Here is a 57671-nt window from a genome sequence, read left to right on the forward strand (position 1 = left end):
TGTCACAAACTATATACTGAGAAAAACCTTCAATCCCTAATAATAACTTCAAAGCTGAAATGGGATCCTTATGGCTAATGTAATGACTAACTTTTTTCGTTCTTTCGGTATTGCTTTAATAGCCATTATTGTTTTTGGCTATTGCCTAAATGTATTGCTTACAAAACAAATCAACAACATCAACCCTCAGCAATCAAACATAGCTCTACGTACGTTTAAAATCGCCAATACACAGCTTGAAATGCCGCCTTGGTACAATCCGATATTGAGCGGACACCATCTAATACACAGTAATAACAACGACTATTTATTAATAAAAATTACAGAGACCGAGTTTATTACTGCCAAAGCGTCATCTGTTTTAAACGCAACACTACTATCCCCTGCCAATTTAATATTATTAATATTGCTGGGCTTATGGTTAACTTGGTATTTAGGGAAGGCTCGCCAAATAAAGCGCGAACATAATGTTATTAACCAATTACACCTGCAAACACATAAATTGGTAAGTGCTTTTAATATTCAGCTTCCTCCACTTGATAATCCCACATCAGTAGCAAAATTGAGCCAAGCAATTAATGCCCTCAATAACCATGTCACTACATACGCACGAGAAACTCAAACAAGTATTTGCCAAGATAAGCTCACGCTACTGATTGATCGCCATGCTTACATCGAGCACTTAGATCGTCAGCTAAATGGCGCTGAAATAAAAAACATTAACTGTGCATTATTGTTCATTGATTTGGATGGCTTTAAACAAGTTAATGATTCATTTGGACATAGCTTTGGTGATGAAGTACTCATTCAAGTCGCCGAGCGACTTGCTAATGTTCTTCGCCACCATAAACTGAATGATTTAAATCCGACCAGTTTATTAGAACAAAATTTAGCTCGCTTAGGTGGTGATGAGTTCTCAATTTTTATTAATGAAATCGATTCTGACACTAAAACCTTAGATGTTGCTCAACACGTTTTAAATGAAATAGAACGTGACTTTGTACTCGGTAATAAAATTATAAAAATTAGTGCCAGTGTCGGTATTGCCGTTTACCCAGAAAGCGCATCAACACCCCATGCGTTATTACAAATGGCCGATGTGGCTATGTATCGGGCAAAAACAGATGGTCGTGGTATTTTTAAGGTCTATTCGCCTGAAATGGGCAACAAGATGCGTCGTTACCATTATTTATTAGAAGAGTTACGTTTAGCAATAGCGTGTCAGAATTTTCACTTATCTTTTCAGCCCATTGTTCACGTAGAAGACTGTGCAATAGATTACTTTGAAGCTCTAGTCCGTTGGGATCACCCTGTAGAAGGTGCAATATCCCCTGTTGAGTTTATTCCGATAGCAGAAGAATCAAATCTTATTTTAGAGCTTGGTGATTGGATAATGCTCGAGTCGTGTAGACAAATGTCAGCATGGCATAATGCTGGTATGCGTAAAGTAAAAATATCTGTCAATGTGTCAGGTATCCAACTTAAACATCGTCCAATTCACGAATGGGTAATGAAAAAACTAGCTAAAACAGGACTTCCACCAAGCTCCTTGATGCTAGAAATAACGGAATCAACGTTGATAACAGCCAGTGAGACTATAATTAATGAACTTGAAAAATTGCGAAAAGAAGGTGTAACCATCGCCATTGATGATTTTGGTACTGGTTTTAGCTCTTTAAGTACTCTAGCTGATTTGCCAATTGATGTAATAAAAATAGATCGATTATTCATCGCACAAGCTAACGAAAACCCTAAATATAATGAAATTCTAAACTCAATTAGTGAACTAGGCACAAAATTAGGGCTTAAAATTGTTGCAGAAGGTGTTGAAGAAATAGAACAATTTGAACTAGTAAAACGTATGGGAATTAGCAGCGTACAGGGTTACCTTGTAAGTCGTCCACAGTCATCGCTAAATGTTGGTAATAAAGTTTTACAAGGTAATGTTAATCATATCGCAGCGACGGGGACCGGCGTGTGGAATCTGGAAAGTTAAATATTGACTCTAAATTTATTAGACGTAGAAATTTACGCTAAAATAGATAATAATAGTTAGCAATTTAGTACTTAGACATCCTCATACATGCTTAAAAAAAGCCTATATTCACTTATCTCTATCGTATTTTTAGTTACAACTATTTCAATAAGCATTTCAATTTATACCCTATATAGTAAAAAGGCAGTGAGTGTCGATCCTAAACTAAAAGAAATTTCCGGTATTGAGTTTGATAAAGGTAATCACCTGTGGGCTATAAACGATGGTGGTGACGAAGCTAAACTTTATCGCCTAAGAGAAGATGGGTCTATCGCCAAGGAAGTACTTGTCACAAACGCAAAAAATATTGATTGGGAGGATATGACTCAAAATGACTTCGGGCACTTCTTTTTAGGTGATTTTGGCAATAATAAACAAGAGCGAAAATGGCTAACAATTTATAAAATTGAAAACCCGATTGATATAAAAACAAACACCACAGAGGCTGAAATCATAAAGTTTACGTATCCTGAACTTGATGGGAGCCCTATTGCTGCAAGTAAACGCAATTTTGATTTAGAAGCATTTGTTGCTTTTGGTCGTCATTTATATCTATTTACTAAAAATCGCACTGTTCCCTTTGATGGCATAACTAATGTATACAGAGTAGGTGATCATGCAGCTAATTTTGACGCAAAACTTGTCGGATCTTTTAAAACCTGCACAACAATGGAAAAGCTATGTTGGATAACTTCCGCAGCACTAAGCCCTGATCGAAAAAAACTTGTATTACTTGATTCAACCAGTATTTGGTTATTCGAAAACTTCTCCGAAGATAAGTTTTTTTCCGGTGACGTATCGCGTATTGATTTAGGTATTGTTACTCAAAAAGAAGCTATTACGTTCTACGATGAAAATACCATAGTCTTCACAGACGAGGAATTTAAAGGGATCGGCGGGAATGCTTATATCATCAAGCTTGATGAAGTAAAAAAGAATAAAATAATTAGGTCTGCCTCAAGTAATAGATCAGAATAAATCGATGTCTGAACTCTTATCAGGTGAATCAATCAAGTTATCAGCAATTAGCTCCTCATAAAAACAAAGTTTATCGCGTCCATTTTCTTTTGCGTAATACAGTGCCTTATCTGCATTTTCTAATACCGTTATCGGAAAGTCATAAGGGCTGATACGCGACATACCGATACTCAGGGTCATCTTTGCTACAAATGGGAAATGAGTTGCTCTTATCATTTCAAGAAATTGACTCATCTTTTCATTAATTGATTCAAAATTAGTTGGTTCAAATACAATAACAAATTCCTCGCCACCAAAACGAAATATCAAATCGGTCGAACGAAAAAAATGACGCATTCTCTGAGCAAGTACCAGTAACACCTCGTCTCCACAGACGTGTCCGAACTTGTCATTAATACTTTTAAAGTGATCAATATCAATCATTGCAAGCCAAGATGTTGAGCTTTGCTTTAACTTCCTATGGCAATCAACCTTCGTTAACTTGTGTTGCTTTAGTACCTGTTTTTCAATGAGCTGCTTAATTTTTTTATCAAAAGTTTGACGGTTTAGCAACCCCGTTAGCTTATCTCGCTCATTTTCATGTAAAATAAATAAGTAGTTTTCAAAGATTCGGCAAAAAGCGTTCAGTAATACTTGATCCGCACTTTTCAATTCGTTACATACTATTGAGATTGCGCCTATGGGTTTGTCTTGAAATGAAATTGGCAACCAGCGCTTTTCAACTCCATCATTCGACTTCACTGTGATAATACATGCAGAGCGTAAGCACGATACAAGTTCAGGTTCGGGATCATCTATTATCTGTCTTGGCCCCCAGATAAATTCTTTATCGTTAAGAGTCTGCAAAGACAAACTACGTTCAATTGTCAATTCTTCTTGGACATCCAAATCTTTATAAACAGCAATTTCTGAGCAATCAACAAACTCATTAATTGTTGAAATAAGGCTATATTCTAGTGAATCAATGTCTCTATTTTTAGTTATTTTAATAACAGAATTTAATAAACTTTCCTGCATATGACCTCTGTATTCGAGTAACTAGCAAATTGATAATAATTTACAGAATAAAATAAGTACTGAATTAATATACCCAAACCACCTCAATATGTGAGCGTCGTTGGAATTTAAAACGATTTAGGCAAGGCATTGATTGCAAGTAATAGTGGTTCTATTGTTAAAATCAATCCCTTATAAAAGTAACGCAGTATAAATCGTTTTAAAACCAACCCATTGGGCGTTTCACCGGCACTTACTCTCATCGTTGTTGCTTCTTAAAAGGGACTGCCATTCTTGCAAAGTAACGCCTTGATATTAGGCCCCTGTGAAACGCTGAACTCTGCATATTGAGGTGGCTTGGGTATAGTATAGTGTGTTAATACAATTTAAGCTTAAAATATTAGTAAAGTTATTTTAAGTTTAATCCCATCCTATTTTCTCAACGGAGGTAACCCTACATATTACCGCTTAAATTTGGTCTCTAAGATAACCGATGAGGTTGTACGCTCAACGCCATCTAAATTACCAATATCATCGAGTAAATGACTTAGCTTTTCTAAATTTTGCGCTTGAACAACTGCAATTAAATCAAATTCACCGCTAATTGCATAAAGTTGTGAAATAGCGTCAATTTGCTTTAGTTCAAGATTGGTTTTTGTTGTTAGCTTTTGCTTCACTTTAATCGAAACGTGTGCCGATACCATGGCATTTAAATACGCCTCTCCATAATCAACACTGTACCCTTTAATAATGCCGCTTTCTTCGAGTTTTAGCATCCTACTTTGTACTGTAGAGCGTGACAAATTTAACGCTCTTGCTAAATCTGAAATACTCGCACGTGCGTTTGTACGTAGTATAGATAGTAATCTTTCATCTTGTTGACTAATCATTTTGGCAACACTCTTCGTTATTTTGCTTTTTATTATCGTCAATTTTAACAAAATAGCACTGCAAATTGAATCTCTGAACCATGATAATAGTAAAACAACAACTAAAGAGCTGTTTTTAAGCAGCTATATATTTTATAAATATTCGTTTTTATAACTTTTTTATAATTTACCCTCTCATATTCGTTATTTTAGGTGCGTCAAATGCAAGTAAATAGAGACTTATTCAATCATGTTATGGTTCCAAACTACAACCCGTCGGATGTTATTCCTGTTCGCGGACAAGGATCACGAGTGTGGGATCAAAACGATAAAGAGTTTATTGATTTCGCCGGTGGCATAGCGGTTAATTGTTTAGGGCATTGTCACCCTGCACTTGTAAATGCTTTAAAAGAGCAAGGCGAGAAAATTTGGCATTTATCAAATGTTATGACTAATGAGCCTGCATTGCGTTTAGCAAAGAAAATTACCGATGCAACATTCGCAGACAAAGTTTATTTTGCGAACTCAGGAGCAGAAGCAAACGAAGCGGCACTCAAACTTGCTCGTCGTTTTGCGTTGGATATACATGGTGCTGACAAAACGCAAATTATCGCATTTAACAAAGGCTTTCACGGTCGTACATTTTTCACTGTAACTGTAGGTGGGCAAGCCGCCTATTCTGATGGATTTGGCCCTAAACCTGCTGCAATCGATCATTGTGACTACAATGATTTGAACGCATTTGAAGCACTTATTAGCGACAAGACATGTGCGGTTATGATGGAGCCCTTGCAAGGTGAAGGTGGTATTATTTCGCCTACAAGCGATTTTATTAAAGGTGTGCGCACTTTGTGCGACAAACACAATGCATTACTTATCTTTGATGAAGTGCAAACGGGTGTTGGCCGTACAGGGTCTCTTTATGCATACGAAGAATTAGGTGTAACCCCTGATATTTTAACAACAGCAAAAGCCCTTGGTGGGGGATTTCCAATTGGCGCAATGATCACAACAACCGACATTGCAGCACATCTAAAAATTGGTACACATGGCTCAACATATGGTGGCAACCCATTAGCTTGCGCCGTTGCAGAAGCTGCATTTGATACCGTTAATACCCCTGCTGTACTTGCTGGCGTTAAAGAACGTGAACAACTTTTTCGAGCCGGCTTTGCTCAAATCAACGAAAAATACGACGTATTTAGTGAAGTCCGTGGTAAAGGTCTATTATTAGGTGCTGTACTTAACAGTAAGTTTGAAGGACGTGCACGGGACTTTCTCGTCGCAAGTACTGAACACGGACTTATGAGTTTGGTCGCTGGTACAAACGTTATTCGGTTTACACCTTCGCTCGTGATCCCACTAGAGGATATAAAAGAAGGTTTAGCACGCTTTGAAAAAGCAGTGGCAGATGTTGTAAACGCTTAACCTAATTTAGCACCCTACATGGGTGCTAATGGAGCACTTTGAATGCAAGTATTACGTCCTATCACCGCCAACGATTTTGATGCGTTAAAGCAAATTGCAATCGAATCTGGCCATGGTTTTACATCATTGCCCGTTGATGATGCTTTATTGCTAGAAAAAATTGAACGCGCAGAAAGAAGTTTCGCGAAAAACATTACTCAGCCCCACGACGAAACTTACTTATTCGTATTAGAGGACAGTGAAACAGGGCAAGTCGTTGGCACCACAGCGATTGAGGCTGCGGTGGGTTTGAACGTGCCATTATACCATTACCATCTAGGTAAAACAGTTCACCACTCTGCAACCCTAAAAGTATATAACACAGTTGATATTTTAAGCATGTGTAATGATTACACAGGCTGCTCTGAGATTTGTACATTATTTTTACGCGAAGACAGCCGTAAAGGCTTGGCTGGACGTTTTTTATCACGTTCACGATTTTTGTTTATGGCACAGCACAGTGAACGATTTGCTGACACGATCATTGCCGAAATGCGCGGTGTAAGCGACGAAGACGGCCACTCACCTTTTTGGCAATGGCTTGAAGAACACTTTTTTAGTATTGAATTTCCTCAAGCTGATCACCTTGTTGGTTTAGGCGATAAATCGTTTATAAGTGAACTCATGCCTAAATACCCTATTTATGCCAATTTACTCAGTAAGAAAGCGCAGGCAGTGATAGGAAAAGTTCATGAGCATACAAAACCTGCACTGAAACTCCTTGAAAAAGAAGGCTTTGAACATCGTGGCTACGTTGATTTATTTGATGCTGGGCCAACCGTTGAAGCAAAGTTAGGAAATATACGCAGTGTGCGTGAATCCTTAGTGTGCCCGATATCAATTGGTGAGCTGGATCATATTAATGAACAAAGCTCCGACACACTCGCTATTTGCAACCAAGGCGTGAATGACTTCAGAGCAACGTTTACCAAACACGCTCACTATAACCATGCCAAGCACACTTTAATTATTAGCCGTGAAGTTGCAACCGCACTTAAATTAAAACAAGGGGATGCAGCGCGTTTCTTCCGCCTGTAACCTCGTAGGAGTTTATAATGAGCATTGAGACTCAAAGTACACAGTTAATCAATAACCAATGGCATGCTGGCCTAGGTCATGACTTTAATTCAATTAACCCTAGTAATGGTCAGATAATCTGGCAAGGCAAAACGGCAAGTAAAGAGCAAGTTGATGCTGCAGTAAAGTCAGCGCGTCTGGCACAATTAGCATGGGCTGAATCATCAATTGAAAATAGAATTACAATTCTTGAAAACTTCGTTGCTCAACTAAAAAAACACAGCGAAGAGTTTGCTACCATAATTGCAAGCGAGACAGGGAAACCACTTTGGGAATCGCGCACTGAAGTTGGCGCAATGGCAGGTAAAGTTGCTATTTCTATCAATGCACATAACGAACGTACGGGTACCACAGAAAACTCAATGCCAGGTGCTAAAGCATTTATTCGTCATAAACCACATGGCGTAGTCGCTATTTTTGGCCCATATAATTTTCCTGGCCATTTACCAAACGGCCATATTGTTCCAGCCATTTTAGCTGGCAATACGGTGGTATTTAAACCCTCAGAGCTGACGCCTTTAGTCGCGCAATACACGCTCAGTTTATGGTTAAAAGCAGGTTTGCCAGCAGGTGTCATTAACCTTGTCCAAGGTGAAGTGCAAACAGGTATAGCACTTGCGAGCCATCAAGATACTGACGGTTTATTTTTTACTGGTAGTTCAAACACAGGCCATTTATTGCATAAACAATTTGCAGGTCACCCTGGCAAGATTTTAGCATTAGAAATGGGTGGCAATAACCCCCTTATTATTAAAGGTGTAGCTGATGTAAGTGCCGCAGTCCATGACATCATTCAATCAGGGTTTATTACTTCTGGCCAGCGCTGTACCTGCGCGCGTCGTGTGTTTATTGAAAACACACCAAATGGCGATGCCATTTTAGAAAAACTGATCACCGCCACTAAACAAATTAATGTAGCGGATAGTTTTAGTGAAGATCAACCCTTTATGGGCGCTATGATCAGCGAAAAAGCAGCGTTAGGTATGGTGGCCGCTCAGCAGCAGCTATTATCGATGGGTGCCAAGTCACTCGTTACGCTTGCTCATTTAAAGTCAGGAACAGGATTTGTAAGCCCAGGTATTATTGATGTAACCAACGTGGCTGATATTCCTGATGAAGAACACTTTGGACCGTTAATTAAAGTTTACCGTTATAACGATTTTGACAGTGCTATTAGTGAAGCGAACAATACGTCATTTGGTTTATCTGCTGGTCTATTAAGTGATTCACGTGATGACTATGATCATTTTTTAAAGCGTATTCGCGCTGGAATTGTTAACTGGAACCGCCCAATTACAGGTGCATCCAGTGCGGCACCTTTTGGTGGTATTGGTGCCAGCGGTAACCACAGAGCAAGCGCCTATTATGCAGCAGATTACTGCTCATATCCTGTTGCATCAGTTGAAGCATCACAGGTTAATCTACCTACAACCCTTGCGCCGGGCTTAATCATCGAATAATCAGCCTGTGGCGTAACGGCCACAGTAACCAAATTAAGGAATTAAAAATGCACACAAATGTAAATACTCTTTTTGACAACTTATGGCAAAACTACCTTGCAGTCACTCCTTCAGCTGTAAAAGTACATGAATTACTTGGATCAACGCAAAAAGATGATGTGATCAATGATCATATTGCGCTTCGTACCTTTAATCATGAAAAAATTGGGCTTGAAAAACTAGCAGCTCATTTTCTAGCGGTAGGTTACAAAGAATGCGGTGAATACCACTTCGAAGCTAAAAAACTATACGCCAAACATTATGAACACACTGATCCAAAGCAGCCAAAAGTATTTATCTCTGAGCTGCTAGTAGAAAAGTGCTCCACTGAATTGCAAAATATCGTCAACGAGATGGTTGCAAACATCGACGAAAGCGCAGTTACCGGCGATAATTTTTTATATTCGGGTACTCATTGGCAAGTTGACGCTGATACCTACAAGGCATTATTAGCTGAGAGTGAATACGCAGCATGGATGTCAGCATGGGGTTACCGTGCAAACCACTTTACCGTAAACATCAATGAGCTTGCCAAGTTTGATAACATTGAAGATGTAAACCAAGCACTTAAAGACGCAGGTTTTGCACTTAATACTTCAGGCGGGGAAATAAAAGGTTCACCTGCTGTACTATTAGAGCAATCATCAACGCTTGCTGATGACTTTGAGGTTGAATTTAGTGACACAAAAATGAGCGTTCCGAGTTGTTTTTATGAGTTTGCTATTCGTTATGCTAAGCCTGATGGTGAGCTTTATACCGGCTTTGTTGCCGCCTCAGCAGATAAAATATTTGAAAGTACTAACGCGCGTTAATAAAATAATACGGCTTGCTAAATTATTTACATAAAAGCTGAACTAAGGCCCTACAATTTTTGTAAGGCCTTTTTGTAATACATACTAATTAGTTAAGTTGTTCAATTATTTAACCGATTGATGTAATAAATTCATCACAAAAATAGCGGTTTATAATCATTCTCTAATTGTTCAAATGACAGGTTACCTATAAAACGGCCAAAACTAAGCCACGTTGCCAAACCTCTTAAATCTTTAAAGTGCGGTGGCACAAACTTAGGTGATTCTATTACGCCTAAATCATGCAACTGGGAAATCAGTCTAAAGTCATCTATCGAAATTTTACCGACTAACAATAATGGTAATTGATCAATACGACCAAGCTGTATTGCTACACGTATTAAATTATAAACCAGTACAAACCCTTTTATATATGCGATGTCTTTTGTAAAGGGTAATCCTGTCGCTGTACTGCCTCTAAATACGCGTTGTGCCAGGGTATAGCTTTCATCTTTGCTTAAACCTTGCGCAACGTAATCTCGATAAATATCAACAAACTCAGCGCCATCAATCACCTTAGTCACCGCTTGAATGCGGTTTACTAGCTTCGCTAAACGACGCGGTGTTGATTTAAGCGTGATGATCTCAGTTAAAACAGCAAGCCCTTCTTGGGTCACGGTAGAGCTGGGTGTCCCTTTGCTTAAGCATGTTAAATAAGGCTGAGCTAAGCCATTTTGTGTGGTGCCAACATGGATCCACCCTTCATGAACTTCTAAAATATCTAGCTCACGTTGTGAAAACTTCACGTCTTGATTCAGCTTAATATTGTTAGCGCCCGCAGCGGCGTCACTGACGATCCCATCGCTAATCATCACCTCAACATCGATACCTGGCATGCTTAATTTCACTTGTTCAGCAAGAATTTTAACCGCTTCATCGGCATCAATATTCTTAGGGTCATCAGGTAAAATGTCCGCAGAAAGTAAGTTTTTAAGAGGCAACTCGAGCATATTTGCAAGCTCTGATAATGATGGCTCCCCCGCATGAAATAAATCTTTTGGATGCCCAAACAACTCGACAGATAAGTCATGGAACTCAGGTGTGCCTCTGTATTCAAGCATACTCAGTACTGTTTTATATTCAGTACACATTTTGCTCATGTATTGCGCTATCGGGTTTAATTGCCCGAGCTGGCTGATAATATTACGATTTAAATCAGAAAATGCTTGACGTAAATCACTCGGAACAAAGCCTAAATCACGTTGTTGGTAATAGGCTCTATCTACGAGCGGGTTCTTTTGACACTTTTGTCTGAAAAACTCTTCTTTTACGCTTTTATCCCAATTAATGGCATCTAAAATACGTATCGGTGTTTGCAGCGCGATTAATCGATCTGATAACTCCCGAGTTTTAAGTAATAACGCCTTATCTATCATGCTCTAAGCTCAGTGGGGGATGAGCCTTGAGCATAGGATAGTTTTTCGTATATTCAAAGCAAATTATTACTGCTTTAGCATATTAATTGGGCTTGAAAAGTCAGTAACTCGCTGTATTACTTTAGCGTCTTTATAGAGTAATAAAGTAGGAACTTGACTCACTTCATTGGAAATAAATAAGTCATTCCCATGATCTATATAAAGTGGATGAAGCACTTTAAATTTTTCTACGTACTCAGCCACAGCGGCTTCATCCGTCCATAGTTGACTCACTCTCGCCTCTGTATCTATTCCCTGCGCCGTTAAGGCATTTATTTGCTCTTGTGCTGCAATACAGTTTTTTGCCATCTTTGGGCGAGTATCCGCTAAATACCAGTCGCACCAAGTCGCTGTATATAAAACGGCTTTTAAGCCTTTGTCTGGAATGGTGAGAGTAAGCGCTACTTTTTGAGTCTCTTTATCCAATAAGCGTGGCTTTTCAACAACACCATCATGAGATAGTAATCGTAGTGTGTTATCAAGTGCTTTGTCAGCATCATGCCCTTGAAAAATCACTCTCCCCGTTTTATCCAGTAATACATGAAAAGGCGTACCTCTAAACTCATAGTTTTTCGCGACTTTAGCGGTATCATCAGTCATAATCGGCATTGTTAAATTAAAGCGTTTTTTAACAGCCTCTACAGCACTCGGATCATCATTGAGGTCGATATTAATTGCTATCGTATCAACTGACTCCCCATATTGTTCATATGCATGCTGAAAATGCGGCATTTGTTCCATACACGGTTTACACCACGTAGCCCAGAATTTTAGATACACAGGTTTTTTACCTATAATTTGGTTTAGTTCAAAGAGTTCGCCCTGTTGGTTTTTTAAAGTCAGGCTTGATTCATTTGCCTGTGTAGTTGCACTGCCTAAACATAAAAATAACCATAACGCTGTAACGTATATACATTTCATCTTTGTCATCCCTAAAATAAAAACACTTTAGCATAGCAACTTAAGAGCTAACTTGTAATTTTGCGACATTTTCAGTGACTTTAATTCGATGGTTTAAACTAAATGTTATGCCCATACGTAATGATTAATAGATCAACAAATAATTTGGAGTAGCAATGAAAAATGACATTGATGGCAAACAAGTACTTGCGGTATATGAGCGAATTATCCAACGTGGTGAGATTACTGAAGAAGGCAAATACTATATGGGGTTAACAGCGTTTTCTGATATTGATGGGTACACGGTTTATTTAAAAGGCAGTGGTGTAACGCTGAGATTTGGGTTTCACAATACTTACCATCTTGATTATGAGCACGACAAGCATAAAGATGACTTTCTTAAAAAAATCATTAACATCTTTAATGAGGAATAATTGTGTCACTACATCGTCCTCGTCGCGCGCGACCTAAGAATAATAGCAAAGGCACTGTATTCATAAACCATGTAATTGAACGTTTGCGTGAAGATCCGAGCAAGTTAGATATTATCCGAAAAAACTTGGATGAATATCGCCAGCAACGTTTTCTCAAACGTGGTTTTTTATTAGCTATCGAAAGATTTGATTGGGTATTTGAGGCCTCAAATAATATTGATGATATATGTGAGCAAATATTAGCTGATGACTATATAGGCAACAGATTACGTCGTTACCCTTTGTTATTTAAAGGTGTTCGCTAACATTAGGGGTAATTTAACGTACTAAGTAATTAAGTCACCGTTTATAGGTGATACTAAACGTAAAAAATGATAGATTGCGGCAATTTTAAAATTTTGAGAACCAGCTATGTCAAAAGTTGTCGACACTGCAAATTCAACACCGCCTGAAAAACAATCGGGGTTATTTAACCGATTTTTAGCAACCGTTGAGTTTATGGGGAATATGTTACCCCACCCTATCACCTTATTTGCGATGTTTTGTGTAGCCATCGTTGTTTTTAGTGGCATCGCCGACTGGTTTGGCTTAAGTGCGATTGATCCGCGTCCAATTGGATCTGCAGGGCGTGATCCTGATGGTGTTATTGAAGTGGTCAGTTTACTAAGTGCTGAAGGTTTACAACGCATAGTGACCGGGTTAGTAACTAATTTTACAAGCTTTGCCCCTTTAGGGACTGTGCTTGTGGCCTTACTTGGTGTAAGTGTTGCTGAGCATTCAGGGCTTTTATCTGCTGCAATGCGCGGCATGGTTATGGGTGCTTCAAAACGTTTAGTTACTTTTATGGTTGTTTTTGCGGCTATTTTATCCAACACCGCATCAGAGCTTGGTTACGTTGTTTTAATTCCGCTCGCTGCAATGATATTTCACAGCTTAGGCCGTCACCCATTAGCGGGCCTTGCTGCCGCTTTTGCCGGTGTTTCCGGTGGTTACAGTGCCAACTTATTATTAGGAACTATTGATCCATTACTTGCGGGTATCACTACTCCTGCTGCACAAATGATCGATCCTACTTATCAAGTTGGCGCAGAAGCTAACTGGTATTTCATGATGATTTCGGTTTTACTTATCGCAGTTCTAGGTACCTTAGTCACCGAAAAAATTGTTGAACCACGCCTTGGTAAATACAACCCTGACGATGCAAGTGCAGATTTAGAGCAAAATAATATTCAAGGTTTAACAGCTGTTGAAAAGTCAGGCTTAAAATGGGCAGGGTTTTCTTTATTAGTTGTATCACTATTATTAGCGTGGACTATTGTGCCTGCTGATGGCATTTTGCGTAATCCAGAAACGGGTCTAGTTACACAATCACCATTTTTAAAAGGGATTGTCGTATTTATATTTGTTACTTTTGGTATTCCTGGGTTTGTGTATGGTCGTGTTGTCGGCACCATGAAAAATGATAAAGATGTCATTGATGCTATGAGCAAAAGCATGAGTTCAATGGGCATGTACATTGTATTGGTATTCTTTGCAGCACAATTCGTCGCATTTTTTAAATGGACAAATTTAGGCACTATTTTAGCAATCAATGGCGCTGCTATGTTACAAGCGCTTAATCTGACTGGCCCCGAGGTATTCGTACTCTTTATTTTTATGTGTGCTTTAGTTAATTTAAGTTTAGGCTCTTCATCGGCGCAATGGGCCGTTACCGCCCCTATTTTTGTACCAATGCTTATGTTAATTGGTTATGCACCAGAGACAATTCAAGCCGCGTACCGTATTGGTGACTCAGTTACTAATTTAATCACACCAATGATGAGTTACTTTGGGCTCATACTCGCGGTAGCCACTAAGTATAAAAAAGACATGGGAATTGGTACACTCGTCGCTACGATGCTGCCATATAGCATGATATTCTTTGTTGGTTGGGTCGCCTTGTTCTATCTGTGGGTCTTTGTTCTAGGCTTGCCTGTTGGGCCTGACTCACCCATTTATTATACTCCTTAATAATAATATTTTAATAATGCCAGCACCCGCTGGCATTATTACATTTATACCTACCAAATGAGGCCTCAACTATGAAAGCACTTTTTCTAACCTTATTTACTTGCTGTTTATTAAGTACACCTTGCATAGCAGAACAAAAAAATCCTCAAGTAATTGAGTTAATAAAGCTAAACAATTTCGCTAACCCTCAAGAAAATATTTATACCTCAGGGCAGCCGACACAAGCACAGCTTTCGCAACTTGCTGACAAAGGGGTAAAGCATATTATAAACCTACGCGGTAAAAATGAAACTCAGTGGGATGAAGAAGATGTTGTAAATACACTTGGTTTGCAATACGCGGCATTACCAATAACTTCAAAGGCTGATATAAATGTTACAAACGCTATTTTATTACAGAAATTGCTAAATGAAACATCATCTGAGGCAACTTTATTGCATTGTGCCAGCAGCAATCGTGTCGGTGCCCTTGTTGCTGTATACCATGCAACTGAGCTTAAACTGCCCATTGAGCAAGCAATAGCAATCGGTAAGCAATGGGGTTTAAAAAGTTTAGAATCAGTTGTCACAGATGAAGTTACCCGCTATCAAAACACGCTAATACAAAAATAATAAACGCAGGGTAATAATTAGTTGTTTTAATTATAAATCTCGATTGTTAAACTCACCCCAACTTACTTAAATGGATTTAAAAATGAAAAAAATTCTACTTTTACTTGCTCTATTTTGTTCCTCAGCTCAAGCAATTGAATTTCAAAAATACCCTATTCTTTTAGAGTCATCCAGTGGCGAACATGTAACGATCATTGAAAGCCGAGATAAATCTCAGGCTTTAATTAAAGTGGTCGGTGTTAATAGCCCAATTGATGAAGTCGTTTTTTTAACAGACTTAAAACCTCACGGCAGTATTGAAGCTTATAAATACACTTTTGATGGTGAACAACGCGCTTTAATCACAAAAGGAAAAAGCTATAGCTGTTGCAACTACACGCTATATTTGCCGAATACACGACAAGGTATTTACTTATCAGAACTAAAAGATAAACGCTCAACCGCTATTTCTGAAGATGTATATGCGCAATATCAGGCACAACAAGAACAAGGTATACAACTAAAATTGGCTAAGTTTGATCGTGACAATAGCATTAAACAATCGCAAATAGCATTAACTGCTGCAACCAAAGAACTTAATAAGTTTTGCGGTAAAAACATTACAACAACAGTTAATTGGCAAGAACTTGATGATAAAATACTGCAGACCTACGCTGTCGGTGCTTATTGTGCTCAAATTGCAACAAGCTTGGCACAACAATGTAAAAAACAACCTGAATTTAAAACGAAAGCACAGCGGTTTGGAAAAATTTCATGTGAGTTTGCTGATGAACTAAAGCTACGCCACACCGATACGTTAATTCAATTTAAAACAGCGCCAAAAGCCCCAAATCAAGCTCAGTTTGTTGAAGCCTATTTACGTAATCTCTAGCTCAAAAGTAAAAAGCCCTAACATTAGGGCTTTCAAATTCTAATAAAGTACGGTTAACGCTTAAAGTAACTGTTCCTTTAAAGCTGCCATGCATAGCTAAGCTTTGTAAAAAACGTACGTTGATTTCGCTCTAAACTTTTCAGCGAATCATTTTGGTAACCTTTATCAGAATACCCTAAGTAAAACAGTGTTTGAGCATTGATCTTGTAAGAATAAATTAGCTGATTACCTAACTCTCGATTCGTCTGATTAACAGCATAATAATAGGCCTCTTTATTACGGTCAATATCTTCAAACTGCATAACCAGTTTAAGCATAGAGCGCATATTAAATTTATAGTAAATACGTAAATCAGTTTGATTAGCAGTATAAATTCGCTCGCCATTTTGAGCATTCAAACGACTATAGCTATGCTCTAATTGCACTTGCCAATGGTCATTAATATCCCAAGTAAACTCAGGTTCAATGGCCAGTAACTCACCTAGCTGCTCATTGCTATAATCTATTTTACTGCCAAATTCACTGTATAATGTTAAACGAATGTCATTAGTTGGATTAAACCCACCGTACACAAAACCAATGTTTTGGTTATAAAACTCATCATAATAATTTTCATTTCGGTGGGTTAAACCAAATTGTAAAAATGACTGTAACTGTCCATTTAATTCAACAACTGCTTCATATTCTTCTTCAAGTAAGCGGCCATCAAGTGCCCATGATTTATCCCAATCAGCTTCATATGAATATTCTGTTATGATGTTATCAGCATCGAGATACCAGGTTTGACCGCCCCCTAGATTTACTTTTTTGTAATCAACTTTTGCTTGGTAACCTAAATCAGTACGGTAATCTTCACCCACGTGCTCGTAACTTGCATATAACTCATAATCACGCTTTTCTCGTGTAAATTCAATTTTATAGGCTTGATCTGATTGATCTTGCTTTAAATTATATTTATCAACAAGGTAAGTCGAATTCTTCGTGTCTGCGGTAGCAACTTGGTACATTAAACTATCTGTTTGGTTAAACCAGTAACTACCATCAAGAGACAATACCGTATTATGATAATCAGCTGATTCACGATGGGTAGTCATTACGCCAATGGTACCTTGTTCGCCTATATCATATTGATAACGCCCTACTGAGGCTTTTGATTTACCCCCTAAGTTAGCAAAACCTGAACCTTGATTTGTAGGTAATAACACACTGGTATTTTCATCATCAGCATACATAAAACCATAGCTATGGTTATTGGTTTTACCTGTTATTTTTGCGCCAATTTCAGGCTCTGCAATAGTACGGGTATAAAGTAATTCAAATAGACTACTCTTAAAATACGATGCGCCATCTAAAAAGAAGGGGCGCTTTTCAGCAACATAAATTGAATAGGTGGTGTTTACATCCAGCTCTAACTCATCTGCTTCCACTTGTGAGAAATCAGGGTTAATTGTTGCATTGATCACCGCATCTTGCGTGATCCCCCAGCGTAAATCTAAACCAGCTTCAGTATCAATATCACCATTTTCCCAATCGCCCGGCACTGTGTCTTTAACATCATGACGTAGTGCTGTAAATGTTGGTGTTACTTGAATATTTTTACTAGGCTCCATGGCATTAAAGCCAGTAATTTTGTCAAATTGGCAAAAGCTGCATTTTGTGTCACGGTCAAATCCGACGTTCGACATTTGGTATGTCACATCACGAGGATAATTTCGCCACGCAGCAAAACTCCATGTCATATCCGCTTTATTTTTAGGAAATCGCAATGCGGTAAATGGAATTCGCATTTCCACCACATAGCCTTGCTCAGTAATTTGACCGGCGCTATCCCAAATTGCATTCCAAGATGGGTCTTCACTCCAGCCATCTGTATCAGTCATACGCATATCCCCTTGAGCACCCAGCGGATTTACATAAAACTCATAGCCTGTACGTTCATCATTGAATGTATCAATCATTATTGCGACATTATCGTCAGACCATAAAGTATCTCGGTCTCTTAATGCTGCACGTATTTGACTCGGATCATTATCGTATGCAATAAAACCAACATATAGATAGCTGCCATCTTCATACAGGTAGGCATCAGTTTTTACCGGTGGCGTACCTTTTTCATTAGGTTCATTTTGATATTTCAGAGCAACTAATGTGGCTTGTTGCCAATGGGGTTCATTGAGTTGGCCGTCTATATCGATACTTTTATCAATATGGGCCAGATTGAATTGTTGCTTTTCAGCTACGCTAAAGAAGCTACATACTGTCAGTACGACAAAGAATACTTTTATATTTATCGATTTTAGAAGCTGCATAAACATCCGTTTAGAATCAGATTACTCATCAGGAGTAAATTAATTCGTAAAGTTTAATTCAAGCAGGGTCATTTGTTAATAGTTTAATTAAATAAATGTTATTAATAATTAATAAATTGGAGGTGAAATGGTATTTAAATTAACTTTCGATTAATTTTAGTTTGTTTGCAACGCCATTCCAGGTGTCTGCATCATCTGGTGCGGGTTTAACTTCAGTTATTCTCGGCCACACAAGTGCAAGTTCAGCATTAAGTTCGGTAAAATCTTTTTGCGATTCGGGTAATTCATCTTCTTGATATATTGCTTCAGCAGGACACTCAGGTACACATAAACCACAATCAATACAATCAATTGGACTAATTGCTAAAAAGTTAGGCCCCTCATAAAACGCATCTGCAGGGCATACTGATACACAGTCCGTGTATTTACATTTAATGCAATTTTCAGTGACTACAAATGCCATATTCTTACTATGCCTATATTTACTCAACAACAGCGCTGGATCATACCCAACGCTTGAAAAAATACAATAAATAATCACTGCCATCGCAGCTTAAATTAACGTAAAATACGCGCCATTGTGAGCGGTTCGCCAAAGTGACTGCTAAGACACCTAATAGAGATTAAATATGATACGTTTAACAGAAATAAAACTGCCTCTTGAGCATAGCGAAGACGCAATTGAACAAGCCATTATTACCAAGCTTGCCATTAATGCAGATCAACTTCACAGTTTTAACGTCTTTAAACGTGGTTACGACGCACGTAAAAAAACCGCTATCTTACTCATTTATACCCTTGATATTGTCGTTGATAATGAAGAGCAGCTACTCGACAAGTTTGCAAAAGATCAACACGTTAAAGTCGCACCTGATACCAGCTATAAGTTTGTAGGTAAGGCACCTTCCACAATCCAAGAGCGTCCTGTTGTTATTGGTTTTGGGCCTTGTGGTTTATTTGCAGGCTTGATATTGGCACAAATGGGCTTCAAACCTATTATATTAGAACGCGGTAAAGAAGTACGCGAACGCACAAAAGATACATTTGGTTTTTGGCGTAAACGTACTTTAAATACGGAGTCAAATGTACAATTTGGTGAAGGCGGCGCAGGTACATTCTCTGATGGCAAACTATATAGCCAAGTAAAAGATCCAAAGCATTATGGTCGAAAAGTAATTACTGAATTTGTAACCGCAGGTGCACCAGAGGAAATTTTGTACGTAAGCAAACCTCATATCGGTACCTTTAAACTCGTTACCATGATTGAAAAAATGCGTGCAAGCATTGAAGCGCTTGGCGGTGAAATTCGTTTTAGCACCCGTGTCGATGATATTTTACTAGAAGACGGTCAAGTTACCGGTCTTAAACTTTCATCAGGCGAGCAACTCAATACTCGCCATGTTGTGCTTGCTGTGGGTCACAGTGCCCGTGATACTTTTCAAATGGTGCATGACAAAGGTATTTACGTTGAAGCAAAACCATTTTCTGTTGGCTTTAGAATTGAGCATAAGCAATCAATGATTGATGAATGCCGTTTTGGTACGAATGCGGGCAATCCAATTCTTGGTTCAGCTGATTATAAACTTGTACATCATTGCGACAATGGCCGGACTGTTTACAGCTTTTGTATGTGCCCGGGTGGAACTGTGGTTGCTGCAACATCAGAGGAAGGTCGCGTTGTTACCAATGGCATGAGCCAATATTCACGTAGTGAACGCAATGCAAACAGCGCTATCGTTGTGGGCATTTCCCCCGATGAAGATTTCCCAGGGCATCCACTAGCTGGCATTGATTTGCAGCGCAAACTCGAAGAACAAGCATACGAGTTAGGTGGCAGTAATTATGACGCACCTGCACAATTAATTGGTGACTTCTTAAAAGGGAAAGACTCAAGTACATTAGGTGATGTTAAACCTTCGTATACTCCAGGCATTAAGCTAACTGATTTGGCAAAAGTGCTACCACGTTTTGCAATTGACGCCATCCGTGAAGCAATCCCTGCATTTAACAAGCAAATTCGTGGTTTTTCAACTAATGATGGATTATTGACGGGTGTTGAAACACGCACTTCATCACCTATTTGCATCAAACGCGATAAGAGTATGCAAAGCATTAATACCCTAGGCTTATATCCTGCCGGTGAGGGTGCGGGCTACGCAGGTGGTATTCTTTCCGCAGGTATTGATGGGATAAAAGCAGCCGAAGCTTTAGCATTATCAATGATTGAGAAAAACACATAACCAAGTTTTTGACTTAATTTGATGTAAGCCCCACAAGTTGGGGCTTTTTTATGCCCATATTTTAAGTAATACCAATCGTGTTAAGTTACTGACCAATTATAGCGACAGGTAAATGGAGTGATAACAAGGCATAAATTTTGACATGGTGTTGTTCTCGGCAATTGCTTCTGCATTGCTCTACCTCCTGCATCCAGTCGTACATGAAAAAATTATAACGCAGTTAGCGCTTTATTTAGCTCGCTAGGATGGTTAAATATTTAAGTCGATTGGTATAAGAGTAACAAAAAAGCCTGAGTAAACTCAGGCTTTATCACTTTGTGTACTTTTAATATTACTTTTTCAAAGCAAGCTTTTCGCCTTTAAGGCTTTTACGTACACCTGAAATACGCGAACGGTTTTTTGCACGAGCTTCACCCGTTGCTTGACCAGAGACTTTATTACTGCGCGAACGACGTAAATGAGACGGTTTTTTACCAATTTTATCAATCAGTACTTCACGGTTACTTACTTTATAACCTGGTAAGTATTCACGCTCAATTTTTTGACCTATTAGGGTTTCAATTTCGAATAAAGTATTTTCTTCTTCACGGCTTACAAACGAAATTGCTTCACCTTGATTACCAGCACGGCCAGTACGGCCAATGCGATGTACGTAATCTTCTGCAAGCCATGGTAAATCAATATTGATCACACGCGGTAAACCATCGATGTCGATACCTCGCGCGGCCACTTCAGTTGCTACGAGCACGCGAACTTTACCCGCTTTAAAATCACTTAATGCGCGACGACGATTACCTTGCGTCTTATCACCATGACATACAGCCGCAGGAATACCATCAAGATTAAGTTCTTTGACTAACTCGTCAGCTGTGTCTTTCATATTTACAAACACAAGCACTTGCTGCCAGTTCTTTTTCCCAACAAGTTCAGATAGTAATTCTTGCTTACGGCGCTCTTCTACTGGGTAAACAACGTGATGTACAGTTGCTGCAGTGCTGTTTGTTTGATCAACGCGCACAATTTCCGCTTGCTTTAACACTTTACTTGCAAACTGCTTAATTGCCGCTGGGAATGTAGCCGAAAATAATAATATTTGGCGCTCATCAGCACAGGCATTGATCACGGTTTGCATATCACCAATAAAGCCCATATCAAGCATACGGTCAGCTTCATCAAGAACTAAATGCTTAACCTGAGCAAGGCTCAAGTTACCAAGGCGAATATGATCAAGTAAACGACCCGGAGTAGCAACAACGACATCTACCCCCTCTTTTAGACCATTCGCTTGACCTGCTATGTTAACACCGCCGAAAAGGCAAACGGTTTTAAGAGCAGTATACTTAGCAAAATCTTTAAAATTATTGGCTATTTGCTCTGCAAGCTCACGAGTAGGTGCTAATACTAATGCACGCGGTGCATTTGTTGGCGTATGCTCAACTTCAGATAACTTTTGAATAATAGGTAGAGCAAATGCAGCTGTTTTACCTGTGCCTGTTTGGGCACTGGCTAAAACATCTTTGCCTTTACGCACTGCTGGGATAGCATTACGTTGAATGGGCGTAAGGGTGTGATAGTTAAGTTCATCTAACGCCTGAAGAAGTTCAGGGGCAAAACTAAAAGATTTAAAATTCATGCTGTATAACCTGCGGCCACATTATCAAGGGTCGCAAATTATACAGCAATTTGAAGTAAGCAGTTAGTTATAACTTAACTAAAGTGCCTTTTAATGCCACACCGGCCATAATTGTGCCCGCGCCGCATTCATATTCAGTGCTACTAATGAATTTACGTTTTTTATAATACGACTGAATATTAACAACCGCATTCATCCCCTCTTTCACAGCACGTTGCTGTAGTGCTTTTAGCGCACTAAGCATCACCCATTCGCATGCTTCAGTATCAGATTTACCAAATGCATTGGTTTTTTTATTACTGATCACTTCACCGTATTTACTGCTTTCCTTACTGTAGCTTTGATCTGCAAAATACAATGGAATATCTAATAAAGCATCCTTTGCTTTACTGCTTTCTAGCAGTTGTTGAATTGGGTATTTAGTTATATCATCACGCGCTTCAACAGCTGTTGTTATTAAAGTAGTCGCTAATAACAGAGCGCTATAAACTATTTTCATCTTTATTTTCCTTGTTGAGTATAAAATTTCCATGCAACACCAAAACCAACAGATACATTACTATCTTGTTTAATTAAAGGACTACGTTGCTGTTTACTATCTGCTAAGTGGTGATATTTCACAAATCCACCGAGCCAATATTTTTTAGTATCAAAATTTACCCCTAAAGATAAATCTGTACCTGAATATCCTGAACCAACGGTAAATTCACTGCGATTTATACGGCTATTTAACGCTGATATACCATAGAAATAATTTAAATAACGACTATCAGCAAAGTTTACATTCGCTCGGATAGTGGTGGTTATTTCATAATTATCACCCGTTAACAAAAGGGTTTCAAAATAAACACTCGGCCCATACCGCCACCCTGCATTTGTCAGTGAACTAAAATCCGTCGCCATTGCTTTGCGAGTAAATAAACCAACATATAACTGTTCTTCGGCTTTAGGTGACCCTAGTAAGTAGTAATTTAATGAAGGACCGAGTTCAAAGACCCAATCAAGGTCTTCCATCCCTTCTCGTGCCTGGTTATCTTTACTATCAACCGCTAAACTAACCCCTGCTGAAATATCTAAATGCAATTTATCATGTTGCCATAAATACCCAGTTAGGTTATTACGATCTAAATCTAACTCATCACTTTGATAACGGATATAGGGCACTGGCAATATATATTGCTCACTTTGATCTGAGCCTAAATAATGGGGAATATCAGCCGCAAAAACGCCACCACCAATTTCCAGCTTAGAAGCGGATAAAACAGCACCACTAAATAGAGTAAACAATAATAGTAGCCAGCGCATTTTATTCACCTCTAAAACGCTTAAAAATAAGTGATGTATTAATCCCACCAAATGCGAAGTTATTACTCATTACATAATCAGTGTGTATCTCACGACCTTGCTCAGTGATGTAATCAAGCGGGGCACATTCACTGTCAATCTCTGTTAAATTGATCGTTGGGGCAAACCAATTATCGCTCATCATATTAATACTTGCCCACGCTTCAATCGCGCCGCATGCACCTAAAGTATGCCCCAAGTAACTTTTAAGCGAGCTAATTGGTTTTGTACCTAAAGCATTAAAAGTTGCATGAGATTCTGCAATATCACCTCGATCAGTTGATGTTCCATGGGCACTTACATAACCAATTTCATCCGCAGATAAATCAGCATCCTGTAACGCCATTTCAATCGCTACTTGCATTGTAGATGCAGTCGGCTGAGTGACATGCTGACCGTCAGAGTTACAACCAAAGCCAACTATTTCAGCTAAAATTGTCGCACCACGTGCTTTTGCATGTTCATATTCTTCTAAAATAAGCGTAGACGCGCCTTCACCTATAACTAACCCATCACGGCTTTTATCAAACGGACGCGGTGTCATTTTGGGTGTGTCATTTTGCGTGCTGGTAGCATAAAGTGTATCAAATACAGCAGCTTCAGTAACACATAGTTCCTCAGCACCACCAGCAACCATTAGCTTTTGGCGACCAAACTTGATTGCTTCATAGGCATAACCGATGCCTTGTGAGCCAGAGGTACACGCTGAACTAGTAGTAATAACACGTCCTTTAAGGCCAAAAAACACCCCTACATTTACAGGAGCCGTATGCGCCATCATTTGAATATAACTGGTTGCCGTTACACCATTCATAGAGCCAGTTTCCATCATCCGACCAAATGACACCAGCGGTTCAGTTGAGCCGATTGACGAACCATACGATACACCGGTTGAGCCATCAGTAAGCGAGGGGTGTTCTAATAATTTAGCTTGTTCAAGTGCACGTTCTGTCGCAACGGTCGACATCAACGATACTCGTCCCATCGAACGTACTTTTTTACGTGAATAATGTGCAGGGCGACTAAAATTTTCAACTGGGGCAGCGAGATTAGTATTCAAACCATCTATGTATTCCCAGCTTTTCATCTGCTTAACGGCATTTTCGCCTTTTACTAAAGCAGCCTTAAACTCATCCCAGTTATCACCAAGCGCAGTGATTGACGCCATACCTGTTACTACTACACGTTTCATTACGCCATTCCACCATTAACTTGAAGTACCTGACGAGTAATATAACTTGCTCCATCAGACATTAAAAATGCAACAGCTGCTGCAACTTCATCAGCGCTACCCATGCGGTTCGCTGGGATCATTTTAGTCATTTCTGCAATTGGAAGGTCATCAGTCATACCCGTATCAATTAAACCAGGCGCGACACAATTTACGGTAATTTTACGTTTTGCTAATTCAACTGCCAACGCTTTTGATGCACCAATCACGCCCGCTTTTGATGCACTATAATTGACTTGCCCACGATTGCCTGCAACACCAGAGACTGATGACATAGCAACAATACGGCCACCTTTACGGGTACGGACCATTGGCATAACCAGTGGATGAAGCACATTATAAAAACCATCTAGGTTAGTGTGGATAACACTGTCCCATTCATCATCAGTCATTGCTGGAAAGGCCGTATCCGCAGTAATGCCTGCATTACAGACTACACCATAAAAAGCACCATGTTGCTCAACATAATCATCAAGTACCGCTTTTGCAGTCGCTCTATCGGCTACATCGAATTGCAGAATATCAACATTAACACCTAATGCGCTGATCTCAATTTTTACTTGCTCCGCTGCCTCTATGCCTGAACGACAATGTAAGCTAATATCAAAGCCATCTTTGGCCAGTTGCAAAGCCACCGCTTTACCAATACCTTTACTTGAACCTGTGACTAATACACGTCGTGACATTACAGTTGCTCCGCTAAAAATTGTTCTGGATTTTCAGGTTGAAAAACATTTATTTTGGCATCAACTAAAATGCTATTGCCTTCTCGAATCACACATTCAAACGCGCTTAAACCATTGGGTTCGCTATAAAGTTTTGTGACATCAATTGTAAGCTTACTGCCTAGTTTAAAACCATTACAATGTATTTTATATTTGCGACTACTCACTAAAAAGCCTATCGCGACTGTCGCACCACTATCTATTTGATTGGCATTAGCATATGCGGCAATCGATTGCGCCATATATTCAATACCAACATGACTTGGCACTGTTTGTGATTGTGGATTATAAAAATTACTGTTTGGGGTAATCGTTACCGAGCAACGACCACTCTCTTCGTCGTAGCTATCTAAGCTATCAATTAAAATCATCGGTGCGGTGTGCGGTAATACATCTTCAATTTGGTGAACGGTCATAACTATAATCCGATTAATACACTAACGTTATTGCCGCCAAACGCAAAAGAGTTTGACAAGCACGTGGTTATTTTAGTTGGGTGTTGAGTTCCTACTGCAACAAGGTTGATTGCGGGTAAACTCTCATCTTGTTGGCCATCCCATATATGAGGTGCATAATCAGAACCACCTATTAATAGCCAACATAGCCCAACTTCAGTTGCACCTGCTGCGCCTAATGTATGACCAATCATTCCTTTTGAAGAACTGCATGGCGTATCTTTACCAAACACTGTCGCTACAGCAATGGCTTCCATTTCATCATTTTTTGGTGTTGCTGTACCGTGTAAGTTGACATAATCAACATCACCCGCTTGATAAGATGCAGCATTAAGTGCAGCGGTCATCGCCGCCGCCGCGCCCTCCCCTTGTGGGTGCGGCGCTGACATATGATGCGCATCACTTGACTCACCTACACCTAATAATTTTACTCGCCCTTGCTTTTGTACGATGCACAACGCCGCAGCTTCACCTAAATTAATACCATCGCGGTTACGGCTCGATGGATTAGATACACCCGCAGAAGTTGATGCTAAAGCAGAAAAACCGTTGACGGTCATACCGCATAAGCTGTCAACACCACCAACAATAGCGGCATCCGCGAGGCCTGATGCAATCATTTCTTGAGCTGTCGCAAAGGCCTTTGCACTTGAAGAGCACGCCGTTGAAAGGGTTAACGCGATACCTTGCAATCCCAGTTCACTACAAATGAACTGTGCCAGGTTATCCATTTCCTGCTGCTGATAATGATATTCGCTTGGAAATTCTCCCTGCGCGTGACGAGCTTTCATTGCCTGCTCACCTTGAGCAATCCCTGAAGTACTCGTACCTACAATAACGGCAATACGCTGGGCGCCATATTGCTGTTTAAGCTCTGCAATTGGATCTGCGAGTTGCGCGATGGCAAGTGCTGCTAATTGGTTATTACGGGTTTGAAACTCGATCGCCCTATCATTCAATGTTGGTAACTCACCTTGCACGGCCCCAACAAAAATAGGGCCTTCGTTTAACAAAGTATCATTACTAACAATTCCTGACTGATTGCCAGCTAATAAGTTACGCTTGATACTTTGATTATCTCGCCCTAAGGCATTGATCATGGCGTAATGACTGATAAATAGCGGTTGCTGCATATTAATATTCTTCTAATCTTTCTATTTTTAAGCGGTACTTTTGCTCAAACTCAATTAACTGAGTCAGAGCACCAGTATACGTTATTTCACGAACCAAGATTTCATTGCGATAGAACCGGCGCGTTACTTGACCATCAACAGTGAGCTCAACGACTCTACAGTGCTCATTTATCGATTGTTCAAGTGAAGTTAATGGCCAAAATGCACTTTGCATATCGTAAATAATTTTTTTGCCATCAAGATCAATTTCTAAAGTATTGCTCGTTGTTAATTGCTGAGTATGCGTATCAAACTGTAACTGTGTAAGCGGCACTCCCTCAAAACTTAAAGCAGCAACACTGATCATTGGTTTAACAAACTCTGTAGATACCAACATCGACTGTTCAACTACGCCTGAGAACTCAAATTTCTCTAACCACCCGCCATTATTAAGTTCCGTAGGGACTGGCATTAGCTCAAACATCGCCGTATTTTGCACTGGTGTATACGCCATTTGACACGCACTTAATAACCATATTACTGAGGTTATAAGTACTATTTTCAAATGATTATTAACCTGTATTTTTAACACTCGCATTTAAACGACAGCAGTGTCTTGTGCTGCGTTATCTGGCTCACATATTTGTTCTAAAATACGTAAACCCCGTGCAGTATTTTTAACGAATGGGTTTGTTTTATCCCATGCATAACCGGCTAAAATTGAGCAAATCATGGCTTTGACATCAGGTTGCCCATCCGCGAAAAAAATCACAGACTGTAAACTGGTGTCATACCACGAATTTACAAAATATTTAAATACCGTGATCCCTTCACGCAGCGGCACTTCATATTCATTTTGCCAATCAACGTCTTCGCCTTGTAATTGCTTTACGACTAATTCACTTGCTTGTACCGCAGAACGAAGTGCAATTGTTACACCAGATGAAAAGACCGGGTCCAAAAACTCGCCAGCATTTCCTAGCAATGCAAACTTATCACCATGTAAATGCTTTACGTTAGCGGAATAGCCACCAATAGTGCGCACTTGAGCAATAATTTCAGCATCGGCTAACAATGTTGATAAGTTATCGTCTTCATGAATGAAGTTAAGTAAAGTTTGCTCAAGGCTTTGATCTGGTTTTTCTATTTGCGCTGTTTCACCTACAACACCCACACTGACAGTACTATCACCAAATGGGATCAACCAATACCATATATCAGGGATCTCAGGATGGACGGTGATCAATATTTTATTGCGGTCAAACTTAGGGCAATCAATATTATCTTTAAAATGAGTAAAGATTGCTTTTCGTGGTGACAGTTCGCTTGGCTCTTCTAGATCAAGTAAACGAGGAAGCACACGGCCAAAACCACTGCCATCTAAAGTGAAGCGAGCGGTTATTTTGCTCTGCTGTTGTGTTTTTAAATCAACAACATCAAGACAAGTCCCACTATCATCTGCAGTAAAGTTCGTTACATTTTGCCCAAAACGAATGGTTGCGCCTTGCTTTATTGCTTCTTCTGCGAGCAAATGATCAAATTCAGCTCGCTTAACTTGATAAGTCGTGCCTGGGCCTTCACTAAATTTTTCTTCAAAATTAAAGTTAGTGTGGTGACCACTGCGATAAAAGGCAGCCCCATTTTTAAATTGAAAGCCAAGTTTATCTGCATTATCAAGTAACGCGTCAAGCATATTAGCTTGGCGTAAATAATCCATCGATTGAGGTAATAAGCTTTCACCAATAGAGAAACGAGGAAATTCATCTCGTTCAATTAAACACACACTCAAACCATGTTGCATTAATAAACATGCGGCAACTGTCCCCGATGGGCCAGCACCTATGATAGTTACATCAAAATCTGTCGATGTCATTAAATATTCCTTTTCGAAACAAGAGCAAGACGCGGAGAAATAGTAAACACTACCACCACGCCTATAAATACTGTAAAACCAAACTGACTAACAGCTGGCGTTGAACTAACGATTAAAATTGCAAAGACCAGCAGTGAACTCAGTGCTGATATTAGCGTGGTCAAAGTGATTTTTTCACAATGACCATGCTCCGCATAAAATACACAATAATCTAAGCCTAAGGCGAGGATCAGTATCCCTGCTACATAATTAAACACACTTAAACTACCAAAAAACAAGGCACTCATAGCTAACGCAATTATCATTGCTATTACTGGTCGGCTTACCGCTGTAATAGCATTAATAACGCCATAGCGTAGCCAAAAAACCAACATTGCAGCAATCAGAGCTAATGCGTAAATAAGAATTAAATGATGCCTAAACTGCCCTATTTGCTTACCTACGGCTGATACTTTATCAACAAAAACAACCTCGCTGTAGTTATTTAATATACGGTCAATTTCTTTAGAGTCATTAATGCCTTTGAGCTTAATAATACTGTAAAATCGACCATTAATTTGTAACCATTGGTCATTAAATAAAGCTGCAACTTGGCTTTTTTGCCATGTCGTAAAATCCAATTGTTTATAATCACTCGGTGTACTACCAACGACTAGCCCAAGCACCGTATTGAGCTGCTCGAATAAGCCTGACTGCTGTGCATTTTTTACTAATTGCTGTGATTGTATTTGCGTAGCAATCGAAGGTAGCCACTGGCTAATACTCGCGTAAGCACTCAACACTCCTTGTTGTTGTAACTGAGTAAGTGGCTCTATCAATTGCTCAGAGCGTTGCAGTGTTTGTTCAGGTGTATCACCTGCAATTAAAATATAGGGGCTATCCCACTGCGCATTTAATATTGTTGTGATTTGCTGTTGCTGTGATATTAAATCAGCTGAGCTTTGATAAAACGTACGCGGATCGTCCACGTTTTCGACCAGACTTAGTCCCCCAAGTAGCAGGACTAATAAAGCGATTTGCCAACGCCCATTTACACGTTTTTTTACCAGAATCTTCTGCCAACGATTTAACCGTGTAATAAAGCCTGGGATAGCGGTTGGTTTTTTTACTATAAAACCGGCCAAACTCGGATAGACAAGTAATACCGTAAGTAATGCTCCCAATAAACCGGCCATAGTAAACACGGCAATTTGTTGAAATAAGCTCAATGGGGTAAAAACTAAAATTAAGTAACCTGCGGTCGTGGTAATAAAACCAAGTAATAACGAGCTGCGAATACTTAATAATGGGTTGCTGCGATTTAATTTGCTAAAGCGTAATTCACTTAAAGCATGAAAACTGTAATCCGCAGCAATACCAATTAAAGTGACCGCAAACACTAACGTCAATATATTCACTTCAGTGAAAAATAAGCGCAATGCACTATAGCCGTATAACATACTGACTGAAATCACAAATAGCGTACACAAAACACTCAATGCGCTACGATAGATTGCTAAAATCAATAGCAAGGTTGCAATAATGGAAATGCCGCCAAACACCTTCATCTCAGTTTGAGCACTGTTACTGGCATTAGCAGTAAAAAAAGCAGCACCCGTCGCAAGATAGTGAACACCAGTTGTATGCTCTTTGTTTTGCTGCTTTAGTTCTGCAATTTTTGTCGCTATGTCATTTGCAATATTTAGATCTAAGCCCGTCCCCGCACTCACAAAATTAACTAGTACATAATAAATAGAAGCGCCAGCTTGGTTCGTCTGTTGGGCAATCAAATAGCCCTGATCATTTTTAAGTCCCGTCGTGGGCAAATTTTGTTGATTAAAAAAATCAGCTAAACTCAAACTTGGATCAATTTCAAGGGTCGAGGCAACCCAAGGGGATCCCATTTCATTTAGTAAACTAAATTGATACGTGAAGACATCATCGGCACTGCCACTGCTGAGCACATTTTTATAAGCATTACTTACAAACGCATGTTGATAAGGAAGGTAGTCTTTAACTATCGCATCGAGCTGAGGTAACGACCCAAATTTAAGATTGACAGTAATGCCATTAATTGTACGAAGTGATGCAGCTGCTTGCTCTGCATATTCAATTGCGTTATCACGCTTCTCATGAGCAACGAGTAACACGTGCTGACGTAAATGCTGTTGTTCAATTCGCTCACTGACCACGCGAATATCGTCACTTTGCTCAACGGTAAAAATCTGATTAATATCTGCAACAACAGAAAATGACTTAAACAAGCACAAATAGATTAAGCCCGCGATAAGAAGCAGTAACTGTATTAGCCAAAGTACTAACTTTGTACGAGAACTTATCGATTTAATGGGTGAGTTTGACGGCATTCATGTCACCTTCGGTAAGCTCCTTGCTTGTGATCTGCATGCTAATGTGAGTTTCATTTTTCTGCTGATCAGTGATCACAATACGTCGATGATTCTCATCCGCCGAACATAACTCTACCACTGCAAATAAAAGAGCCACATCATCAAGCTTAGGTATTAACTTATAGCACTGTTCAATCGCTGTTATTTTCCAATCATGTTCGTCAATTTCACCACTGAGTAATTTTGCAAGCAAACGATTGAGCTGTTTGTCTTTAGTAACTGTTTGATATGCTTTCTCAGTGTTTAAACGGCGATAAATACCACTGGGCAATAATAACATCTCACTGCTCACAGGGTCTATTGTGTGCCAATAAACATGTTGTTCATAAATAACAAATTCACCTTGTGATTTAATTGCTCGCTTCAAAAATGTAAAATGCTTCGCTTGACTAAATTGCCCCTTGCCCTGCTTTACTTCAAAGTTACTAAAGTCGTTAGCAAGTGTGTGTCCGCTCAGTAACAAAGCACACAACAAGAGGCATTGCGTAAGTTTACCCAACATAAGTAAGCACTTTATCAGTCAGGGCTGCAGGGGATTCAAATTGCAGCTCTTGGGTTTCTATATCAATTGCAACTTGGATTGTATACGCTTTATTGAGTATCTTATTCGTATCTAAACATTCTATGCGGTAATCTATTTTGATCCGCGTTTCAAATTCCATCAAATCGGCATGGATACGAATATGTGAGCCAAACTTAGCCGATGCAACATACTTTAACCGCATATCAACAATCGGCCACATATAGCCTGACTCTTCCATCGCAATGTAGTTGTAACCTATTTTATCGAGTAATACACAGCGTGCATCCTCAATATATTTTACATAGTTTCCGTGCCAAACAATGCGCATAGGATCAACATCATAAAACGGCACAACCATGTCTAGATAAGCACTGACTATTGCGTAGGATTTTTTCATAATTAACCTTTAGCTGTTGGATACAAAGCCCAGCGTTGCGTCTGAATATACTCAATCGTTTGACGAAGTAACTTATCAGTTGGACGATCTTCTTCTAGTAAATCACAAAAACTAGCTACATCATCAATCATTGTGGTGATCTCTGGATTAAGTGCTGCGGCATCTATTTCGTTATTTAAAATGCGAATGCGCACACCTTGTACGGCAGCCAGTAATGTTGCGGCTAATACTTGCTCTGTTAGTTGTAAAATACGTAAGCAATCACGCGCTGCAATTGTCCCCATACTTACTTTATCTTGATTGTGACACTCAGTAGAACGAGAAAATACACTCGCAGGCATTGTTAACTTAAGTGCTTCAGCAGTCCATGCAGAACAACCAATTTGTATTGCTTTAAAACCATGGTTGATAAAGCGGCGTTCGCTAGATGCTGCACTCAAATTAGACGGTAAACCGTGGTTCATTTTCACATCAACTAACGTTGCTATTTGACGATCCGCTAAATCAGCTAAGTTTGCTACGCAATTTTTCATTGAGTCCATTGCCATCGCAATGTGACCACCATAAAAATGACCGCCATGCAGCACATGCTCTCCAATACCATCGATGATAGGATTGTCATTGGCGCTATTTAGTTCATTTTCGATCATGCTGCGTAACCACGGCAGGCTATCTTCAAGCACGCCTATTACATGTGGTGCACAGCGAATTGAGTAACGATCTTGTAATCGATGCGAGTTACGTGGATGCTCAACATGGTTTAAATCATGTTGGATACGACTTGCAACATTTTGTTGACCTGGGTGAGGCTTAACACTAAATAAGATATCATCAAAATGATTACTGTTACCTTTAAGTGCAATGCTTGATAAGGCAGTAATACGCGTCATTAAGCGGCTAGCGTACTCACTGCGATCATATGCTTGACATGCAAGTGCGGTCATAACAGCCGTACCATTCATGATTGCCAAGCCTTCTTTAGGACGCAGTGTAATTGCTTTTAAGCCTTCAGCAGCAAATGCCTCCAACGAATTAACAACTTGATCTTTATAGTAAGTATCACGCTCACCTATTAAGCTGCCTGCAACATATGACAGTGGTGTTAAATCGCCGCTTGCGCCTACAGAACCTTCTTGTGGGATCACAGGTATAATATCTCGGTTGATCATTTCAACCAGTAATTTTAGTAAATCCCAGCTAACACCTGAATACCCTTGCGATAATGACGCTAAACGCGCTGCTAAAATTAATTTACCCTGCTCAGGTGTAAAAAAGTCACCTAGCCCACAACCATGAAAGCGTGTTAAATGCATTGGTAATTCATGCACTAACGACAATGGGATCTCCACTGTGCAAGAGTCACCATAACCGGTAGTTACACCATAAATATGGCCTTCTTCAGCAAGTAGTTTGTCTAAAAAGGCCACTGCAGAATCAATTTTTTCTGCAAAATGACTATCACCTGAAAGCGCCACGGCACGATCACCTTTAACAACACTAATAATATCTTCAATTGTTAAACGGCCTGCGCCAAATAATAGGTTGTTTGATTTATTATTTTCCATTTACTTCATTCTCCAGATATTTAGCTAGGCTTTGAATCTTTGTCGGTGGCTTTTTGCCAAAAATTAAAAAAATTGTACCATTGATACGGTGCTTTTTTACAATAAAACTCTAAACGCTGTGCGAACTTAGTCGCCATCGATTGAAAGTAGGCTTGACGCTCTTTACGTTTAACTTTAATGGGGTCAGCAAACTTCTCTATATACGTTTTATAGCGCCCTTGTTCGTTAATACAAAACATTAAGAACACTGGGCATTCCATGATATTTGCTAATGCAAAAGGACCCACCGCAAACGGGGCTTCTTCACCTAAAAATGGAGCATGATGCACACTGTTAGGATTATTAACTGAAGTACGGTCTGCAAAAATAATAACCGCTTCACCGTCATCTAATTTTTGCTTTAACTTAATTGTATCATCTGGACCAAAGTTATTGATATGAATAAAATTAATTGCTGCATCTTGGTTTACTTTTTTCAAAAAGTTGTTGAATGATGGAGTATGCTCGTTATATGTAATCACATTGAGTGGACGTTTATTATCCCCCATACTGAAAATAGCACGGCAAATTTCCATATTCCCTAAGTGCGCACTAAAAATCACGGCACCTTTAGCGTCAAGTAATTGCTGATAACCTTCTGGTGTGGCTATTTCCAAGTCTTTAATGTTCACTTTGCCAAGCCATGCATCAAACTTATCTAAAATTGCCATTCCAAATGAAAAATACAGTTTAAAGCCTTGCTTAAAGCGTGCCCAGCCAGTGCGTTTATTTTCACCCATACTGGTATTGAGATTATCAAGATAATGCCAAATGGCTTGGCGTGATAAACGCCCTGTGACATAGAAATAAAACATAACGGGTGTTAAAACAATTTTAAACAGCCATTTACCAAATACTTTATAAATAAATACCAGTACTTCAATACCAAACATTGAACCACGCTCTTTAAGCTGTGACCAATGAAATGGTTTTTCCGTTTTGTTCTGTGGTATTTTTGTTTGCTCAGACACGCATAATCCCTATTTAAATTTATTTGCTATTAATCGCGGTAAACGCCATAGCATGCCACATACCAAGCGCGTGTGCATTTTTGAAATCAACACGTTATCGTCCCACACATTAAAATGAGATACGCCATTTTCAGGGTAATGAACCTTGGTTTTAATAAATTCAACCGGTGTGCCTTGCCAAAACAGTTTGACCATCACCTCTATGTCAAAATCCATTTTATACCCCAGCTTAGTGCTACTGATAAGCTGACTATAGGCAGCGAGTGGGTAAATACGAAAACCACACATAGTATCTTTGAGCGCAAAGGATAAAGTTTCTATATAGACCCAAAAGTGAGTAATAAAACGTCCATAGTAGCGCCCTTTTGAAATAGACTCATCGTATATAGGCTGCCCACTTACCAATGCATTTGGCTGAAATTTCGAGCGAACAATGAGCTGTTCAACATCATTTAAGTCATGCTGGCCATCGGCATCAACTTGGATTGCGTGGCTCCAACCAGCTTCATACGCATGCGCTAAGCCGGTTTGCACTGCAGCCCCTTTACCGCCATTTTCGGTGCGGCGTACTAAAGTTACTAACGCAAACTGGGCATCAATTTGCTCAAGAATTCGCTGAGTTTTTTCATTGCTTCCATCATCAACCAAGATAATCGGCAACTTAAAATTAGCTAAAGCAATGATCGTATCGAGGATCACTAAATCGTGATTGTAATTAGGGATCACAAATCCATATTGGCTTGGCATTATCAGTTACTCTTATTCATCAGCAAGGACAACTTTACCAGATGCATGTTGGCCATGCTCTGAGCTGTAACTGAAGCTATATTTAGTGTCTTTCATTTTTTTAAGTAGTAAATCTACTTGATAATTAGGCTGCACAATAATTTGAAATTTCAACGCATCAACCGAGATCACTTTTTGGGGATCTACATTTAAATATTTGTTTAAGTAATGCATTACCCAGTCAAGTTGTGCAACACCTGGCAAAATAGCAGCTTGAGTAAAGTGACCTTGAAAATAATATAAATTTTCAGGAATTAATAAACGCAATTGCACATGCTCAGGGCTTTGCTCTATTACGTCACAAATCGGTTTGTATACAAAATCAGTCAAACAACTTCTCCAATTGCGTTTTCTCAAGTTTGCCTTGTGTGTTGTAAGGCAAAACTGATAAATAGCGAAACTTGCGCGGGATCACTAGTGGCTCAAAAAAGGCCTTTAAATGATTTTTTAAAGCCTGCGAAAATTTAAACTTACCTTGCTCTGCTAATGCAATTTCACCTTGTTCGGTTAACACTAACACCGCACCAATTTCACTACGTTTTTGTTGTTGGGTATTTTCAAGCAGCAATATATAGCATTCATCAACCCACTGATATTCATTAATGCGTTGCGTGATCTCATCTAAAGAACAGCGTTTTTCTTCAATTTTGACAACTCGGTCAGCGCGGCCTAATAAATTAAAGTGGCCACTATCAAGTAACTCCACTCGATCATCCGTTTTATACCACTGTCCGCCATCCACATAAGGTGATGAAATAATTAACTGCTGTAAATCATCACGCTTTATTTTTATTGGGCTAAATGCTTGCCATATTGATGATAAACTTTGTTGCCGCCAAGCAATACCTCCTGTTTCGGTACTGCCGAGCACTTCAATAGGCGCATGCGTTAATTGTTCTTGTAACAGTTGCGCAGCACCACTTTGCAAAGGCCCACCTGATGAAAAGCAACTACGCAATTTCTCTTTTACGGGTATAAGCACATTGTCTTGTACTAAACGATGATAATAAGCGGGGCTGCTAATTAAAGTAAAATCCTGTACATCTGCGCTTTTACCATTAAGTTCAATAAAGTGAAGCAAGTGCTCAGGGTATTCAAAGCTTTTTAAACAAACATCTCGGCCTGAATATAACGGCCAAAGTAATTTAAATAATAAGCCATATATATGTTGGTGTGATACCGTTGCTACAATCACAGTATCTTTAAGTGTTTCGCCAAACTGGGCTTGCAGTACATCCACTTCTTGTATCAACTGCTTGAAGGTCTTATCTATCGCTTTTGGCTTACCTGATGATCCTGAAGTAAAGAAACGAATTACAGTGTCTTCATTAATTTCAATATCAGCAATATGCTTACTCTTTATTTCTCCAGAAAATGTTACTTTAGCAGGTGCTAAACGTGTATCTCCTGTAAATTCATCAGCATGGTTAAGGCATTGTGTAAGCTGTTCTGGCTGGCCATTTTGCGGTAAAACAATCGACTTATCTGCCACCAACAATGCAAAAAATAGTACACTAAATTGATAACTATCAGCATCAAACAACAGCCAGGTTTGTGCCGATTGCGCAGAAAACTGTTCAGCGTGTGCAATTACCTGTTGCTGCCACATCGCGAAATCATGATTCTCACCATAAAAATAGGAGTTATTAGTCGGCCATTTCATTTGCTTTATTTTTTGCCTTTTGCCATTTTCTTATTATTAATTCTATTGCCATGACTAATCCCATTAACAGATACGAGATCAAACCATTGTAGGTTAACCATACTTTCGGATCTGGGTGAAACACCGTTGCGGTAGCGATCACACCGTTAATGATAAAAAAGCCACACCACACTTTCGTCACTGCACGCGTATACTTCTTGCCATGTGCATCAAGGGTTTCGAATTTTCCTGCAATAATTTCTACAACGCTTGGTGGCTTATAAAGTGAATAAGCAAATACAGCTAAAAAGCAGCTATTGATCACCACGGGATAAAACTTAAGTGCTAATTCTGAATTGGCAAACGTGGCAAATAATAATAATCCAAGCCCACTAATTGTCATTACATGAAAATGCGGGATTGTTGCTTTGCTATCCTTTACTAACCAGTGTCGCAGCAGTAATACCACTGCAAACACCCCGCCAACCAATGCAGGCTCACTAAATTGCAGACCAAAATACACCACTAAGGGGTATAATAACAGCAACCCAGCCAGTAGCGCTTTTTTCATTAAGCGTCTGCTATCATTAGCTTTTCTACAGCATCAATCACATCTTGCACAGTACGCACTTGTTTAAAATCGTTAGGTTCGATTTTTTTACCTGTTTGCTCACGTAGTTTTACTACTAAATCAACGGCATCAATACTATCAAGATCTAAATCTTCATATAAGTTTGCGGTGCGGGTAATGTCTTCTGCGTCAATTTCAAAATATTCTTGCAGAATTTCGCTTAACATTGCGAAAATTTTATCACCGTTATTCATGTTTTCATTACTCATAGTTACTTCCAAACAATACAGTTTTAGAACTGCAATAAATTATGCCCGTGTTGAGGCAATAAAATCACACAAGGTTTTAACCGAGTAAAAATGTTTTTTACTATCATCGGTATTGCCATCGATTTTCACATCGTATGCTTTTTTAATAGCTACACCTAATTCCAATGCATCAATTGAATCTAGTCCTAAGCCATCAACAAATAATGCTTCTTCGTCGTTAATATCTGTTGCTTCAATATCTTCAAGATCTAACGTTTCGATGATAAGTTGTTTTACTTCAGTGCTTAAATCACTCATGTTTTGATTTTTCCTCGTTAAAATAAGCTTGTAAATCACGCGTTAACTGCCTGACGCTATTAGATAATTGTTCGCCGTGTAAATAAGGTTCAATTAAATAAGGGGGCAGTACACGCATTTTGAAAGTAAAACGGCGATCAGTAACCTGATACCATTTTTGACCTTTCGTTAATGTGACTGGACTGACATCTATCAGTACTGGCAACATATCTACTTCAGTACGAAGCGCGATATTGGCTGCGCCACGTTTAAATTTCCATGTATTTCCAGGGGTACTTCTCGTCCCTTCAGGGAATACAATAAGATTGTTACCGCGAGCAAAACTTTGTTGGCATTGCCCTAAAAAATAATCAGGATCTGCATCATTATTTATATAACCGGTGGCTTTAACAACGCCTTTGAGAAAAGGGTTTTTCCATAAATCAGCTTTAACCACGCAATCAGCATGACGTACAATAGAAATGAGCACAACCACATCAATTAAGGATGGGTGATTAGCAATAATCAACTGTCCTTTCGCGTGTTTTATTTCATCAAGCTTATCGATGTCTAATCGTAGTATGCCGACTAAGCGCATATAACCTACAAAAAACTTAAATGAGTAATGTACCGCAGTGCGTGCGGCTTGATTACGCTGATTGATATCACGATAAATTAACCGTTGGATTGAAAACACCAAAATAGACAGCACCAAACCACCGCCACTAAATAAGGCAAACGCACTGCCTGTGGCAAATACGCGATATATTTTTATCAATTTTGCTTTCATGAACGCGTTAACTGCCACTTATAACGTTTAGAACAAGTAGAAAGTTGTTGCTGTTGTGAGAAGTAAAACTTTAAAAAATCCAGCGCCTGTAGTTGTAGGTTTTCGGCTGATTGCACATTATCATGGCCAACACATTCAATACTATAATTATCGACACTATCGCTAGCTTCAATTAATAAGCCGACGGCAATATTATCAGCGTGTTGCTGTACGTAATTCTGATAATGCTCAGGGACGGCTTGATCACTGTATACGTATAAAATACGTTTATATTTACGGGTATGTAGTTTAGCAACTGCATCTACTAAGCCCATAAAAAAGCTATCTTCACCCGCAGATACAGCGCTTAACGGGGCTTTATTACCTGTGTAAATACTAAACAAACCACCCACAGCATTATGGACTGATAGGCCAAAGTGCGTTGGCGAAAGTGCTTCTTTACTCGCGACATCTGCTATTAATTTACTTGTTTTGTGTAAGTCACCATGACGAGACGAAAAAACACTGGGAATTTCATGTTGATACGTATCACTTGCAGTTAAAGCGCAGTGTAATGTCAGTTTGGCAAACGCACTTAAGCGTCGACGCTGCATTGCAGGTATCTGTTTTAATTCAGGAAGAGTTAACGTTTGCGCCTGTATACTGACGTTGTTTGCAAAAGCCTGCCAATCTTCAAGGCAAGTTTTACCATCGCCCCAAGCGATACATTTTTTTATGGCAAATTTCAACGTAACAGTCCTTATTACAAAGGTGGTGACAAAAAGAGGCTAAATTCTACAGTTGTGCTACCGCTGATTCAAGGAAAACCCGCAGAAACGTTCGCGTTAGCTGGAAAAACCATCATTTTCTATGATTTTAACCCAACATTGGCGTACTTTCTCGTCTTCTTGCCACACGACGACTACACCGTGATCGATTAAGTTTGAACCCATATCAGCTTCAGCTAATACCTGGTTTTTGACCATCGCCTGCTCACTGCTGCCTAAAAATATATTGGGGCCATCTATCCCAAATGTATTTGCAAGGTAATAATTAGCTGCATTACCCACACTTGCAACAAAGCTTAATGGTTTTATAGCGTGCGCGTTGTGCATATCTCGTAGCATTGACTGCATTAGTTCGCTTGAAAAATAATCAGCGCAACTATATAAACCACAACGTTTACTGAGCTGGATGTCACCTTTAGCTCGATAAACAGCAAGTAAAGCAATTAATGTAAACGCATCCATTCTACGTACAACTAAACCGGTTTCTTGCTTTACTTGTTGTCGTAAGCTTTTTATATCTAAACTCTTTTCAAAGCTAATATGACTCGTTGCTAATTCTTTCATTCGTTAACCCTTGTAACGCTGTAATACTAATGCAGCATTATTACCGCCAAAACCAAAGTAATTAAACAAAACAGTATCCACGTTATTAAAGTGTGCGCCGTGATAAAACGGCCACATTAGCTCTTCTTCACTATGCGTATAACTTGGTGGCGTATAACTTCCTAGCTCTAAACATTTAACAAATAGCGCAATTTCTATCGCGCCGCATGCGCCAAGGGTATGGCCTGTATAAGGTTTAAACGCAATGATAGGCGGTAATTGTTTTGCTGATATTTGGTCAGTAGTTAATGAATCACGAATAAATAGCGATGAGAGTGCATTACACTCTGCTTCATCATTCCCAAGCGTCGCTGTGCCATGCACTTTAATTAAATCAATATCGTCACATGTAATATTTGTTTGCGTTAAGCACTCATTTATCACATGCGCTATATGGCTACCATCTTCTTTAGTCATGGTTAGACTGTATGTATCACACGATGATGCACCACCAAGAACTCGCAAATTACATTGTTCAGTGGGTGTTGAGGATAAATATAACGCACCAAGGCCTTCACCTAAAATGAGCCCGGAACGCCCTTTTGCAAATGCAGCTAATCCTGTCGCGCTGATCAAATCTAACGATTTAAATCCTTCAACCGTAAGCGGATTATAAAACTCGCAACCAATAACCAGTGCGTGCTCAATTTTTCCTTGTGCTATTAACCGTGTGGCATATAAACAAGCATTAGCACTGGCAGTACATGCTGTACTGAAAGTAAACTCAAGCTCGTTCAAACCATAACGCTTGACCAGCTCTTGGCTTATTTTATCAGTTTTTGATAACCATAATGTATCTTCAGCTCCGAGCTCAACGGCACTAATATCAAGAGATGTTGATCCCAAAAATAGACTGGTTTTTGCAAGTTCGTCAGCTGACAACTGTAATTTCTTAAAAAGTGGTAAAAGCAAGGTGTCAAAATGCGCCAAAATACCAAAGAAATCATTACAGCTAATTTCATCACGGAATGATTTAAATCCAACACGCGTACCTTCTTGCGTGGTTATTTGGCTACTTTTTTCACAGCCTAATGACGCCGATAGCACGTCGCTGGCATTTAAATACACATCCCGTAAAGTCATTACTTTTCACGCTCACGAACAATAAAATCGGCTATAGTATCAATAGATTGTAAATGCTTTCGCGTTTCTTTTGAGCCTTCAACTTTAATTCCAAAATGCTGTTTAAGCACAAGCGATAGTTGCAGAGCATCAAGTGAATCTAAATTGATACGTGATTGACTACCAAACAATGGCTCTGAGTCAATAATATCTGCGGGTTCAAAATCATCTTCCTTATCGCACTCAGTAATGATTAACTGTTTCAATTGTAGTTTTAGCTCTGCTAATTCCATGTCAAATTCCTCATTTTTTTATTAAATGTCCATAATGCGGCAGTAAAGCATAACAATGAAAAACCCCAAAGTGATGCACTATATTGCCAAAAAGTGTGATCAATCGATTCACTCATAAGCTGTCGTAATAATTGCGCTGACCAGTACATAGGCGAGCCATTAGCAAGTGCGGCTAAATTATCTGGCATAATTTCCAGCGGTACCATAAAACCACTCAATGCGGCTAAAATAATATTTACCCCTCCGCCTACAACAATTGCTTGCTCGTAACTCGATACCAAACTTGCCAATAGCAAGGCAAATGCGATGGCCGTACAACTGACGGTTATAAAGGTCAGTATGCTATAAAGCAGCCCATGCAAAGATAAAAGTGGTAAATCTAAACAATACGGGATCACAATACAGCCAATCAGCGCAAGTAACCCTCCTTGTACTATACTCACCAACACATATGCACACGCCTTATTATAAAAGTAACGAGCCATACTAATAGGGTAAGTTTTTAACCTAACTAAAGTCCCATTATTGCGTTCATTAATAAACGTCAATGAAATGGGCAGCACAATGAAGTAGATACCAAATACCCACCATGCGGGCACACTATTTAATGCGGGGTTATCGAGTGCCTTGATAGATTGTTGCGCTAATAAATAGCTGACATCTGAAGCAGTTATAATCTGACTTATTTGCTCATTGAGGGGCAAATCGACATCTAAATCACCAGTATCTAACATATACAGATACAATTTTAATTGCGCTAAGCTGGCTTTTACTTTTTCAGTCATCAGCATGCGAGTTTGTGGCGCGAGCTCATCACTAATTTCCAGCGTTAGTTGGCTCGTGCCTTGTCTCATTAAAATTAACTGATCAAATTTAGGAGCAATCGTCAGTGTGCTTTGTTTAGTTTGAGTAATAGGTGAACTTGGCACTATAAAACCCTGTGCTTTTAATAGTTCAATTAAAACATTGCTATGTTTGCTGTAGGCTTTTCCAATGACACTTAACGATAAATTAGACTGCATATTCTGTTGTGATTGACTACTTGCCATCGTCATTATCACCATAAATAAAATCGGCATCAGTAACAACACGGCTAAACTATGCAGATCATTTGCAATTAAGCGTGCTTCTTTTTTTACTGTATGGATTAGCATAATGGCTCCGCAAATAGGTCGCGATAAAGCTGCTCAATATGATTGTCTGAAAACGACAATGCTTTAATATCATCACTTAATTGGCCGAGTGCACTAAACGCAGCGCCGAGTTGTTCACTATTATTAATAACCAACTGATAGTGATTACCTTCAAGCGTCACTAGCTGCTGACTAAAAAGCGTGCTTTGAGTGTTTAATAACGGCTTAAATGTAGAAAAACTCAAAGAGAGCTTCTCGCTATTTAATGCTTCACAGGCAACAACTTTTCCACCGCGTAAAAATACCACGTCATCGCATAACTGAGCCACCTCATGCAATAAGTGGGATGTATACACTAACGTTTTCCCTTGGCGTTTTAAATCGAGTAAAAGCGTAATTATTGCATCTCGAGATAATGGGTCTATCCCTACGGTAGGTTCATCTAAAAAGATAATATCAGGCTGTTTACTCAAAGCTATGGCAATATTTAAACGACGTTTATATCCCCCCGATAACGTACCTGCGGTTTTATTAACAACCTCTTCAAGGTTACATAATTTAATAGCTGCTGCAATCTGTTCGGCATGTAAGTGGCGGTTTTTTTCGCTAATAGAAACAAAGAAAGCTAAATTATCATACACACTTAACTCATGATAAAACGCAAAATCTTGCGGCACTAAAGCTACTTTTTGTGCAATTGCTTGAGTCAAACCGTACTGTTTATAAAATGGGTAGTTTATAGCACCTGTTTGCGCCATTAATAAACCCGTCATTAAAGAAATTAAAGTCGATTTACCTGCACCATTTGGCCCTAAAATAGCAGTACAACTGCCTTTAATTAAACTAAGCGACACGTTATCGATACTCAAAGGAGCATTTTGCTTATAACCAAAGCTAACGTTTTCTAACGTCAACATAACCGGTTTTACATGCGCCATAACTTTACCTGCTCCATTGTCACATCCTTGTTATTATTTTTGACCACTTTAAACATCGTTATCATTTATTATAAACTTTGTGCCAGCGAGAACGCTTCGCCTATTGCCCGTTGTAAATCCAATTTTTCAGCTTTTAATGCACCACCAATAAAGCTAACTGGAATCAATAACTGGCTAAGCTGTTGTTGATATTCAGGGAGTACAGATTGCTGACCACTGCAATTAACAATATGGTCAACGTCCAATAGTCGCTCACGTTTACGCACACTTAAGTGTAGCCCTTGAGCATTTATCTTTTGATAATTCACCGCAGCAAGCATTTTTACACCTTGTTGCTTTAAATGCTCACGATGGATCCACCCTGTGGTTTTACCTAAATCAGCACCGTGTTTGCGTAGCTTACGCTGCAGTAAGTAAACCTCATTAGCCGCTGTAGATTTGCCTGCTTTATCTTTTATCCCGCCTGGGTAAGTAACGCTAAGATCGATCCCCCACTGATGAGTAAATTGATCAGCATCCGTCGTATCACTTTCATGAAGAGGTAACAGCTTCGTGTTTGTAACCATATGATTTGCAGTTATAAATGTCGCTACATCAAATCCAATGCCACCGGCACCAATAATGGCGACTTTTGAGCCCAGTTTGACTTCACCATTAAGTACTTGCTGATAACCTACAACGTTTGACTGTTCAATTCCCTCAATATTCGGCGTAGCTCCTTTAACACCAGTGGCAATCACACAGTGGTCAAATTCAGATAAAGTTGCTATATCGGCACTGTTTTGCAAATGAATTACAACATTGAGATTTGCTAAGCGACTTTTAAAATAACGCAGGGTTTCTTTAAACTCTTCTTTGCCTGGTACATTCGCTGCTAATAATAGCTGCCCGCCCAATTGGGCGGTTTGTTCAAATAATGTAACCTGATGTCCTCGCTCCGCACTATATATAGCACAAGCCATACCAGCAGCTCCGCCACCAACGATAGCTATATTTTTTATCATCTTGGCTGGTTTTATAGGCATTAATGTTTCATTGCAAGCCCGTGGATTCACAATACAAGAAGCAGGCAAGTTAACAAAAATATTATCTAAACAAGCCTGATTACATGCTATGCATGTATTTATTTGTTCGCTTTGCCCTGCAAAGGCTTTAGCCACAAATTGACTATCCGCTAAAAATGGCCGCGCCATCGAGATAAAGTCAGCGTGTCCATCCACTAACAATTGTTCTGCAACTTCAGGTGTGTTAATTCGATTACTCGTAATAACAGGCACTGACACCGCAGCTTTTAGGCGTTGGCTTAATGATGAAAATAGCGCTCTTGGTACACTGGTTGCAATTGTAGGAATACGTGACTCGTGCCAACCGATACCCGAATTAAGCATATCAACACCTGCACTTTCTAATGCGTGTGCTAATTGCAGCACTTCGTTAAACGTACTGCCATCGGCCACTAAATCAAGTAATGATAAACGAAAGATTAGAATAAAATCATCACCAAGCGCAGCACGAACGCGCGCGACTATGCAAACAGCAAAACGAATACGGTTTTCATAACACCCACCCCATTGATCATCACGATGGTTAGTCGCTTTGACTATGAACTGATTGATTAAATATCCTTCCGATCCCATAATTTCAACACCATCATACCCTGCTTGTTTTGCAAGCTTGGCGCACAGTACAAAATCATCAATTTGTTTTTCAATTTGTTCATGTGTTAATTCTGCAGGTGTATAAGGGCTAATAGGCGCTTGGATAGCTGAAGGCGCAACTTGTTTAGGATGATAACCATAGCGTCCTGCATGCAATATTTGCATGCAAATTTTAGTACCGTGGGACTTAACAGCCTCGGTAATAAGCTGATGATGTGCAACCGCAGTTGATGAATCTAAGACACTGCGATTTGGTGCTAAAATACCTTCTGGATTTGGTGAAATTCCACCAGTGATAATTAGTCCAACTTGCCCCTGTGCCCGCTCGCCATAAAAAGCGGCTAAACGCTCAAATCCCTGAGGAAGCTCTTCTAGATTAGTATGCATAGAACCCATCACTACACGATTTTTCAGTGTAGTGGAACCTAATTTGAAAGGCGTAAATAAATGGCTATATAACATGAAAACAACACAATTGTGGTACAAAACCGCGCTAGAGTAACAAGCTTTAATTATGACTGCAAAATTTACTGTTATATTTTAACATTCGCAGCAAAATCAGCATACTTTATATCCATAAATGAAAAATAGGCCTTGTTGTCCCCTTCTTCGGCGATTATCATTATAGCCACGCAGATGACATCTAATCTGCATTTTCTTCTTTTAAACAAGGAATGATTATGTTTTCATTAAAGTCGTTATTAATAGGATTAAGTTTAGTTACATTATCAAGTTCTGCCTTTGCTTTAACTTCCACTGAGCAACGTGATTACGATCGCCTAATATCAGGTGATTTAAGCCAGCTGACAATGGCAGCACAATCTATAGTTGCAAACAATATTTCAAATACGCAAGTGCTTGATGTACTCGCAGAGTTTGTTGCACAAAATTACCTTAGCGCACCTGATTATCAGCTAGACTCAATAGCATGGGCATGTAGAGCGCTTGGGGAGTCTAATAGTGCCCGATACCGTGATTTACTTTATCGTGTAATTAAAAGTGACGCTCATAAGAAGGTACGTAAACACGCTAAAAAGTCGTATAAACGTCTTCCAAAAAGTCATGTTGAACAATACACCATCGGCAGTATTAATTTAGAGCAACTCCAAGCCCTTCCAAAAAAAGCGACACAATCCCGAAGTATTGAAGAACAAGCTTTACTAGACATTTCTCATGGTAATGTTCTTGAAATAAAACGTTTAGCTCAAGATTACGCAATAAGAAGTGATGCATCACAACAGGTAACCGATACTTTAGCTGAGTATTTTGCGCAAAATTACCAGCAAGCTCGTAAACAACAATACGATACATTAGCGTGGGTATGTAAAGGATTAGCAAGAAACACAGATGGTCGCTATAAAAGACTAATTGAAGACGCTGCGCAAAATAGCTCAGTACGTGCATTACGCAAACATTGCCCAGCACATATCAAAGGAAAAGGCCCCTATTACCAAGTAGGCACACTTAATTTAGAAGAAATAGCAAAGCAATTTAACTAACCTTACCTTAGGTTAAATAATACCAAACATAAAAGACGCCGCGAATTAGCGGCGTCTTTTATTATTAACTTTTACCTTAATCGCTTCATCTTGTGTCAATTGGAGTACACAATCTTCAGGTTCTGGTTGGCCCATCATTAAACTTGGATTATTTGAAAAGCCTACAGGCTCACGCGGAACCGAGTTTGCAGCAAGATCTAGTTCCCCATTAGCATTTAAATCTTGAAAAAAACGAACGCAATACTTTCCCACGGGTAAATCTTCAACCGTAACATCGTGTACAGCCGCGGACACTGGTAGTTGCTGTGTTGTGATCACCGCCAACGTATCCCAAGAACCCTCGCTATCATTACAATCAAGAACTTGATAATGAAGGTTACCTTCTTGCTGTTTGAATTTAGCGAATGAAATAGCCAGCGAGATACGGTCTGAATTAGCTAAAAGCTGACCAGAAAACAGCATAGGCATCATTAAAATAACCATTATTTTCATCATGTAAACATCCATTTATATGGTTTGATTTTTGATAGTTATGTATAATAGCGAACTTTTAGGACGTTAGGAAAGGTAAAAGGATGCGCAAGGTCCTCGTTATTCATTATTCACAAACGGGTCAACTGACTAATATTACAGAATCAATTGTCACTCCTTTACGTGCCAATGAAGCTATAACTGTTGATTATTTGAATTTAAAACCAAGTACCCCATTCCCATTCCCATGGCCTTTTTTGACATTTTTTCATATATTTCCTGAATGCGTAAAAATGACTCCCCAGCCTATGGAAGTCGTTGAGCCTGCACATGATGACTATGATTTAATTATTTTAACTTACCAAGTCTGGTTTTTATCTCCATCATTACCTATTTCATCATTTATGCAGTCAGAGCAAGCACAACGACTACTTAACAATAAACCTGTCATTACCGTCATTGGCTGTCGTGGTATGTGGTTAAGTGCACAAGAAAAAATGAAGCAGCTACTAAAAAATGTAAATGCCAATTTAATCGATAATGTCGTGCTTAGCGATGAATGTGGAACTGGTTTTAGCTTCTTAGCAACGCCTCTTTGGATGTTCTCCGGCAAGAAAAAGTCAGTTTCGTGGGTACCTGCAGCAGGGGTAGCGGAGCATGAAATTAAAGCTGCCAGTCGTTTTGGTGTTGCGATAGAAAATGCATTACACGCACTGCAAGATAAACAATACTTACAACAACCTGTATTAAAAGGCCTTGGCGCCGTTAAAGTAAATGAAAAGTTTATTGCAAGTGAGCGTGTTGGCCAACACAGCTTTCGCATTTGGAGTAAAATCCTCAGTACGCTTGGCCCAATGCACTCAACGCGGCGCAGTTGTGGGCTATTGATCTATGTGTTATTTTTGCTGACCTTAATTATTACTGTAGTACCAATTACTGCAATAATAAAAAAATTAATCACCCCCTTAACTAGAAAAAGAATTGCCAAGCAAAAAGCCTATTTTGCCGAGCCATCAGGAGAGTAGTTGTACGTTATGGAAAATGCTGTATACATAAACAACTTGCATGCTGTATTGCCTAATGAAGCTGTTAGTAATAAAGAAATGGAAGTTGTATTAGGTGAAGTTGGAGGGCAGCGCTCACGCGCTAAACCAGTCATTTTACGTAGTAATCAAATTAAAAACCGCTACTACGCCATCGACCCTCAAACAGGCGAGTATAATTATACCAATGCCTCTTTAGCTGCAGACGCAGTACGTGGTTTATTTTCAATTGATGGTACCCGACTAGATCAACTGGACTGTTTAGTTGCAAGTACCTCAATGGCCGATCAAATCATGCCTAATCACGGTGTTATGGTCCATGGTGAACTTAAAAACCCAAGCCTTGAGGTTGTCTCAACTGCGGGGATTTGTTTGTGTGGTATGACTGCACTTAAGTACGCCTACCTAAATGTTAAAGCAGGCGAAAGCCAACACAGCGCCGTTGTTGCAAGTGAATTAGCATCAAATGTAATGCATTCCCGAAATTTTAGTGCTGAGAGTGATTACAAAGTAGACATGCTGGATCAAAAACCTGAAATTGCTTTTGAAAAAGACTTTCTACGTTGGATGCTTTCTGATGGTGCAGGTGCTGCATTATTAAGTAACCAAGCAAATCCTACCGGTTTATCTTTGCGCATCGATTGGATTGATATTATCTCCTATGCAGATCAGCTAGAAGCGTGTATGTACGCTGGCGCTGAAAAAATCGATGGGCAACTTAAAAGCTGGACCCGTTATGACTCTAAAGAACGAGAACAGCAGTCAATTTTATCAGTCAAACAAGATGTAAAACTACTTAACGAAAACATTGTAAAATACACTGTTGAAGATGCCCTAAGTAAAATAGCTAAAAAACGTGCACTTACGGCCACTGATTACGACTTTTTCTTACCGCACTATTCTTCAGGTTACTTTCGTGAGCGTTTATTTGATGGCCTAAGTAACATCGACTTTCAAATTCCATTTGAAAAATGGTTTACGAATTTAACTGAAAAGGGTAATACGGGCTCTGCGTCAATTTTCATTATGCTGGACGAGTTATTTAAGTCAGGGCGATTGACTGACGGTCAAAAATTACTGTGTTACGTGCCAGAAAGTGGGCGTTTTTCAAGTGCATTTATGCAATTAACCGTAGTTAGTCGATAGTTAAGAGCACTTTATGAAAAAAGATGACGTACCTCAAGATAATAGTAAAAGCTACCAAGGCCAAAACAAGTTACTTTACGCTGTAGATGATAGCGGTCATTATCAAGGGGTTAAATCATCTGGTTGGGAAATCGAAAGTTTTGCAACCCAGTTAGCTGTTGATGATTTAAATGAACAAACCGCGCAAGCTCTTGAGCAAGCATTGCGCGGTGAAATTTCACCACTGGCATATCATATGCTAGCAAGGCGCTTTGATATTGCGACCCTTGCTGGCGCCAGTGGTTTTTTCCAATGGCAAATCAAACGCCATTTACGCCCCGCAATTTTTGCCAAATTGTCTGATAAAAACATAAACCGCTATTGCGATACGCTAAAAATTAGCCGTGACGCCTTACTTTCATTGCCTTCACAATAACGAACTCTTCATGCCTGACATTATTTTACCGATTAACCACCAGCAATCATCACATTGTGAAACTGGTGTTGTAGCCACTCTTTTACAAAGTAAAGGCATTGATATGAGCGAGCCAATGGCTTTTGGCCTCGCTTCGGCCCTCACTTTTGCTTATTTACCTTTTGTAAAAATAAGTGGTATGCCGCTTATTGCTTATCGCATGCCACCAAAAACAATCATAAAAAAGGTATGTAAAAAACTAAATATTGATCTTGAAACACGAAAATTTTCAAACCCAGATGTAGGAATGCAAGCACTCGATGACGAACTTGCCAAAGGTAACTTAGTTGGCCTGCAGAGTTCTGTTTATTGGTTGCCCTATTTCCCTGAAGATATGCGTTTTCATTTTAATGCGCATAACTTAGTGGTATACGGTAAAAATGAACAAGGTGAATACTTGATCAGCGATCCTGTATTTGAACACCCTGTCACCTGCGCTGCAGAGGATTTAAAAAATGCCCGTTTCGCCAAAGGGGCTTTGGCAGCCAAAGGACTCATGTATGTGATCCGCAGCACGCCAACTCACACACAGCTTGAACACGTTATTAAACCAGCCATTAAAAAAACCGCAAAAATGATGAACGGCTTAGTATTGCCTTATTTTGGTCTAAAAGGCATTCGTCATATGGCGAAACAAATTCGTCAGTTAGATAAAAAGCCACCTAAATATGCCCGCCTTTATCTAGCTCACATTGTGCGTATGCAAGAAGAGATAGGCACCGGTGGTGCTGGATTTAGATTTATGTATGCGAGCTTTTTAGAGCAAGCCGCACAGCTCACTCAAACCCCTGCTCTTAATCAATGCGCTGAACACACAACATTAGTAGGTGACTTATGGCGAGAGTTCGCTATGGATGCCGTTAAATATTGTAAAAAACGGGGTGACATCAGCTTAGACGATATAGCCAATAAGCTCGAACAAGTCGCTGAGCAAGAAGCTAAGCTGAGTAAATTACTCATTGGAGCAGTAGCCTAAAACAAAAAAGTCACCCAAGGGTGACTTTTTAAGCTCAGTAATAGACTGTTTTAGCCTATCACTAAATCCTTAGTAACTAATGGTACCGCGATATCACCAACAAAATCGTCAACTGATAATGCATTTATAAGAGTAACGCCCTGCGTTTGTTGCTCGTCATTAAGTGGTACATACGGTAATCTAAATACAGGTTTAACCGCCCCTGTCATCATCAATGCCGTATTAATCGCTATTGGGTTTGGCTCACAGAATAACCAGTCGATCAAAGGCTGTAATGATTGATTTAAATTGTCGTTTTGGGTATCCATTAATTCTCGGAACAAACCAGGGATCAAATTAGAAGTTACTGAAATAACGCCATGTGCACCAAACTTATGGCGAGCGTCATGTGCTTCATCATCATTACCAGACCAACATGCAATACCTTGCTGTTCATAATGGCTAACACGCTCATTACCACCACACTCTTTTACACCAATAAAGTTTTCGTGTTGAGCTAAAGGCTCCATAATGTCAGGCGTTAAATCTTGCCCTGTGCGACCGGCTACGTTATAAATAAACGCAGGTCCAATCGCTAATACACGTTTAAAGTGCTCTTTTACGCCAGCCAGTGATGTACGCCCGTAATAAGGGTTAATTTGCAATGCAGCATCCATACCACTTGCAAAGCCATATTCAGTGGCTTTAACTGCCTCACGGGTATTATTGCTGCCTGTATTGCCCACTATAATCAACTTACCTGAGTACTTATTAACGCTGTGTGCAATCAGCATTAAATGCTCTTCCCAGTTCATTAACTGGCCTTCGCCCGTTGTGCCACCAACAACAATACCATCAACACCGGCAGCTATTTGCTGTTCAACTAAAAAATCGTACGTGGCTAAATCAATTTCACCAGTACGAAGATACGGCGTTTTAATTGCTGTAATAAGACTTGCTTGCTTAATTTGTTCTAGGGAGCGCATAAAAAAATATTCTTAAAAAAACTTGCCGTATTTGTATCATAAAAGCGGGCATTTTCCGAGTATTGGGGCACTAATTTATTAAATAACTTGTGTTATTCAGGTGCATAGGCCAAAATATACAACTGTATAAATAGACAGTATATTTATTTTTTAACCTTGAGTGCACTTTTATGCGTTTATCACGATTTTTAGCAACCCACTTTTACCATAGCGAAGAGCTTTGCCATGCTTTAGCAATCGATGAAGACACCCTTGGCGATTGGCAACAAAATGGGTTATTCCCAAAACCTAGTTATTGTATAAAAAACCAGCTTAGTTGCAGTTCCTATTCAGGGTTATATGAATGTGAAGAATATGACGATTATTACCCACGAGGTTGTGTTAATTGGGGGCAAGGTTTAGCAAAACAAAAAATAGAATCATCTAGCCATGCTTTTAATTATTTTGCACAACAGTACACAGCAAGCTTAACTAAATTAGCGCAACAAGGATTTGAGTTTAACGAAGAGTTGTTTGGCTGTGAACTTGAAGAACATTTGCAGCAAGTATGGCAACAGTTTTTATGTAGTAAATACGGCGTATTAACACAAAACGGATTAATCGACGAAATGGCCGCCGTCGATATAGGCCGCCTAATCGTAGACGATATAACTGAGCTGCGTACTAAAGCAAACTTAACACAAGATGAGCGTATAAAACTACACCCTGCATTAAAGTTACTTAACCGTGCCCTGAGCCACGGCGCTGATCACGAAAAGCAACAAACATTGCGCACACGGTATATTGATGCTTTGGTACTTAAATATGATTTATCAGTGAAGTAACGATTAACACTAACGACAATCAAATCAAACACGCATAAATGCTATATGAGGCTCATTCGACTACCCCATTTTCAAACAAAGTATTAATTGAATAGCTAAGTATGTAATAATCTCAATACATCAGGGAGTTATACCCATTTCATTAAATTAGTGAGCCATTATTAAATAACGCAGTTTATGAGTTATTTAATTCACTAGCATGATCATGCTTTTAATAAAATGGATATTAGTAGTGCTGTTTAACTTAAAAGCGGCCTACTTTAATGTGGGTTAGTGTTTATTTATGGCTTTTTTAATTACGATTTTTCTTAGTTCTTTTTTACTCTTTCAAATTCAGCCAATCTTAGCAAAAATGGCATTGCCAATTTTTGGTGGAGGAGCGGCAATTTGGACAGCTTGCATGCTGTTTTTCCAGCTTTTCCTGCTTTTAGGTTATCTATATTCACACTGTTTAACTCGGTTATCTAAATTAAATCATCAAGTGAGCATTCACTGTACTTTAATTGCCCTTAGTTTACTTTTGTTACCCATTACTTCATTTACAAAAAGCACAATTTTTGAATGGCAAACCCCACAGCTTGAGATCATATTTTCATTATTGCTTAGTATTGGGTTTCCCTATTTTTTATTGTCAGCGACAGCGCCATTAATTCAAAAATGGTATAGCACAATAGAAATTAATAAAGAGCCGTATCGACTATATTCATTGTCTAACTTAGCGTCATTATTAGCACTGTTATCATACCCATTTGTTATTGAGCCAATATTTAATACAACATTACAAGCAAACATATGGTCGACCTTGTACACCTTATTTGCAGTATTTATGCTTTTAAGTGGGTATCGGCTTTACAATACACAGACTACTAACAGTGAAAATACAGCTAAAAATACCGCCGTCGAAAAACCAATTAAGGTAAGTAGAATACTGTTATGGTTGTTGCTATCTGCTACGAGTGTGACAGTGATGGTCTCAACAACTAACGCAATGACTATCAATATACCGCCAACGCCTTTTCTATGGATACTTCCCCTGTGTATTTATTTGCTTAGTTATATAATTTGTTTTAATACCGAAAAATGGTATGTACGTAAGTACTGGTTAATCTTATTTTGTGGTTGTTCAATCGCGTCATTATTGATGTTTTTTATTGGCACACAATTTAATATTATTACGCAAATTGTTATTTATACTTTAATTTTATTCTCTGCTTGTATGCTATGCCATGGTGAGTTATTTAGCCTAAAACCAAAAAAGCACGCGCTTACTTGGTTTTACTTAATTATGGCGCTAGGTGGAGTTGTAGGCAGCGCATTCACCTCCATTATTGCTGAGTATTTGTTTACTCAATACTACGAGTTTCTCATTGCAATCGTACTTGTTTATCTGCTTTTTTGTTGGTCTGTTTATTCACATCAAAATACGGCTTCATTAAGTAAGCAACTAAAAAAGCACAATATGCACCTTATGCTAATGGCTGCGATTGCTTTGACCTTATTTGGTGGATACTTTTTAAAACTCAATAACCTGTATAACCAAGAAGATATATATACGAGCCGTAATTTTTACGGCACATTAACGGTTAAAGATTTTACAAACACTGAGCAGCCAGTACGCATGCTGTTTGATGGCTCTACATCACATGGCACACAGTTATTATCAACAGATAACACAATCCCTACTAGTTATTACCGCGAGAATACCGGTGTATCATTAGCATTGCAGCACTTCAAGAATGAGACTACAAAAGTTGGCATTATTGGGCTAGGTACGGGCACACTAGCAAGCTACGGAAATGCGGGTGATGAATATGTATTTTACGAATTAAACCCGCATGTTGAGATTGCAGCAAATCGCTATTTTAGTTACTTATCAGCCTCCAAAGCAGATGTCTCTGTGCGCTTGGGCGATGCGAGGATCACATTACAAAACGAACTTAAACAACAAGGTAGCCAGCAATATCAAATTTTAATCGTTGATGCATTTTCCAGTGACTCTATTCCAGTTCACTTACTGACCTTAGAGGCCTTTGAACTGTATTGGCAGCACTTAGAGAACGACGGTTTACTGGTGCTGCATATTTCTAATAACCACCTTGATTTATTACCATTAGTAGCCACCTTATCTGAAAAAGCGGGCATGCAAATGCAGCATTTTTATTCCGCCTCCGATGATGAAAATGAACATACGGCAGAATGGGTAGTGGTTACCAATAACCAAGACTTTTATCTTGATAATTCGATTAAAAAACGCGCCACTTATTTTAGTTTGAATAAAGAGCAGCGTATTTTATGGACTGACTCATATTCTAATCTTATTTCTATCATTAAATTTTAAGTGTTGGAAGATGAGCAGTAATGCTTGGTGTGGCCCTCAGGGCCTGCTTTTATATGTTTAGGCACCAAGCAATTTCATTTTTTATCTGTGTAAATGCGCTAGGTTCATCCATTGCTTATCTCTACTACAATCGAGTAAAGCAAGGCGATCGTGATCACATAGCTCAGAGGCTGTTTGAAATGATTCAAACAAAAGTGATGAATTAAACATCTTTGTTTCTGGGCATGTAAAGGATATTTCATTCTCCGTTACGACTACTTTCAAGCTCCAACTTTTACTCTTGGTAGATGTATATTCAGTGATACCATTTTTTTCAGAACATAACTCGTAGTTATATTTAAGTATACGAGTTTTAAAGTCTTGCAATAATTCTTTCTCTATTTTCGGAATTTCCAAAGATTCAATATCAATTATGTCACCAGATAATTTCACTACAGACGGATTAAATATTCTAACGATTGATCTTCTCAATTTGGCTCCTTAAATCATTCTGCGATGATAAAAACACATAACGAGCTTGTAAAAGAACAACTCATTTAAAATTTATTTTTGTTGATGATTTACCATAGCTTAGTTCCTATTTTGCTTCAATCGATTACTTTTATTTCGCGTAAAATATAAAAAGAAAGCTTGGGGTTATTTTAATACTAAAAGCTTGGTTACAGAAGCTAGGACGTGCGTTTATCCCGCACTTCGGTTAGTACACTTTTTAAGAAATAACCTCTTGGGGATAAAAATTAATTGAATTATTCACAAAGAGGCTAAGCGCTTAAGAAGACATAAAAATATATAAATAATAGGTCTAGAAATTAGATTGCTTTGTGCTGTTAGACCAGAGTTAGTGATTTGGGCATACAGTCAGAAATCATCGTAATTAAAACTTACAGCGAAAAATGAATTTTAGCTCAAGGTCTATCTTTGGCTACGTTAACTACTCAATCATATCAACTTCATATAGCGTGCTGAGACTTTCATATTTATGACATTTTACATCAACTTTATTTGTAGACGTATTAAGAGACTTTTGACAAGTAACATGCTGAGCCTTTAACCCGTACCTTTTAATGTATTCATTGACTATTTCATTTATATTTTGTTTTTGTTCAGCTGTGGCGTATGAATAAAAATATTCATACTCTGTGTTCCACTCTTTTACATTTGCCTCTTTGGCTACACCTAACCACCCCATTCCAAGCAGAATTGACTGTTCAACATATTGACCTTTTAAAAACATATAAGCTAATACGTACTGCGAGCCTTTGTAACCCCATGCAGCGGGCTCCTTAAGCAAATTAAATGCTTGTTCATAATTTCCTTTTTTATATTCAGTTATTCCTGTCATTTCTTTAACTTCAAGTGAGAGTGATGACTTTCTTATTGTGCTTGTTGATTCACATGACAAAAGTAGAAAAGAAAGTATAGTTATTATTATGGTTTGCTTTATTCTCATACCGTTCCTTTATAAATACTCAAAAATTTATAGCATTCAAACAAGTTTGTCGAATTACTCTTTTTATAGTATTTTAATTGATATATCAACCATACCCGAGATCCTATTTAAATGTTGAACAGTCAGCTTTAGTGCTCACTGCCGACCTCAGGGCGTGTTTTTATATATTTATTACGATCAATTAGAATGTATTGTTAATAATTTCCTGTCAAAAATAGCCGTTGAGTCAGGGTCAGATGGCTGCATTAAAACATTTAAATAATATGGCGATGCACCTTCTAAATCTATAGGCTCATGATTCACAGTAATTGAACTACTCCCATTAGCAGCTTGTGTGATGTCTATTGAGGGTTCATCAGGAGAAAAATATACATCATTTTCTCCTGAAAAGAACACATTCATAGTAGCTGAAGGCTCCAATAACCTATAGTTCAAGTCAATTGTAAAAGAGGTGTCTTGACCTTCGTATATATCTGTAGAGGATATGTATACTATTTTCATAGCATTTCCATTACATGTATCAGGAATGGAGTTTAGTCGCTCTAAAGATTCTGGCCCATCAGTCTCACTCGTTGTAGTTAAAATGTCATTCTTAATATCTAAAGAAAAAGTGAAAGTCTGACCATTGGAAGTTATAATTAAATTATTCCCAACAACTTTCATACTGGTATCATCAGTTATTTGACTATAGCTGCCACTAAGTGAGCATTCATATCGAATTACATCACCATTATTCATTATTTTAATAATGCTTTCTTGGTTCCCTGCTTCATGCCAAATTCCTGAATATTTATTATTACTCTCTTTATCATTTCCACAGCCTAATAAAGCGAGAGTCAAAAATGAACATCCTATTACTTTTTTTACCACAATTTATCCTTTAGTTAAATTTATTGCCGT

General features: G+C 39.0%; 58 protein-coding genes. 19 read left to right on the forward strand and 39 right to left on the reverse strand.

From position 1 onward, the window contains the following. The first annotated feature begins 82 nt into the window (after window positions 1–82). Window positions 83–1996, forward strand: coding sequence for a putative bifunctional diguanylate cyclase/phosphodiesterase (locus tag A7967_RS07645; RefSeq protein ID WP_054203896.1), 1914 nt, complete (start codon window positions 83–85; stop codon window positions 1994–1996). Window positions 1997–2083: 87 nt separating this feature from the next. Next, a complete protein-coding gene (locus A7967_RS07650; protein WP_054203803.1) occupies window positions 2084–3013 on the forward strand; it encodes a hypothetical protein in 930 nt (309 codons plus the stop codon). Here the strand turns inward: A7967_RS07650 and A7967_RS07655 are convergent. Next, window positions 3005–4030, reverse strand: a complete 1026-nt coding sequence (locus A7967_RS07655) for a GGDEF domain-containing protein (protein WP_054203804.1) — start codon at window positions 4028–4030, stop codon at window positions 3005–3007. The two genes, A7967_RS07650 and A7967_RS07655, sit on opposite strands and share 9 nt — an antisense overlap. 440 nt (window positions 4031–4470) lie before the next feature. Next, the gene (locus tag A7967_RS07660; RefSeq protein ID WP_054203805.1) at window positions 4471–4899 is read right to left on the reverse strand and encodes an Lrp/AsnC family transcriptional regulator; all 429 of its coding nucleotides are present in this window, start codon (window positions 4897–4899) and stop codon (window positions 4471–4473) included. A gap of 201 nt (window positions 4900–5100) precedes the next feature. On the opposite strand from A7967_RS07660, the gene A7967_RS07665 reads away from it, so the two are divergent. From A7967_RS07665 to A7967_RS07680, 4 genes are read left to right on the forward strand one after another with little or no spacing between them, the layout of a single operon-like run. Next, window positions 5101–6306, forward strand: a complete 1206-nt coding sequence (locus A7967_RS07665; RefSeq protein ID WP_054203806.1) for an aspartate aminotransferase family protein — start codon at window positions 5101–5103, stop codon at window positions 6304–6306. Window positions 6307–6348: 42 nt separating this feature from the next. Continuing rightward, window positions 6349–7383: an arginine N-succinyltransferase gene (astA, locus tag A7967_RS07670; RefSeq protein WP_054203807.1), complete on the forward strand. Its 1035-nt coding sequence runs from the start codon at window positions 6349–6351 to the stop codon at window positions 7381–7383. A gap of 17 nt (window positions 7384–7400) precedes the next feature. Then, window positions 7401–8882: a succinylglutamate-semialdehyde dehydrogenase gene (astD, locus tag A7967_RS07675; RefSeq protein WP_054203808.1), complete on the forward strand. Its 1482-nt coding sequence runs from the start codon at window positions 7401–7403 to the stop codon at window positions 8880–8882. Window positions 8883–8929: 47 nt separating this feature from the next. Beyond that, window positions 8930–9733, forward strand: a complete 804-nt coding sequence (locus A7967_RS07680) for a DUF1338 domain-containing protein (protein ID WP_054203809.1) — start codon at window positions 8930–8932, stop codon at window positions 9731–9733. Between the two features lie 134 nt (window positions 9734–9867). Here the strand turns inward: A7967_RS07680 and A7967_RS07685 are convergent, their stop codons facing one another. Together A7967_RS07685 and A7967_RS07690 are read right to left on the reverse strand one after the other, a co-directional pair. Next, window positions 9868–11148 (reverse strand): flavohemoglobin expression-modulating QEGLA motif protein, encoded by a 1281-nt coding sequence (locus A7967_RS07685; protein WP_054203810.1) that lies wholly within the window; start codon window positions 11146–11148, stop codon window positions 9868–9870. Window positions 11149–11214: 66 nt separating this feature from the next. Further along, window positions 11215–12108: a TlpA family protein disulfide reductase gene (locus A7967_RS07690; protein WP_054203811.1), complete on the reverse strand. Its 894-nt coding sequence runs from the start codon at window positions 12106–12108 to the stop codon at window positions 11215–11217. A gap of 155 nt (window positions 12109–12263) precedes the next feature. On the opposite strand from A7967_RS07690, the gene A7967_RS07695 reads away from it, so the two are divergent. From A7967_RS07695 to A7967_RS07715, 5 genes are all read left to right on the forward strand, one after another. Then, window positions 12264–12521 (forward strand): DUF3081 domain-containing protein, encoded by a 258-nt coding sequence (locus A7967_RS07695; protein WP_054203812.1) that lies wholly within the window; start codon window positions 12264–12266, stop codon window positions 12519–12521. A gap of 2 nt (window positions 12522–12523) precedes the next feature. After that, a complete protein-coding gene (locus A7967_RS07700; RefSeq protein ID WP_099458976.1) occupies window positions 12524–12826 on the forward strand; it encodes a hypothetical protein in 303 nt (100 codons plus the stop codon). Window positions 12827–12932: 106 nt separating this feature from the next. Further along, entirely contained in the window at window positions 12933–14531 is a 1599-nt protein-coding gene (locus A7967_RS07705; RefSeq protein ID WP_054203814.1) for an AbgT family transporter, read from the forward strand. A gap of 71 nt (window positions 14532–14602) precedes the next feature. Further along, a complete protein-coding gene (locus A7967_RS07710) occupies window positions 14603–15142 on the forward strand; it encodes a protein tyrosine phosphatase family protein (protein WP_064435597.1) in 540 nt (179 codons plus the stop codon). A gap of 82 nt (window positions 15143–15224) precedes the next feature. After that, window positions 15225–16013, forward strand: a complete 789-nt coding sequence (locus A7967_RS07715) for a hypothetical protein (protein WP_054203816.1) — start codon at window positions 15225–15227, stop codon at window positions 16011–16013. A 77-nt stretch (window positions 16014–16090) separates the two neighbouring features. Here the strand turns inward: A7967_RS07715 and A7967_RS07720 are convergent, their stop codons facing one another. Then, window positions 16091–18328, reverse strand: a complete 2238-nt coding sequence (locus A7967_RS07720; RefSeq protein WP_099458977.1) for a carbohydrate binding family 9 domain-containing protein — start codon at window positions 18326–18328, stop codon at window positions 16091–16093. A 133-nt stretch (window positions 18329–18461) separates the two neighbouring features. After that, window positions 18462–18785 (reverse strand): ferredoxin FdxA, encoded by a 324-nt coding sequence (fdxA, locus tag A7967_RS07725; RefSeq protein ID WP_054203897.1) that lies wholly within the window; start codon window positions 18783–18785, stop codon window positions 18462–18464. 166 nt (window positions 18786–18951) lie between these two features. Between fdxA and A7967_RS07730 the strand changes: the two genes are divergently transcribed. Next, window positions 18952–20562 carry an NAD(P)/FAD-dependent oxidoreductase gene (locus A7967_RS07730; RefSeq protein WP_054203818.1) on the forward strand — a complete coding sequence of 537 codons (1611 nt, stop codon included), beginning with the start codon at window positions 18952–18954 and terminating at the stop codon, window positions 20560–20562. A gap of 331 nt (window positions 20563–20893) precedes the next feature. On the opposite strand, the gene A7967_RS07735 is transcribed toward A7967_RS07730, so the two are convergent. The 28 genes from A7967_RS07735 to A7967_RS07870 all read right to left on the reverse strand — a co-directional run bounded on the left by A7967_RS07735 (window position 20894) and on the right by A7967_RS07870 (window position 46067). Further along, entirely contained in the window at window positions 20894–22195 is a 1302-nt protein-coding gene (locus tag A7967_RS07735; RefSeq protein ID WP_054454692.1) for a DEAD/DEAH box helicase, read from the reverse strand. A 67-nt stretch (window positions 22196–22262) separates the two neighbouring features. Then, entirely contained in the window at window positions 22263–22694 is a 432-nt protein-coding gene (locus A7967_RS07740) for a hypothetical protein (protein WP_054454694.1), read from the reverse strand. Between the two features lie 2 nt (window positions 22695–22696). Beyond that, window positions 22697–23500, reverse strand: coding sequence for a MipA/OmpV family protein (locus A7967_RS07745; RefSeq protein ID WP_212760594.1), 804 nt, complete (start codon window positions 23498–23500; stop codon window positions 22697–22699). Between the two features lies 1 nt (window position 23501). Beyond that, a complete protein-coding gene (locus A7967_RS07750) occupies window positions 23502–24731 on the reverse strand; it encodes a beta-ketoacyl-ACP synthase (RefSeq protein WP_064435598.1) in 1230 nt (409 codons plus the stop codon). Next, window positions 24731–25456: a 3-oxoacyl-ACP reductase FabG gene (gene fabG / locus A7967_RS07755; RefSeq protein WP_064435599.1), complete on the reverse strand. Its 726-nt coding sequence runs from the start codon at window positions 25454–25456 to the stop codon at window positions 24731–24733. Before fabG ends, A7967_RS07750 begins: the two co-directional genes overlap by 1 nt. Further along, on the reverse strand, window positions 25456–25911 hold the full coding sequence (locus A7967_RS07760; protein WP_064435600.1) for a hotdog family protein: 456 nt from the start codon (window positions 25909–25911) through the stop codon (window positions 25456–25458). The genes fabG and A7967_RS07760 overlap by 1 nt, the downstream gene beginning before the upstream one ends. A 2-nt stretch (window positions 25912–25913) precedes the next feature. Continuing rightward, complete coding sequence (locus A7967_RS07765) at window positions 25914–27083, reverse strand: beta-ketoacyl-ACP synthase (protein ID WP_064435601.1); 1170 nt, start codon at window positions 27081–27083, stop codon at window positions 25914–25916. A 1-nt stretch (window position 27084) separates the two neighbouring features. Beyond that, on the reverse strand, window positions 27085–27576 hold the full coding sequence (locus A7967_RS07770) for a DUF3261 domain-containing protein (RefSeq protein WP_054203826.1): 492 nt from the start codon (window positions 27574–27576) through the stop codon (window positions 27085–27087). An 84-nt stretch (window positions 27577–27660) separates the two neighbouring features. Next, window positions 27661–28935, reverse strand: coding sequence for an NAD(P)/FAD-dependent oxidoreductase (locus tag A7967_RS07775; protein WP_064435602.1), 1275 nt, complete (start codon window positions 28933–28935; stop codon window positions 27661–27663). Then, window positions 28935–31280, reverse strand: coding sequence for an MMPL family transporter (locus A7967_RS07780; protein ID WP_054203828.1), 2346 nt, complete (start codon window positions 31278–31280; stop codon window positions 28935–28937). Before A7967_RS07780 ends, A7967_RS07775 begins: the two co-directional genes overlap by 1 nt. Next, window positions 31258–31824: a LolA-like protein gene (locus tag A7967_RS07785; protein WP_064435603.1), complete on the reverse strand. Its 567-nt coding sequence runs from the start codon at window positions 31822–31824 to the stop codon at window positions 31258–31260. The genes A7967_RS07780 and A7967_RS07785 overlap by 23 nt, the downstream gene beginning before the upstream one ends. Next, entirely contained in the window at window positions 31814–32242 is a 429-nt protein-coding gene (locus tag A7967_RS07790; RefSeq protein ID WP_054454704.1) for an acyl-CoA thioesterase, read from the reverse strand. Before A7967_RS07790 ends, A7967_RS07785 begins: the two co-directional genes overlap by 11 nt. A gap of 2 nt (window positions 32243–32244) precedes the next feature. Then, a complete protein-coding gene (locus tag A7967_RS07795) occupies window positions 32245–33807 on the reverse strand; it encodes an HAL/PAL/TAL family ammonia-lyase (RefSeq protein WP_054203831.1) in 1563 nt (520 codons plus the stop codon). 20 nt (window positions 33808–33827) lie between these two features. After that, entirely contained in the window at window positions 33828–34817 is a 990-nt protein-coding gene (locus A7967_RS07800; RefSeq protein ID WP_054203832.1) for a lysophospholipid acyltransferase family protein, read from the reverse strand. Between the two features lie 9 nt (window positions 34818–34826). Beyond that, window positions 34827–35564, reverse strand: coding sequence for a glycosyltransferase family 2 protein (locus A7967_RS07805; protein ID WP_054203833.1), 738 nt, complete (start codon window positions 35562–35564; stop codon window positions 34827–34829). A 12-nt stretch (window positions 35565–35576) separates the two neighbouring features. Next, entirely contained in the window at window positions 35577–35933 is a 357-nt protein-coding gene (locus A7967_RS07810) for an ApeI family dehydratase (protein ID WP_054203834.1), read from the reverse strand. Further along, window positions 35926–37266 (reverse strand): AMP-binding protein, encoded by a 1341-nt coding sequence (locus tag A7967_RS07815; protein ID WP_054203835.1) that lies wholly within the window; start codon window positions 37264–37266, stop codon window positions 35926–35928. The genes A7967_RS07810 and A7967_RS07815 overlap by 8 nt, the downstream gene beginning before the upstream one ends. Beyond that, window positions 37250–37816, reverse strand: coding sequence for a COG4648 family protein (locus A7967_RS07820; RefSeq protein WP_054203836.1), 567 nt, complete (start codon window positions 37814–37816; stop codon window positions 37250–37252). Before A7967_RS07820 ends, A7967_RS07815 begins: the two co-directional genes overlap by 17 nt. Further along, on the reverse strand, window positions 37816–38070 hold the full coding sequence (locus A7967_RS07825) for an acyl carrier protein (protein WP_054203898.1): 255 nt from the start codon (window positions 38068–38070) through the stop codon (window positions 37816–37818). The genes A7967_RS07820 and A7967_RS07825 overlap by 1 nt, the downstream gene beginning before the upstream one ends. 54 nt (window positions 38071–38124) lie before the next feature. Further along, entirely contained in the window at window positions 38125–38382 is a 258-nt protein-coding gene (locus tag A7967_RS07830) for a phosphopantetheine-binding protein (protein ID WP_054203837.1), read from the reverse strand. After that, on the reverse strand, window positions 38375–39151 hold the full coding sequence (locus A7967_RS07835) for a lysophospholipid acyltransferase family protein (protein WP_054203838.1): 777 nt from the start codon (window positions 39149–39151) through the stop codon (window positions 38375–38377). Before A7967_RS07835 ends, A7967_RS07830 begins: the two co-directional genes overlap by 8 nt. Beyond that, on the reverse strand, window positions 39148–39879 hold the full coding sequence (locus A7967_RS07840; RefSeq protein WP_054203839.1) for a beta-ketoacyl synthase chain length factor: 732 nt from the start codon (window positions 39877–39879) through the stop codon (window positions 39148–39150). Before A7967_RS07840 ends, A7967_RS07835 begins: the two co-directional genes overlap by 4 nt. A gap of 96 nt (window positions 39880–39975) precedes the next feature. Then, a complete protein-coding gene (locus tag A7967_RS07845) occupies window positions 39976–40482 on the reverse strand; it encodes a hypothetical protein (protein WP_054203840.1) in 507 nt (168 codons plus the stop codon). A gap of 3 nt (window positions 40483–40485) precedes the next feature. After that, a complete protein-coding gene (locus tag A7967_RS07850) occupies window positions 40486–41604 on the reverse strand; it encodes a beta-ketoacyl synthase N-terminal-like domain-containing protein (RefSeq protein ID WP_054203841.1) in 1119 nt (372 codons plus the stop codon). Then, window positions 41604–41876: an acyl carrier protein gene (locus A7967_RS07855; protein WP_054203842.1), complete on the reverse strand. Its 273-nt coding sequence runs from the start codon at window positions 41874–41876 to the stop codon at window positions 41604–41606. The genes A7967_RS07850 and A7967_RS07855 overlap by 1 nt, the downstream gene beginning before the upstream one ends. After that, entirely contained in the window at window positions 41867–43030 is a 1164-nt protein-coding gene (locus tag A7967_RS07860) for an ABC transporter permease (protein ID WP_054203843.1), read from the reverse strand. The genes A7967_RS07855 and A7967_RS07860 overlap by 10 nt, the downstream gene beginning before the upstream one ends. After that, complete coding sequence (locus A7967_RS07865) at window positions 43024–43947, reverse strand: ABC transporter ATP-binding protein (RefSeq protein WP_054454714.1); 924 nt, start codon at window positions 43945–43947, stop codon at window positions 43024–43026. Before A7967_RS07865 ends, A7967_RS07860 begins: the two co-directional genes overlap by 7 nt. A 68-nt stretch (window positions 43948–44015) precedes the next feature. Then, window positions 44016–46067 (reverse strand): NADPH-dependent 2,4-dienoyl-CoA reductase, encoded by a 2052-nt coding sequence (locus A7967_RS07870; RefSeq protein ID WP_054203845.1) that lies wholly within the window; start codon window positions 46065–46067, stop codon window positions 44016–44018. A gap of 218 nt (window positions 46068–46285) precedes the next feature. Between A7967_RS07870 and A7967_RS07875 the strand changes: the two genes are divergently transcribed. Continuing rightward, window positions 46286–47104, forward strand: a complete 819-nt coding sequence (locus A7967_RS07875; RefSeq protein ID WP_054203846.1) for a hypothetical protein — start codon at window positions 46286–46288, stop codon at window positions 47102–47104. 45 nt (window positions 47105–47149) lie between these two features. Here A7967_RS07875 and A7967_RS07880 read toward each other — a convergent pair whose 3' ends face one another. Next, on the reverse strand, window positions 47150–47599 hold the full coding sequence (locus A7967_RS07880) for a DUF2141 domain-containing protein (RefSeq protein ID WP_054203847.1): 450 nt from the start codon (window positions 47597–47599) through the stop codon (window positions 47150–47152). A gap of 80 nt (window positions 47600–47679) precedes the next feature. Here A7967_RS07880 and A7967_RS07885 point away from each other — a divergent pair, with 80 nt between their 5' ends. From A7967_RS07885 to darH, 4 genes are read left to right on the forward strand one after another with little or no spacing between them, the layout of a single operon-like run. Next, window positions 47680–48600, forward strand: coding sequence for a hypothetical protein (locus tag A7967_RS07885; RefSeq protein WP_054203848.1), 921 nt, complete (start codon window positions 47680–47682; stop codon window positions 48598–48600). A gap of 9 nt (window positions 48601–48609) precedes the next feature. Then, window positions 48610–49764, forward strand: coding sequence for a beta-ketoacyl-ACP synthase III (locus A7967_RS07890; RefSeq protein WP_054203849.1), 1155 nt, complete (start codon window positions 48610–48612; stop codon window positions 49762–49764). Window positions 49765–49777: 13 nt separating this feature from the next. Next, window positions 49778–50179, forward strand: a complete 402-nt coding sequence (locus A7967_RS07895) for a DarG family dialkylresorcinol biosynthesis protein (RefSeq protein ID WP_054203850.1) — start codon at window positions 49778–49780, stop codon at window positions 50177–50179. Window positions 50180–50189: 10 nt separating this feature from the next. Further along, window positions 50190–51194, forward strand: coding sequence for a BtrH-related acyltransferase DarH (darH, locus tag A7967_RS07900; protein WP_054203851.1), 1005 nt, complete (start codon window positions 50190–50192; stop codon window positions 51192–51194). Window positions 51195–51244: 50 nt separating this feature from the next. Here darH and dapA read toward each other — a convergent pair whose 3' ends face one another. Next, a complete protein-coding gene (dapA, locus tag A7967_RS07905; protein WP_054203852.1) occupies window positions 51245–52159 on the reverse strand; it encodes a 4-hydroxy-tetrahydrodipicolinate synthase in 915 nt (304 codons plus the stop codon). Between the two features lie 170 nt (window positions 52160–52329). Between dapA and A7967_RS07910 the strand changes: the two genes are divergently transcribed. Together A7967_RS07910 and A7967_RS07915 are read left to right on the forward strand one after the other, a co-directional pair. Next, window positions 52330–52983: a DUF6058 family natural product biosynthesis protein gene (locus A7967_RS07910; RefSeq protein WP_054203853.1), complete on the forward strand. Its 654-nt coding sequence runs from the start codon at window positions 52330–52332 to the stop codon at window positions 52981–52983. A 283-nt stretch (window positions 52984–53266) separates the two neighbouring features. Next, window positions 53267–55321 (forward strand): fused MFS/spermidine synthase, encoded by a 2055-nt coding sequence (locus A7967_RS07915; protein WP_054203854.1) that lies wholly within the window; start codon window positions 53267–53269, stop codon window positions 55319–55321. An 81-nt stretch (window positions 55322–55402) separates the two neighbouring features. On the opposite strand, the gene A7967_RS07920 is transcribed toward A7967_RS07915, so the two are convergent. The 3 genes from A7967_RS07920 to A7967_RS07930 form a co-directional block, all read right to left on the reverse strand. Next, window positions 55403–55792: a hypothetical protein gene (locus A7967_RS07920; protein ID WP_054203855.1), complete on the reverse strand. Its 390-nt coding sequence runs from the start codon at window positions 55790–55792 to the stop codon at window positions 55403–55405. A gap of 460 nt (window positions 55793–56252) precedes the next feature. Then, on the reverse strand, window positions 56253–56771 hold the full coding sequence (locus tag A7967_RS07925) for an SEL1-like repeat protein (protein ID WP_054203856.1): 519 nt from the start codon (window positions 56769–56771) through the stop codon (window positions 56253–56255). A gap of 177 nt (window positions 56772–56948) precedes the next feature. Beyond that, window positions 56949–57641, reverse strand: coding sequence for a hypothetical protein (locus tag A7967_RS07930; protein ID WP_054203857.1), 693 nt, complete (start codon window positions 57639–57641; stop codon window positions 56949–56951). Between the last annotated feature and the right edge of the window lie 30 nt (window positions 57642–57671).

This window comes from Pseudoalteromonas neustonica (genome assembly GCF_001653135.1).
In the GTDB taxonomy this organism is placed as follows: domain Bacteria; phylum Pseudomonadota; class Gammaproteobacteria; order Enterobacterales; family Alteromonadaceae; genus Pseudoalteromonas; species Pseudoalteromonas neustonica.

Bases quoted from the DNA above. Each gene is read 5' to 3' on its own strand.
- astD (WP_054203808.1), top strand. From the start codon at position 7,401: ATGAGCATTGAGACTCAAAGTACACAGTTAATCAATAACCAATGGCAT.
- A7967_RS07685 (WP_054203810.1), bottom strand. From the start codon at position 11,148: ATGATAGATAAGGCGTTATTACTTAAAACTCGGGAGTTATCAGATCGA.
- A7967_RS07850 (WP_054203841.1), bottom strand. From the start codon at position 41,604: ATGACTTTACGGGATGTGTATTTAAATGCCAGCGACGTGCTATCGGCG.
- A7967_RS07665 (WP_054203806.1), top strand. From the start codon at position 5,101: ATGCAAGTAAATAGAGACTTATTCAATCATGTTATGGTTCCAAACTAC.
- A7967_RS07660 (WP_054203805.1), bottom strand. From the start codon at position 4,899: ATGATTAGTCAACAAGATGAAAGATTACTATCTATACTACGTACAAAC.
- A7967_RS07895 (WP_054203850.1), top strand. From the start codon at position 49,778: ATGAAAAAAGATGACGTACCTCAAGATAATAGTAAAAGCTACCAAGGC.
- A7967_RS07715 (WP_054203816.1), top strand. From the start codon at position 15,225: ATGAAAAAAATTCTACTTTTACTTGCTCTATTTTGTTCCTCAGCTCAA.
- A7967_RS07645 (WP_054203896.1), top strand. From the start codon at position 83: ATGACTAACTTTTTTCGTTCTTTCGGTATTGCTTTAATAGCCATTATT.
- A7967_RS07835 (WP_054203838.1), bottom strand. From the start codon at position 39,151: ATGAAAGCAAAATTGATAAAAATATATCGCGTATTTGCCACAGGCAGT.
- A7967_RS07815 (WP_054203835.1), bottom strand. From the start codon at position 37,266: ATGAAATGGCCGACTAATAACTCCTATTTTTATGGTGAGAATCATGAT.
- astA (WP_054203807.1), top strand. From the start codon at position 6,349: ATGCAAGTATTACGTCCTATCACCGCCAACGATTTTGATGCGTTAAAG.
- A7967_RS07820 (WP_054203836.1), bottom strand. From the start codon at position 37,816: ATGAAAAAAGCGCTACTGGCTGGGTTGCTGTTATTATACCCCTTAGTG.
- A7967_RS07910 (WP_054203853.1), top strand. From the start codon at position 52,330: ATGCGTTTATCACGATTTTTAGCAACCCACTTTTACCATAGCGAAGAG.
- A7967_RS07720 (WP_099458977.1), bottom strand. From the start codon at position 18,328: ATGTTTATGCAGCTTCTAAAATCGATAAATATAAAAGTATTCTTTGTC.
- A7967_RS07795 (WP_054203831.1), bottom strand. From the start codon at position 33,807: ATGGAAAATAATAAATCAAACAACCTATTATTTGGCGCAGGCCGTTTA.
- fdxA (WP_054203897.1), bottom strand. From the start codon at position 18,785: ATGGCATTTGTAGTCACTGAAAATTGCATTAAATGTAAATACACGGAC.
- A7967_RS07845 (WP_054203840.1), bottom strand. From the start codon at position 40,482: ATGAAAGAATTAGCAACGAGTCATATTAGCTTTGAAAAGAGTTTAGAT.
- A7967_RS07885 (WP_054203848.1), top strand. From the start codon at position 47,680: ATGCGCAAGGTCCTCGTTATTCATTATTCACAAACGGGTCAACTGACT.
- A7967_RS07890 (WP_054203849.1), top strand. From the start codon at position 48,610: ATGGAAAATGCTGTATACATAAACAACTTGCATGCTGTATTGCCTAAT.
- A7967_RS07695 (WP_054203812.1), top strand. From the start codon at position 12,264: ATGAAAAATGACATTGATGGCAAACAAGTACTTGCGGTATATGAGCGA.
- A7967_RS07745 (WP_212760594.1), bottom strand. From the start codon at position 23,500: ATGCGCTGGCTACTATTATTGTTTACTCTATTTAGTGGTGCTGTTTTA.
- A7967_RS07875 (WP_054203846.1), top strand. From the start codon at position 46,286: ATGTTTTCATTAAAGTCGTTATTAATAGGATTAAGTTTAGTTACATTA.
- A7967_RS07765 (WP_064435601.1), bottom strand. From the start codon at position 27,083: ATGCAGCAACCGCTATTTATCAGTCATTACGCCATGATCAATGCCTTA.
- fabG (WP_064435599.1), bottom strand. From the start codon at position 25,456: ATGTCACGACGTGTATTAGTCACAGGTTCAAGTAAAGGTATTGGTAAA.
- A7967_RS07805 (WP_054203833.1), bottom strand. From the start codon at position 35,564: ATGCCAAGCCAATATGGATTTGTGATCCCTAATTACAATCACGATTTA.
- A7967_RS07855 (WP_054203842.1), bottom strand. From the start codon at position 41,876: ATGGAATTAGCAGAGCTAAAACTACAATTGAAACAGTTAATCATTACT.
- darH (WP_054203851.1), top strand. From the start codon at position 50,190: ATGCCTGACATTATTTTACCGATTAACCACCAGCAATCATCACATTGT.
- A7967_RS07790 (WP_054454704.1), bottom strand. From the start codon at position 32,242: ATGAAAAAATCCTACGCAATAGTCAGTGCTTATCTAGACATGGTTGTG.
- A7967_RS07650 (WP_054203803.1), top strand. From the start codon at position 2,084: ATGCTTAAAAAAAGCCTATATTCACTTATCTCTATCGTATTTTTAGTT.
- A7967_RS07780 (WP_054203828.1), bottom strand. From the start codon at position 31,280: ATGCCGTCAAACTCACCCATTAAATCGATAAGTTCTCGTACAAAGTTA.
- A7967_RS07730 (WP_054203818.1), top strand. From the start codon at position 18,952: ATGATACGTTTAACAGAAATAAAACTGCCTCTTGAGCATAGCGAAGAC.
- A7967_RS07870 (WP_054203845.1), bottom strand. From the start codon at position 46,067: ATGTTATATAGCCATTTATTTACGCCTTTCAAATTAGGTTCCACTACA.
- A7967_RS07925 (WP_054203856.1), bottom strand. From the start codon at position 56,771: ATGAGAATAAAGCAAACCATAATAATAACTATACTTTCTTTTCTACTT.
- A7967_RS07690 (WP_054203811.1), bottom strand. From the start codon at position 12,108: ATGAAATGTATATACGTTACAGCGTTATGGTTATTTTTATGTTTAGGC.
- A7967_RS07865 (WP_054454714.1), bottom strand. From the start codon at position 43,947: ATGGCGCATGTAAAACCGGTTATGTTGACGTTAGAAAACGTTAGCTTT.
- A7967_RS07830 (WP_054203837.1), bottom strand. From the start codon at position 38,382: ATGAGTGATTTAAGCACTGAAGTAAAACAACTTATCATCGAAACGTTA.
- A7967_RS07860 (WP_054203843.1), bottom strand. From the start codon at position 43,030: ATGCTAATCCATACAGTAAAAAAAGAAGCACGCTTAATTGCAAATGAT.
- A7967_RS07735 (WP_054454692.1), bottom strand. From the start codon at position 22,195: ATGAATTTTAAATCTTTTAGTTTTGCCCCTGAACTTCTTCAGGCGTTA.
- A7967_RS07770 (WP_054203826.1), bottom strand. From the start codon at position 27,576: ATGGCGTATACACCAGTGCAAAATACGGCGATGTTTGAGCTAATGCCA.
- A7967_RS07750 (WP_064435598.1), bottom strand. From the start codon at position 24,731: ATGAAACGTGTAGTAGTAACAGGTATGGCGTCAATCACTGCGCTTGGT.
- A7967_RS07680 (WP_054203809.1), top strand. From the start codon at position 8,930: ATGCACACAAATGTAAATACTCTTTTTGACAACTTATGGCAAAACTAC.
- A7967_RS07825 (WP_054203898.1), bottom strand. From the start codon at position 38,070: ATGAATAACGGTGATAAAATTTTCGCAATGTTAAGCGAAATTCTGCAA.
- A7967_RS07880 (WP_054203847.1), bottom strand. From the start codon at position 47,599: ATGATGAAAATAATGGTTATTTTAATGATGCCTATGCTGTTTTCTGGT.
- dapA (WP_054203852.1), bottom strand. From the start codon at position 52,159: ATGCGCTCCCTAGAACAAATTAAGCAAGCAAGTCTTATTACAGCAATT.
- A7967_RS07710 (WP_064435597.1), top strand. From the start codon at position 14,603: ATGAAAGCACTTTTTCTAACCTTATTTACTTGCTGTTTATTAAGTACA.
- A7967_RS07775 (WP_064435602.1), bottom strand. From the start codon at position 28,935: ATGACATCGACAGATTTTGATGTAACTATCATAGGTGCTGGCCCATCG.
- A7967_RS07655 (WP_054203804.1), bottom strand. From the start codon at position 4,030: ATGCAGGAAAGTTTATTAAATTCTGTTATTAAAATAACTAAAAATAGA.
- A7967_RS07915 (WP_054203854.1), top strand. From the start codon at position 53,267: ATGGCTTTTTTAATTACGATTTTTCTTAGTTCTTTTTTACTCTTTCAA.
- A7967_RS07785 (WP_064435603.1), bottom strand. From the start codon at position 31,824: ATGTTGGGTAAACTTACGCAATGCCTCTTGTTGTGTGCTTTGTTACTG.
- A7967_RS07705 (WP_054203814.1), top strand. From the start codon at position 12,933: ATGTCAAAAGTTGTCGACACTGCAAATTCAACACCGCCTGAAAAACAA.
- A7967_RS07740 (WP_054454694.1), bottom strand. From the start codon at position 22,694: ATGAAAATAGTTTATAGCGCTCTGTTATTAGCGACTACTTTAATAACA.
- A7967_RS07760 (WP_064435600.1), bottom strand. From the start codon at position 25,911: ATGACCGTTCACCAAATTGAAGATGTATTACCGCACACCGCACCGATG.